The following is a 50,701-nucleotide window of genomic DNA, read 5'->3' as shown; positions in this document are numbered from 1 at the left end:
GCTGCTTTCGGCAAGTGGCATGAAACCCCAGGCCGTGAGACCACGGCAGCTGGCCCTCAGACGCGTTGGCCCACGCGTCAGGGCTTTGAGAAGTTCTATGGCTTCGTGGGTGCGGAAGACAACATGTGGGAACCCACCATTCACGATGGTGTCACCGTCGTGGATGCACCGAAGAAAGATCGGTATCACTTCACCGAAGACATGACCGATCAGGCGATCGGCTGGATGCGGCAGCAGAAGGCTATCAAGCCAGATAAGCCATTTTTCATCTATTACTCCTCAGCCGGTTCGCACTCTCCGCATCATGTCGGCCAGGAATGGATTGCTAAATACAAAGGCAAGTTCGATGAAGGCTGGGATGTTCTTCGCGAGCGCAATCTCCAGAATCAGATCAAGGCAGGGATTGTTCCTAAAGGCACTCAGATGGCCACGGCGCCAGACAGTATTCCCAAATGGGATAGCCTCACGCCACAACAGCAGAAAATCTATGCGCGTCAGGCAGAAGTGTTTGCTGCCTTTACGGAGCACTCTGATCATGAAGCAGGTCGTTTAGTCCAAGCAATCGATGACCTTGGCGAGCTTGATAACACCTTGGTGATCTACATCACTGGCGACAATGGTGCCAGTGTTGAAGGGGATCGAAGTGGTCAATGGAATTGGAACCACTATCTCAATGGTGTTGAAGAGACCCCTGACGAACAGGAGGCCAAGCTTGATGAGTGGGGTGGGCCTTCCACCTATCCCATGTATCACATGGGCTGGGCGATCGCCTTTAATTCACCCTTTGCTCTTTCTAAGCAGGTGGCGGGTGATTTCGGTGGAACACGCAATGGAACCGTGATCCACTGGCCTGAGCGCATCAGGCAGGGTGGAGGCATTCGCACGCAGTTTTCGCATGTGAATGATGTAGCCCCCACGATTCTTGAGGCGGCCAATCTGCCGATGCCAACAACGATCAATGGCATTAAGCAAATCCCAATGCAAGGAACCAGCCTGGTCTACACATTTGACAACCCAGGCGCTAAGGAAAGGCATAACACACAGTATTTCGAGATTATTGGCAATCGCGGCATCTATCACAACGGTTGGATGGCGCGGACAACAGTCATGTATCCCTGGATGGCGCCGAACAGAATGAATACGGTTGCAGCAGATGATGGTTGGCAGCTGTACGACACCACCAATGATTTCAGCTTGTCGAATGATCTTGCGGCTCAGTATCCGGATCGCCTTGCGGCCATGAAGCAGAAGTTCATGGAAGAGGCGATTGAAAATCAGGTGTTGCCACTCGATGATCGTCTTCTTGAACGTCTGGTGCCCTCTGTTGCCGGTCGGCCGACACTGTTAGGTGATCGGACGTCCATCGATTTGTATCCCTATGCCTGGAACATGGTCGAAGACTCGATCCTCAATGTGAAGAACGTGTCGAACAGCGTGACCGCCTATGTTGATGTGAAGGGAGGTGATGAAGATGGCGTGATTTTCTCCCAAGGCGGACGATTTGGCGGTTGGTCGCTGTACGTAGAAAACAACAAGCCCTCCTATACCTACAATTACATGGGTGAGCTGTTCACGTTCACAAGTTATAAGCCATTGCCTAATGGTCAATCTGAAATTCGTTTCGAGCTTGACTACGACGGCGGTGGTGTTGGCAAGGGTGCTGACGTTCGGATGATGCTCAACGGTGAAGTGGTTGCTGAGGGCCGTTTGGAGAAGACGATTGCATCGCGTTTCTCCATTGATGAAGGTGCTGATGTCGGGCTTGATCGTGGTTCCGCGGTCACGGTGAAAACCATTGGCCCTCGCCGTTACAGCGCCTATGGCGGCCAAATTGACAAGGTCACGATTCAGATTTTCCCTAAGCCCTCTGATCAGAAGGCGAACTGATTCGAGGCCATGCCCCACCCCTTGAACGCGATGATCACCATCCCTGCTGGGGAGTATCGGGTCGGTTCCGAGTCCTTCTACCCGGAGGAGTCGCCGATCCGCTCGATTCATCTCGAGGCTTTTGCCATCGATGCTGCTCCAGTGACCAATGCGGAGTATGCGCGCTTCGTTGCCGAGACCGGATATGTGACGGTCTCGGAGCAACCACCGGATCCCGTGCTCTATCCAAATCTGCCCCCGGAGGAGCAGATCCCAGAATCCGCCGTGTTCATTCCGCCACCGCCATCGGTGGATCGCAGCCAGCCGATGTCTTGGTGGGCTCTGATCGCCGGTGCGGACTGGCGCCATCCCCAGGGCCCGGACACTGCGATCGACGAGCGCATGGATCACCCTGTGGTGCATCTCGCCTATGACGATGCCCTCGCTTATGCGCAATGGATGGGGAAACGTCTCCCCACCGCTGATGAATGGGAGGTGGCAGCGCGGGGAGGACTGGTGGATCAGGATTACGCCTGGGGAGCTGAGATGACTCCCGGCGGCCGTTGGCTTGCCAACGTTTGGCAAGGGCCGTTCCCCTGGAGGAACGAGCAGGCCGATGGATGGTTCTGGACCTCACCGGTGGGCAGTTTCCCCGCCAATGGCTACGGCTTGGTCGACGTCTGTGGCAATGTCTGGGAATGGACTTCCACGCTGTTTCCCGTTGCTGATGGTGAGCAGGAACGTCGGATCATCAAGGGTGGATCGTTCCTGTGCGCTGAGAATTATTGCCATCGTTTTCGACCGGCTGCACTGATGGGGCAGACCGTCGACACGGCCACATGCCATATGGGCTTCCGTTGTGCGTCTGAATCAGCTTGATCAGCTTGATCAGCTTGAGAAGCGATCCCACACCATCAAACTGCCCAGAGCAAGATGCATGAGGCCTGCCGGCCAGACCATCAGGCCAGCGGCGATGCCTCGGACGGCAAAGCTGATGAGCACAATGGCCGCCACGCTGTTGTACATCATCAGCCCTTTCTGGCTCTGATCAGCACAGGAATCACCCCAGCACGCCACACCAAGCCCCAACAGGGCGAGTCCATACAACTGAGCGACGTGATCACCTCCTGAACCGAGGGGTGATCCGAACAGAAGTTGCATGACCACGGCAGGACAGACCAGGAGTGCTGCCCCAGTGGCTAGCTCGAGAATGGCACCGAGTTTGTACAGGTTGATCCGAGACAGTTTGGTCATGTTGATGGTGAAATTTGGCTCAATCAAAGAACAGGCGAAGGCCCAGGTTTAAGCCACTTTGCGTGACTGAATAGGAGTTGTCTGTTCCATTGCCGGCGTAATCAATACCCCAGTATTTGTAGGCGAGGGAGAGCTGGGTGGAGTTGCCGATTGTGTAGGCAATCCCTGCTTGCGCGGTTCCCGACATGTCTTGTTGGCCGCTGACGCCGAAGCCGGCTGCATCAAGATAAACAAAGGCCTGCCAGCGGTCGTTGAAGGCGTAGATCGCATTCATGCCGATGAGGGGACTCACCCATGTATTGGCAATGGTTTGGCTGGCTGATTGATTGAATTCTCTGCGCAGGTGTTTGTCGAGAAGCACGCCATCAAAGGTGACCTTATTCGAGAAGTTCACATCCACATCCATGCTGGCATCAACGATCCTTGCCCCTGCTAGCCCGATGAAGGCGAAGTCGCCAGGATCCATTCGCGGGCTTGGGATTGCACCGCCACGGTAGCGAAGTGCAAGGTCGACAATGGTTTGATTAAAGGTGTTGTCAACGCCGATACTTCCTTCTGATTTGACCCTGCGATTTTTGATGAGGTTGGGGAACTGGTCGGAGTACTTTTCGCTATTTCGGATCGGATTGCTCTCCTTCCAGCTGTAGGCAGTTTCAGATGTGTAAGAGGAGCCATGGTTGACGCCAAGCTGAAAGCCAAAGCGTCCGAATTCAATGCCAGCTCGACCGGTGAAGGCGCCTGTTGTTGGCGTCAGCACATCACGTAGGCCTTGGGATGCTGTGGGCGCCTGGTTGCCATCGACGGTGATATTGGTTGTGGTATTCCAGGGCAGAAAGCCGTAGAGGTCCACATAGACACGGGTGTCGTCGTCTTGCTCGCTCTCTTGCTGGTCGTTTGCAACGTCTTCAGACGCCGTCAAGATCACGGGGGCATCGTCCCACTTCTGCTCTTGTTGCTCAGCGAAGCAGGTTGTCGGATTAGCCAGGGCAAGGGCCATTGACATCGGAAGAGCAATGTTCCGAAGGAGAGTCATTGGTATGAGTGTGTTCGAGTTGGGAGACGGATTGCTGGTCTCCCATTGTCTCTTAACGCTAGGCGAAGAATCCGGAATGTCTATCTAGCTTTGAGGGCTGAATGATTCACTGACGGTTCTGATCTCATTGCAACCTGGGTTGTTACATTGCCTTTTTTGATCTGTGCACTTTTCGGATCTTATTGTTGTTTTGTCTGCCTAGAATTTGAGCCCTTTTGGGGTCGGTCAGGGCTGGCTGCTGTCTTGAGGCAGATGGCGGTCTTGAGGCAGATGGCTGTCTTGCTGTTGATCGCCAAGAGGAAGGCCGCCTCCCCGGGTGGGAAGACGGCCTACGTCGCTCGTTTGTGCATGGTTCAACCCCGTCACTGCAGAAGAGAGAGGAAGGGGTGAAGCGTCTGGCTATGGCGTCCCTGGGGCCATCGTGTCTAGGTGTGCGGCTGATGCAGCTCCGGGGCACCTGGGGCGGTGCAGTGGAGTGTCCAAAAGGACCAGCCTCACGAATGGGTGACTGTTGGAGCAGGGGCCAGAAAGTCAGTCTGCTTCTTGATCTTGCTCAGGTGGAGTGTCGGCTGTCATCAGCTCCTCCGGTCTCGATGCACGTAGTTTTGGTGTCGATGGCTACAAAAGCAATCGGCATAAAGGCGCATTGCCTCGAGGAGGCGGCCACCCGAATGTTGAGCTGATTTGTCTGCTGCAGTGGATCGGCTCGTCAGACTGATTTCTCCTGGTGTTTTGTCTGCCCATGTCCAGCGATGGTGACGAGCAGCTCAGTCGCTTGCGCACGGTGCTGGAGGTGGCCAGGCGTAATGGCAATCAGCTGTTTATCGAGAACATCGAACGCGAGATCAATGCGCTCGAAAAGGGCGACCCCTCTCCGATCATCGAGCAATACCTCGACGAGTCAGAGCGCGGTTGATGCTCGGATTGTTTAGTTTTGTAAAAGCGGTTCTGTTGGCCGCTTTCCGAGTTCTGCGTTTGCCCTGATTGATGACGACGCAACTTCTTCTCGTCACGGTCGGCGCTTTTTCGGCTGCCTGTTTGGCGCTTTGGACGGTCAGGCTGTCCCGTTCTGACGTGGATGGGATCTGATGGCCATCGATACCTGCAGTCGATAACCGCTGTCGAGAACAGCTGGCCACAAGCGATCGGTTTTGACGCGTTTCTCTGCGACTTCCCCAGTCTCCGATGATCAGGTGCAGTCGCTCCGAACGCGGGCATTCGTGCTCTCAATCTGGCCTGACTTTCTCAAGCCTGACGTCAGGCGTCTCGATGCAGCCTTATTTCGTTCTGGTGTGTCTATTCAGTGCTCGGCGACTGTGATGTGTCCGCGTAAATACGGAGTCACCTGGCCACTGATCAAGACGCGTTCACCCGCTACCTGACAGGTGAGCCTGCCGCCTCGTTCGGACAATTGGCGTGCCTCCAGTAGCGGTTTACCCAGCCGCTCGGCCCAGTAGGGGGCCAGTGCGCAGTGGGTCGACCCGGTCACCGGGTCTTCATCAATGCCGATCCCTGGAGCAAAGAAGCGACTGACGATGTCGACGTTGTCGCCTGGGGCGGTCACGATCACGCCTCGACCGTCGAGTGCCGCTAATTGCGGCAGGTCGGGCGATAAGTCGCGGATCTCTGCCTCGCTGGTGAACACCGCCAGCCAATCCGTGCCCCGTCGCACATTCAGTGGCTTGGCTCCCAGAGCCTGACTCAGGCCAGCTGGTGCTTCGCAGGGTTTCGTTGGCTGGGCAGGACAGTCGAGCGTTAGCTGTTTCCCCTCCCGTTGCACGTGGAGCGCTCCGCTGCGGGTGTCGAAGCGGAGCGTCCTCAAATCGCGCTCTTGACCGAACACCACATGCGCTGCCGCCAGGGTGGCGTGGCCGCACAGGTCGACTTCACAGCTAGGCGTGAACCAACGCAGCTGGAACTGACCTTCTCTTCCCACTGTGAAGGCTGTCTCGCTGAGGTTGTTTTCTCTCGCGATCGCTTGCATCAACGCATCGGGTAGCCAGCGTTCCAGTACGCAGACTGCTGCGGGGTTGCCGCTGAAGGCTCCTTCGCTGAAGGCAGCAAGCTGTTCGATTTGGATCTGCATTTAGGCCTAAGCGGGGCGAAGGATCCAACGGACTTGTGGATCATGGCTGAGCCGTTCCGGCCTGCTCAAGCGTGGGCGCTGGAAGGGCGGTCTGGTGTGATCCAGTGCGTGATTGACCGCCTCCCTTGCTTCGGGCTCCCCGATCTACTGGGCATGGCCTCGTCGAGAACCTAGGGGTTCGAGCCATTCGCTCACAAGCCCGGTGCGAGCGACCGTGGCTGGCGGAATACGGCAGCCAATATTGACTTCGCCAGCATCGATGAGGCGTCCGAGGCGGAGCGCTGTGGCTTCCTCGGTTCGAGTGAACATCGGCTGGTTGGTGGTTAGCCAGCGCATCTCGCCTTCCGTAATCACGCCTGAATAGAGGGACTCAAGAAAAACCTCGCCAACAGTCATGGGGCTTTGTAACGACTTCGTTACATTCTGGCGTGGGTCTTGGCTGGCTGTGGCTTTTGCCTGTATTGACCTGCTGAGGTTGAATCGTTGCGAGCGTCCGGAGGTCGATGGAGACAACGCCAGTGCAAGGCTTTCTGAGGCGTCTCGGCAAGGATCCGGTTCTTCAAGTGAAGGTCCAGGCTGCTGCCACTGCAGACGAGGTGGCGCTACTCGCCCAGGAATATGGCTATGAGATCTCCGGGAGTGATTTGTTGCAGCTCTCCGGCCAGTCAATGGATGGGGTGCGCATCAGCCGGATCGACCATCCCGGTGAATACCCAGGGCGCTATTACTGAGTGCTGCTCTGATCCAAGCAGGCACGGACGCGTTTGACGCAGAGCCCTGCTTCTGTCGCTGTGATTCCACTGAGGAGGAGAAGTCCCAGCAGACCGAGCAGCTGATTGTCTGGATCGGTTCCGGCATCTGCATTGGCAGACAGGGCGGCTCCAGCCACAAACCAGGCTGTCGCCAGAGCGGAGGTGATCCAATAGGCAGTCCAACGGCGTTGATAGAGGTAGCCGGCGCCCAGCCCAGGCACAACATTCAGGACAACGGCGACCCAGCCGGCTGAGACGGCGAGCACCTGTTCACGATTTGGTGGATTCATCACAGCGCTACAACGCTGTTGCACTCTGTCGGATCGATCAAACCCCTGCGTGGCGGCGACAGCATTCCTCTAATCCGGCGAGGAACTCTGTTTCTGGAGGTGGTTCCTTCAAGCGCGAGGCGCATTGAACGCAGAAGCGGATCCAGGTTTGGGCTGGGGTGCCCCCCCGTTCCATCACTCGCGCGTAAGCCTCGTCAAAGGCACTGCCCTCAATCAGCTCGCTGCCGATGGCTTGATACACCTCCTCCATGCCGTCGATCTGAGGGTCCGCATACACCGCCCTGATCTGTTGCTGCATCGTCATCTGCGATCGGCTCCTGCCCAACAGTCTTGTTGGTGATGCTTCAGAGGCTCCGGCCCGTGGCTTCTAGGACCAATCTGTGATTGGGTAAGGGCCATCTTGATAAGTCAGGGGTGATGGCTCGCCTACGTCGTTGGGCTATAGCAGCAGGGGGCGGGTGTGCGGTGATTGCTTCGGCTGCTAGCGCTTGGGCGGATCATTGCGCCATGCGGCCCACTGTCGAGGCTTTGGTGGCCCCCTGGAATGCTGCTGATCAGGAGTTTCTCGCTGGCCGCACCTCGATCGCCTACTACTTCGAGATGACTCCCCGGACCTATCGGGTTGTGTATGGCGATCCGCAGGGAACGATTACCGCGCGTTCGCCAACACAGACGTTGCGTGCTGATCCCTTCTATCGCGATGAAAAAGCACTGGGGATCAAGTTGATCAAGGCCACGGATCGCCTGATCGCACTCGATTTCCATGAAGTCTCACGGCCAGACGACGCTGATCTTGTGATCGTTGGTTATTGCGATGCCAATGACCGTAAAGAAGGTGCCGTTTCGCAGAATGTGGATGGCACGCAATACATCATGATCCTCAATGGTTGTCGCGGTATTGCCACCGGTTCGGAAGATCCGGTGTGGTTGTTTTTGCATGAATTTGGCCATGCGCTCGGTCTTGAACATCCCTTTTCCGATATTGATGGCGACTGTTTGTTCGATAACCGTCCCTATTCCACCGCTGCAGCCCATGCAGGCCACACGGTGATGGCTTACAAACCCCGTCCAGGTGGTCCCCCCAGTTTTTTCACCAATTACGACATCGCCGTTTTACGTCGAATCTGGGGAGCTGAGTAATCGTTGACGTGTCTTGATCCGCTGGCCAAAAGGCATGACTGGGGATGCATCCAATCGAACTCGGCATGATCTGAGACGACCATCCCATCCGTTGGAATGCGAGGCGGTGACTGCCGGTTAGAGAGATCTGCCAGGTGGAGGCGAACAACGACCAGAGGCAAGACACAGCTGAGTCTTGATCGCTTTGGTCTGCTCAGGGAAGAACTGAAAGGCGATGAACGACACACTCCCCATTGCGATTGCCACACCCATCAGCCCCGCTGCCAGTTGTAGGGGCATGGCGTAGGCAATCGCGAATGCTTTGGCCTCGTCTTTCCAGTGCACGGCGCTTGCTTGAAGAGCGAAAGCGTAATCCGCCCCTTCCGTGCCATCAACTCATGGATCACAGGTGCCATGCGGGCATCGAATCGTTCCTTTTTTGCCAGATCGCTTGCACTTGCACCGCCCTAGCTGCACTGGGAAACATTGAGCGAACACTTAGAGCCCAGGGCAATAGTTTTGTTCATGCCTCAATCAATCCATCATTGATTCAGCAAAGATTGCTGCTTTGATGATGGATTGGCGGCTCAACAGGCTTAATGGTCGTCCATGCTGACGTTGTTAGTGGGAAAGCCGAGTTTTCCCATTAGGTGGGACGCCTGCCCAGGATCGGCGGTGCCTCCGACTTCAAGGACAGGGTTCAGTGATTCACCAAGACTGTTCATGCCAGCAATGGGAGTAAGGCATTCCGTCAGGCAGGACGAACCACTAGGAGCAGAGGTGTCTCCGAGTCGACGATCAGCCTTCAATGATTCAACGGCGCTGCCTGGAGCAAAGGTGGCGGTTCCATTTTGATTGGCTACGGGTGTCAATGTGCTGGCACCACCGTTCGTCCAGATCTCGATTGCGCGCTCACTGCCTGTGATGGAGTCGCCGCTACCACCAGTTGAGAAACGGTTGTGCTCTTGTAGCAACACAATGTTGTTGTTCACCTTGAAAGGAGAGGAATCCTCACCATCCAAAAATCTGTCGGTTGGTCCAGGAACGTCAGCATTCGGTCCATTCTGGCCAGCACCCTGAAACACTTTTGGAGCGTGCTGAATATCTGGTTGTCGGTAGTCAACGATTGGATCAGCACCAGCTTCAGTCTTGAAATGATTGTCGCCAACGATGATGCTGCCTTTGTCGTCAACTCCTTGCGGCTTAAAGGCTCCTTCACCGCTAATTGGAGTGGCACCACGACCCTTCTCTTTGCCAGGCGTAACGCTGCCGAAGGATTCTGTTTGTGGTTGGAATGAAAACCAATCGCGGTAGTGAGGCATGGGTCGAAGCGGCGGTGGAGGCTTGTGTCCTCCTGACTCACACACCATCGCCGTGATTCGCAACCCACTCATTGACCGGGATCAAAGCCTTCTGTGATCTTGGTCACAGGTGCATGCTGACCGAGCCCCCGTGGCGCTGCCAGTGATTGATTGATAAGAGGTCAGTTGTCACCATTGATCGCAAAGCGACTCGGCTTTTTTCTCTGATGTCACTGAAACACAGCTATCCTTGGCTCAGACTTGATCAATGGGCATGCATGAGGCCGGCCTCGTTTTTGATTCCGATTTGCTTGCAGGATTCAATGGCTTGAGCTTTATGCCAAAGATATGGGCAATGGGAAGCAATAGTCTCAAACCAGTTCTAAGGCTTTATGGAGATCGTATTGAGTACTGTGGCTCATTTCGTCTGAAAAAGTGTGACTACACAAACATAGAAAAAGTTGATGTGTTGACCATTCCTTTCACGAAGTCAGTTGTCTTGTATTTTAATCACACGCCAAGAACTTTCTCGGGTAATTTTCGTCGTGAACAGGATCGAGTCGCTTGCTTGAGGTCTTTTTTGGCAAAAGAGTGTCAACTGACTGAGCAGGCCCTAGTTCTTGCGGGTGTGCTGAAGCATTAGGTCAATTGTTGTTGCCAGCGCGTATCCGCGTACCCGCACGGGGGAAGGCGCCAGGCTCGGCGTCTAGAGAGTAGGGCTGAATAAATTCAGTCAGCTTTGAAAGGGAATGAGAATCAGAACCAGCTAGTGGGAAGAGAATTCATTGCTATGTCTGAAAGAGCTCTGACAAAGAACTCTCGATTCAAGAGTCGTAGGGATGTCTCTGGTCCAGGTTGTAGACCTGCGGATGATGTAGTTGAGATGAAGGAATTATCATTCAGTCAAGGGCAGGTGTCATTTTCAGAGCGAAGTGTTATCGCACGCAACTTCAAAAGCAAGAGCAAAAAGGCTGACCGCCTTCTAGGTGGTCAGTCAGAATGCGGGGACTGATGAGTATTGGCACTTAAAAGACCATCGAAGGAGGTAACGAAGTTTGCTTAATAGGTGGTTCTGATAACGGCTGCGAGGCCTTTTGTGTGTTCGGCTGATGCTTTGTGCCTAAGTGAGAAGAGCGTGCCGTGCAGGCTGAAATAAGGCCTATGGGTCCATTAATAGGCCCCGCTATTGACGAGGCCTGATTGAGACGGATTTGTCTGGATGTCAGTTGACAGGGCCAATATCTAGGTCGACAGGATCAACATCCCAGCCTCTTCTGTTCAGCATGTTTCCGCGTGATTCGGGGGTGTACATATCACCTGGCATAATGACACGGCGATTCTTAGCTTTGATGCCGTCGAGTTTGGCGAAAACTCCGCCACCAGTAATGCTCTCTAGCTGATCAAGAGTGAGCTCTGGGTTGGCCATGGTTTGAAGTGAGTTGTGGAGGTCATTCCTCCTGACTCACACAGCATCGGCGTGATCACCACCCAGCTCATTGACTGGGGTCAATAGCGGTTGTGATCCTGCTCACACCAGTGCCTTCTTCGCGGCTTCTGTAAGGTTTGCTGCTGTCATGCCTCGACTGTATGTGGGCTCCTTTCTCTTCTTGATCGCTTCGGTGTGGTGCGGTGTTCAGGGAGCGGATCAGCGTGCTCTTGGCTGCTTGTGGTCGCCACCTGTCTGGCCCCTCTAACCGGGAAACTAAACGCCACCAGGCATCTTCTGGTACGGGTCTTTGTGACGTCTGCCGAACTTTGATGCCTAAGCGTTTGCCGATCGCTAGCGAGCGCTCAATCCTTTTCTCGTAAGGGTTGATATGAGGAGGCCGCCCCTCCCAGGTGGAAGAGACGGCCTAACTCGCTCGTTTATGCATCGAACCAATTAATTCAGTGTTTCCTTGAAGGTGTGACCTCAAGCAATGGGACTGAAAGAACGTGATCGAAGCAACTGGCTCGTGGCGCCTGGGGCCAGGTTCCTAGGGGGGGAGGGTTGGTTCACTCCGTAGGGCACCTGGTGCGGTGCAGATGGAGCGCCGATCGACGTGGCGAAACCAATGCAGTGCCTGCCGAAGGGCTGTCCCTCTCACATGCGTGAAAACTGTTGGAGCAGGGGCCAGAAAGTCAGCGTGCTTCTTGGCTGTGCTCGGGTGGAGTGTCAGCCGTCATTGGCTCCTCCGATGTCGTTGGTATCAGTGTTCACCCATCCAGCGCCCAAGGCAATCGGTGCAATCGCGCATTGCACATGTGCAGCGAACTGGTCCAGCATGAATGGGATGTGCTTTTAGTTGGATCAGCTTTGATATTCAGGTTCAGGCTCTGGCTGAAGGAGCGATTCCAGTTTTGCTGCCTGCTCTTCTGTGCTCGGATTGAGCTTCCGCGCAATCAACGTATCGACTGAGAAAAGGCCTGGCCCAGCTGTCAGCACCAGCACTGCTGCAGACCAATAAAGGCCGAGCAGTTCAAGCAAATAAATATTGAATCCATTCACAACGATTGCGTGGTAAATCGCAACGCTGATAGTTCCTGCAATGGCAGCCGCGCCAAGGCGGGTGAGCAGACCGGTGATCAGCAGCCAGCTGCCAATGATTTCAGAAAAGGCTGCCACATATGACAGTGTGATCGGAAAGGGCAGATGGAGAGGACGTACAAATGCTTCGGCGAAGTTCTCGATGTTGGCGAGTTTTTCGTAGCCGTGATGGATTAACAAAACACCTGTGAACACACGCAGGATCAGGAGCCCTGCATCGGTCAGAAATGGTCGCGTCAGAACGGTGCGAAGCACAGGTTCGAAAGTTGCTTATGAAAACTTAACGGTAGCGATGGCCCTGTCGCGAGGAGCCGTGCAGTGGTCATGTCGCTTCAGGTTGACCCGCTCCCTGCGGTTGCTGTCTCAGCGGCTGCTCTCGGGCGTCAGTGTCCCTTCTCGATCAGGGTGTGTTGCTCGGCGCAAAGCTGCCTGTCATTGCTGGATCTCTCGCCAAACTGGGTTGAAGCAAACGAAGCGGGAGGCCATGGGCTTGAGAACGGTTTTGCGCCGCGTTGGCAGTTACATCCTTGGGGTGGTGGATGAGTATTGGGCCATGCGCGAGCCCAGTCAGTACAGAAACAGAGATCCCCAGTGTGAGATCCGTTGCGAGGGCGACGTCTGCGTCCGCGACGACCGCACCCTCTGACGCCTCAGCGCTTGCTTCGGCAGATGATGGTGTGCCCTCTATGCAGCAGAGCCTGCTTCCCATCCCATGGCACTGGATCAGTTGAAGGCTTTTCTTGTCCTCATGCAGGATGATCCAGCCCTGAAGCAAACCGTGCTGGCATCTTCCACAGCGGATGATGTAGCCAAGATTGCCGCAGCTCTTGGCTATGAGTTTTCCGGTGATGAACTCCTTCGCTTCTCGGGCCAGAAGGTGGGGAGAGTGACGGTGTCGAAGCAGGAAACACCCGGGGAATACAACTAAGCCCCTCGCCTCAGGGCTGACGTCATCACCCCTGAGGCCTGGATCTCGGATCCTTACTGGACGTCCATTGCCAGGAAAGCGTCATCAGCTGCCACCATTTCGGCGGCGTCTTGATGGCAGTGGCAGCCGTACAGCAGATGGGTAATGCGTCCCACCTCTAGATCACGGTCTGCGACCTCCTGCCAGAGCCTGCGAGTGAGTTCCTGGTCGGCTAGTTCGAATTGGGCCCGCCCCAGCTGCCGGGTGATCGAGAAATAGCTCTGACGGTCGTTGCGGGCTCTGCATTCCTGCGCCGCACTCACCGACATCAGCAGTGGGGTGGTCTTTGCGGAGACGACGGAGAGGCGATTCATGGCACTTCAGTGGGGGATGGTGACAAGGGAAGGCTCGCCTTCTCTTGTGGAAGAAAGACCCATCACGTTGGGTCCAGACAGTCAGCGAGCGTCTGGTCTGTGCTCGGGTGGAGTGTCGGCCGTCATCGTCACCTCCATCGTTCGTTTCCACACTTTCACCCTGGCGCCAGAATCTGCCCACCCGTTGTCATGCTCATTGTCTTTTTGAGCTTGACACCACTGGTCGTCTGAATTGAGTCGTCGCGATTCAGCCCCGGCGATCAATTCAGGGGTGTGATCTTCCCGTCAGCGGAGATTGCACTGGTTTCGACCACGGGAGGAAAGGCGAGAAAGGCCAGGCAGGTGAGGATTTCATCGAGCCCTTCATCATCTAGCGACTGGCGAATGCTGTTGCCTGAAATGGATAACCAGGCCAACAGAGTGGAACCGTCGCTGTGCACGACGCGCGTCATGGCGCCAAGCTCGTTCTGGCTCACCGCGATCCCATGCCGGTCTTCGAGGATCGCCACCACCCGTTCCAGAACATGCTGGCGATTGAGTGTGTCCTGTGCATGGAGCTCAACAAAAAGATCGGCGCCATCTGCTTCAAAGCGAACGCAATAGCAACGTGCTTCCATTCCGATGCTCCCCAGAACAGTCATCAAGACAGAGGCCAGTCGCGCCCCTGCCTCCCCATGAGGATGTCCAGTCAGAAATCAGGCAGGACACCCCTTGGGTTGGAGAAGGTCTAGTCACGTTGGTCTGATCGTGCAAGACAGTCGTCTCGGCGAAGAGCGCTGGCGACCGTTCAAGCAGGGATGAGCAGCTTTCAGCGCTCGACGACACCGCAGGCGATCCGGGCACCTCCGCCTCCTAGCGGAGGGGTGTCGCTGTAGGTGTCGCCACCTGCGTGCACGACCAGGGCTTTGCCGCGCAGATCCGCTGTGCTCAATCGGGGTGCCACCACGCTGGTTGGCGTGGTGCCGTCTTCATCCACCAGCAGGCGGCTGAGGTCGCCACGATGGCCGTTCCCGAACGGGCCAAGGTGGGTTCCACTCTCATCGGGATCCCAGTGGCCACCAGCTGCAAGCCCCGCAACGGCATCCTCTTCTGCATTGAGAGCGCTGTCGCAGCTTCCGTTGCTGTGGAGGTGGAAACCGTGTTCACCTGGGCTGAGGCCGCTGAGGCTGGGGATGATCTCAAGCCCCTGATCGCTGTCTCGAGCGCTGACGCTGCCGATGCTCTCACCCACTCCTTCAGCGCTGATGCGGCTGATGCTCACGTCGAGGCTTGCAGCCTGCGCTATTCCCGGCCAGGCCAGAGCCGCACACATCATCAGTAGGGCGAACAGTCGGCGCATGCGAAGGGCTGCAGCTATTGGCCATTCTGGGGCAGTTGATCAACCGTTTCGGTCTCCCCTGTGGCCAAGACCTCTCCTCCGACGCAACGCTTCAGCAATTGGTGGTCACGTCACTGGCGCTGGTTGGTGCCGGCCTCAATGGCTGCTGGACTGCTGACCGGTGTTGGGCTGGTCCTGGCGTTCTTGTCGTTTGTGTTTGGCTTGCTCAAAAACAACGTCCCCTATCAGCGAGCTTTGGCTGAAGCTGAGCAGAGCCTCAAGGTGAGGGAGGCGATTGGTCAGCCGATCGAGCCGGGTCTGTTTGTGAACGGGCAGTTCAGCACCAGTGGAGACAACGGCGAAGCGAAGCTCCTGATTCCGATCTCAGGGCCGAAGGGTGATGCTCAGATCCTGGTGGAGGCAACGAAACGGTCTGGCCGCTGGACCTTCTCTGTGTTGACTGTGCAGATCAATCGCACGGGGCAACGTATTGATCTGCAGAACAATGATCAGTCTTCCGGTGATCTCGTTCTGCTGATGCGAAGCGTGGTCGCTGATCTTCCGCAGGGCTGATGGCTGCGGATTGATGCAGTGAAGAGTGTGTTCGTGTTTGTTGTCTTTTCCTCGCTTTCAAGTTCGTTTTGATTTGGCCATAGAGATGGCTGTTGGGTGTGGCGTCTTCCCTGAAGTGATCCCACACTGCAGATCAATTCATGCCGTAAGGAGGGACCCGATGCTCACAACAACGACCCGCCTCAAATTGCAGGAGATTCTTGGTCGTGTGGCCCGTGGAGAAGCTGTGAGCCTGCAGGAGCGGGTTCTGGTGCAGAAATACGCTGATCGAGATCGCAGCGTTAGCACTTGGGTGCATCGTGCCCAGCGCCAGCGACAACACGCTGGCAGCGTCACCGGCCTGGATGGTCTGCTTGATGATCTCGACCTTGGTAGTGACGACCCCGCTGATCGTCATCGCCCGGAGGATGACCTTGGTGACTGGTTCGGTGGGGCCTCAGCCTGGCTGCGTCGTGACTGAACCTGTGTCTTCAGCTCAGACGGATCTTTCAGGCCCTCGTCTGATTGTGATTCAGGGCCGTGCCTATCGCCGAGTGGAATTATCCAGTCGGCATCCCCGCCGCTGGCGGCTCGAGGCACTTGAGCTTGAGGAAGCGATCGACTGGATTATTCAGGATCAGCAGAATCCTGCCGGATAAGTCATTGTGCTCAGCGTCTGACTGCAACCCGGGGCAGATAGGTATTTATTGCTGGGTACTTTGTTCTTCTCAAACTCGAGGATTCTTCGTGCTGAATCGCGATAGGTTCACCCTAAAGGTTCAGCGGAGGCTGGTAGAGATCATGCAAGGGATGACGTCCATCGGAGCAACAGATAGGCAGGATCATGGTGATGCCATTGATTCCTATTTCGACTGCATCACCAGCTGTGACATTGATGATGGCATCTGTGTTGAGCAGTGTGTGCTCGTGCATCTCAAGCAAGGAGATGATGGTGGTGGATGAGACTGACCCATTCAGGCGTGACGGGGTGATGGTGCATCGGTTTGAGGGACATGAGGGCCCGATTTATCGTCCCTGTACTGGCCACCATTGCGTGTACTGCGCTGATCTTTCCACAGCCAAGGCCTACCTGAGCTTCTGGCGGCGCCCTCCGGAGCGACGCTGCCGCAGGCGTGTCAACAGGTCTTCTCCACCTCGCTTTTGACTGCTGCTGCATTGGGTTATCGGATCGTGCGGGATGACGGGGAACACGACTCCGTGACGCGTCTGTCTTTTTCTGATTACGACGAGGCATACGACGAGTTGGAGCGCTTCTATGCCGCCACCTGTTGCTCTGATGATCGGATCGAGTACTCGATCATCAAGATCAAATCGCCTGTGTCGGACTCCTGAGCTCCGTTTGACACCAAGCACTTTTGTCAGCTTCCACTCTTTGTTTGATGGATGTGACGACAGGCGCCAGATTGCGCGAATGGCCTCAAGCTGCAGTGGTGGCTGAGTTGGTGCTGTGATCCGAAAGGAATGCACCAGTCTCGGGATCGAGATGCTGCGGAAGAACGCTGCTGATTCAGCTCAGCCTGAGTCAGTGGTGCCCAGGCGGTCGTTCGCCTATGTCGGTTGGTTGGATGCACTGCTCAATGACGACTCGTCATGGTGATGACACGGGTGTAGAGCAGTCTTCAGATTGAATCGAGTGAAGAGACTTGATCAGTTGACGGCACATGTCTCAGAATGTGCCTTTCGTTGAATCATTTGATGGCAAGCGACACTGGCACATGGGCAAACAACCAGCCCCCTTCAAACTTTGAGAAGCTTTGGCGCGGTTTGGCTCTTGTTGGAGCCATTCACCTTGGTGGGATGCTCTTGAACATCATGTTTCAAATGATGGGGAATCACTCTCTCGACAGCCTTCCAGCCAAGTTTCTCGGGCTCTGAATCCTTCAGGGGGGGGGCTTGCTGCGCAGGCTCTTCCATCGAGCGAAAAAGCATCATCTTTTCCATCTATTAATCCTTTCCTGTTGAGGTATTGGCGGGTGGGTCGATGATGCTTCAGGCCGTTCTCCACCTTTTTGATCAATTCGTGGGCACTTGCTCCACTTCTCAATCAGGGACCGTCGTCACCTTGCCTGCTCGCTGGCTGAGGCTGAGCAAGTGGCGATGCCCCGTTGGTAGCACTGACATCAGTCAAGGGGTTGCGCGCATGACGGAGCCTCGATTTTCCCCTTCGCAGGCGAGGGACAAGGGGCTGCCTTGCTTGAGCAGATTCTTGCTCTGCTTCAGCTGTTTGTAACGTCGGTTCCACTGCCCACCACAGCGATGTGGAACCTCAGTCACCTGGCGAAGCTACTCAAAAAAATCCGGAAAGAGCACACGCACCCAGGATGAACAGAGGTGACCGTGGAGAACTTAAAGCTACTCAATAGCTCTTCATAACAGGTGGAATTGCTCGCTGGTGTCCTCAAGCAAGCACCGTGCCTCCGTCTTCAGCCTCGCAGACCGAAGACCAGTGCCTGCATTGTTTGAGTAGATGCTCGCCTTGCTTGAGCTGCTTTTGTCTGAGCTTGCAGCCCACAAGCGTGTGGCAGTGCTCGTCCACTCCGTAGGTGAAGTGCTGGCAGGTCATGCAGATCCTTGCTCCCTTCCAGCTCTGAAGCTCCAGGTCGTCAATGAAAGCCCACTCCCGCATCGACACTAACGCGATTAATACATCTGTTCTACATCCGGGCGCTGCGGGTGTCGCGCCGCCTCCCTTTGGTGGGCTCCAGCTAGGGGTTCAAGCGAATGCATCAAGTGTGTTCGTGCCTACAAAAGAGTTCGCGGCGATACACAACAATGATTGGGCCCCGGGAAGGGGGCGGTCGTCAACACACACAAACCGGGGAGGCTCTGACGAGGAGCCTCCTTTTCTGTGCCGTTCGTTCCCGAAAGCGATCAGTTTTGTCTGTCGCCCAACCGCTGTGCTTTGAGCCTGCTTGCTTCTCTTGGCTGCATCCCTGGCGGGCGTTAGGCGTCTATTGCACGCTCACCCGGCTTTGACGTCTCTTGGCTAGCAGGTGGGCTCGATCCCACGCTGGTGTTATCGAGTCCGCATTTTGCAATGTCCCTGCGGGTAAGGAATGACGCGCCCTGTGTAATCAATATCTTTCATTTCACCTGTGTGGATGTTGAGCTCTGTCCAAGAGTTGGCCCTCCCATTACGGTCGGAATTGGTTCGCCACCTTCGCCAGCCTTGTTGTGCCGATTGTTGGTAGACCAGCTCTTGTTCGAACTGGAATGTATTCCCGCCAGTATCAACTAATACTCTTCCCGTACTCGGGTCCAGGGTGACCAGAAAAGTCGTACCTCTTTCTAGAGAGCCACACTTAAACACCATGGGGCAGTCGTGTGCCTGTAGTGGGAGGGGTGCGATGGCTCCGATTGCAACCAGTCCAAGCGCAGCAAACTTCATCAGCTCTCTCGTCTTGTTCTCCCTTGCTAGCTACGGCGCTCTGCGCTGAGCGTCTGGCTTCCTTGATCGAGCCACTTCCTTTGCATCGCTTCGTCCAGGTTGTTGCCATGGTGCGGCTCGATCTTTCTTGATTGACCTCAGCAGGGTTCCTCGTTGAAGCCTTTGATTGCATCCGGAGTCTCCCCTTCTCGCGGCGGTGGCGTCGGCAATCCTGTTGCCGCCACACCGATTTCTCGCAGCACGTTGTGTGGGAGATGACGTCGAGTGAATCGACGTCATCTTGATGCTGCTGGTGTCTGCCGGTTTGATCAAGTCTGCCGAGAACGCACTCAGCTCACCCAGTCGACGTCATGAGGCTCGCTCCGCCTCTGCTTGTTCCGGCTTGAACGAAAGACCGGCCGATCGCTCTCTGGCAGCACGAAGACCAAGGCAGTTCAGATTAGGCATTAAGCCTTAGTCGCTCACAAGAGAAAAACCGGCAGACTCATCAGAGCTCTTGAATTAGGCATGAAAGGACTGCACATCAACGTTGCCTTCTTTGGTTGCACTGTGGCGATGGCAGTCATGGTCATGACGTTCGTGGTGAAAGCCACGGCCTAGGCGGCCAGGCTCGCCCAGCTCTGATGCTGTTTCCTGTCGGTTGCAGGTATGGGTTGTGCCTTGCATCAGTTGATAGCCCTTGAAGGATGAATCCGGCGGAGGGTTGCGCGCACCATCGTTTGGTCTTGAGGATTCAGCCCCTGGGGGGCATCCATGCAGGTCATTCAGGTCTCGGAGCAATCCGGGGCCTCAGATCGTGCCGATCCCTAGACCGTAGTCCTCAGCTGGCTTCTCGGCTGGTACGGCAGCACTGTTCCGTTCGATCCACCCACGCAGCTCAATGTTCTGTTACATTGATCGAAACATTGCTTTACATCCCATGGGTGACACAAAGTTTGGCTTCTCTGAGTTCGCTGAATCCTGGAATGGTCGTCTGGCCATGCTCGGCTTCGTGATCGCCATCGGCACCGAGCTCTTGACGGGGCAAGGCATCCTTGGCCAAATCGGCCTCGGCTGATTCACGCTTGAATCATTCTTCCAATTCGGTTTAAGCCTCTAAGGCTTTTTGAGCACCTAGGTCAATTTGACCGGGTGCTTTTTATTGCGGGTGTCGCTGTTCCTGCTGATCGGTCACGGCTGTCATTGACTAGAGAGCTTTTGGATTTCGAGCTGGATTCACCAGGGTTTTACCAGGAGGAAGGCCTGCTTCTCACCAGTTGAGCGCAGAGGGTGTGGTCATCGGAGCTTTCGCTCCTTGCCATTCTTTATTCATCAAAACGATGACCACCCATCCCATTGCAGCCGTGACCGCATTTGGTCTGTCTCTGTCAGTCGCCGCTGTCACCGCTGCTGGCCTACTCCTTCGCACTGGCACTGCCGCTGTGGTTGAGCCCCTTGCTGAAACTGTTGATGCGTCTGCAGTACAAGACTTCCCATTGTTCAGGGCTGGAGATGCTTCCAGTCCGTACTTTGGCAGGCGAATCCACTATTTCTGATCACCAGCAGGTGTGGTTTGTTGATGTGTGTGTGCGTCCCCTTTGGCAGAGGAAACATGACTTGCAAGCTTTGTTCTGATGCTTTATGCCGAATCAATCATAAAATGGCTTTCAGGTCTAAATACGGTCTGCAAACCCAGCAAAAAGCCCCATTTTTGACGAGGCTTGGTTGAGATACTTGTTCTCAGAATCGGTTTTCTGACCTGAGGCATGTAGTACCTGAAATTTCCAGGGGCTGGTAGTCAGGATGAATGACGCGGCGATGATTCGGTTTAATGCCATCGAGTTTGGCGAAAACTCCGCCACCAGCAAAGTTCTCTAGCTGATGAAGATTGAGTTCTGTGTTGGTCATGAGTTGAAGTGAGTAGTAGAGGTCATCCCTCCGGTTTTCATGCCATCGCAGTGATTGGCTCCCGATTCGTTGATCTGTCGCAACGGTTCCTGTGATCCTGCTCACAAGAAACTCTTGGCAATAAAAAGCCCCGCATTGCGAGGCCTGATTAACATGACTATGGTTAGCTTTAACTCATCATTACTTTGCCCTCTTTATGTTTCGGTTTTTGTAGAGTCTCGCAACGAAACTATCTGGGGTTCGCAGGGCCTCTCCTGGAGGTTTGTCAGAACAGCTATTTAACTATTTATCGCTGAAGCAGGTGGGTTTGTTGTGGTAGTCGTTGTGGTAGATGAAACTGAGATTTGCCTCTAGCATGATGAAAAGCCAATAAGCAAACTCTACGGATCGTGAAGCAATCGGAATTACTGCCAGAGTCGATGACGCTTTATCCCAGCAGGATCAAGTGGATTTTGATGTTACTGGTATGTATCGGCCTTTTTGTCTCGGGTATCTTGTTAAGCGAAAACAAGCCAGAAATGATACTGGTGAGATTGTTTCTCCTGGTAGGGGGTGGCCTCGGAATTCCGCTATCCGTATGGAAGCTATGGCCGAATAGTAACTGGTTGAAACTTGGGCCGGATGGAATACGTGAGAAAGTACTATTTAGAAAGTTCCATTATCTCTGGAGTGATTTACTTTATTTTGAAATTACAACTGTTCAACATCGATCAGGATATTCTAGTAGCAAGACGGAGTTGGTGAGCTTCTGGATCAAAACCGATGAAAACAGGCACTCTTTGAGTGAGTGCTATGGGAAAAAGCCTAAAGAGCTTGTTGGTATTCTGGAGTCTTATTTGAGTAGGTATCGTTAGTCTCTGAACGAACCTATGGACTAGGACTACTGCAGCGGCTCCAACGCTTCCCGAACCTGCTCCAGAGTTGCTACGTATCCCAGAACAGCCTTGCTAGTACCTGGCACGGGATGACCAGTGATGGCTTCGAGGTCATCAGCTGCAGAGCTGAATCCAGAGATGGTGAATGCATCGGAGGGAGCGATCCCACCTCACTCATCACCCCCATCAGACCAATGACCACGATCAAAACCATCGCCGCCGCTGCTGCCTCCCTCGCCGCTGGTGCCAGCTTGATGAGCGTTGCAGGCCCTGCTGCACAAGCCAATCCCTACAACAGCTTTGGCCGTGCCGGCGGCTGTGATTCTGTCGCCATCGGTGGCGGCAACTTCAACGGTGGTGGATTCATCGCTGGCCGTGATTGCGGAGACCACCGCGACTGGGCCTCACGGGAAGCACGCCGCAATCGCCAGCACGACACCCAAACCCAACTGATTGGTCTTGGTGGTGGCCTGCTGGGCCAAATCATCAACGGCAGCCAGCAGCGTCAACAAGCTGCTTCTGTCTCGTCCTCTGAACTGGCTCGAAAAAACGCGGGACACAGCAACAGACCGCTCAGAAGACACCTGATTTCAAGGCAACAGAGATCAAGCCCCGATCCTTTGGAGTGGGGCTTTGGAATGCCCTTCTACAACTTGACCAGAACGACCAGTACTTGGCAAAAACGTACTTATGGCGTGGATAAGAGTTCTTATTGCCATAGCCAGTTCATTGGCTCCGAGTGCATCTGCTTTTGATGGATGACCTCTTTTAAGGCCTGATCGACTGCGTGAATCACCGAAGGACGCTCTCGCAACTGAAGAGCTCTCATCACGGACGATCGGCCCTGCCGCCACGGCACCTCTTTACACTTCGAAATAAATGAGCTACAATTCTTTACATACCGTTGCACAGCGCTTCGATGACTGACTATTCCGCCGCCATTTTCGGGCTGATCGCCTTCACTGCTGTTATTTCAGCCGCGGTCGTTTACGTGCTAGCGCAGCCCACAGACCTTCCCGTTATCAAAAACTCTCAAGCCAAGGCCTGAATTATGTCTATAGACGCGCGCTGTCAAGAGCAAAAGTCGGCCGCCGACCGGATGTTCATGGACTTCAAGTATTCGAAGCCAGGATCAAAAGACCAGGTCCGGTCACTGTTAACTCTCAGCTTCCTCGTTGGTATGTGGGCGGATTTCCTCGATAACGAAGAAAGGCGAATGAGCGCTGCTCTGTCGTTGCGGGCAGGTGCATAGCTCTAAGTGAAGCTCGGTCTTGAATCCTGGTCTGAGCTTCAATTTTTTGTTCTGGTGCGCTGACTCATTGGAGCTGCCTCTACCCCAGTGACTCGTTTCAACTCTCTGCTCTATGTGCAGACCTAACACTCAGCATTTTTATTGTGCGGAATGATTCGTACGTCCACCTCTTAGATGGTCACTAAGGTCCTCACAGATGCTCAGCGCTTCAAGATCGATCAAGAGCCCGACCATATTTTTTACCAGCATCCACGCTTCGTTCAGCACCTTGATAAACCGTTTCGTACTCGCCTGACTGAGTTCTACAGAGAGCAGATTCCGCCCTGCGCCACAGTTCTCGACCTCGGTTCAAGCTGGGTTAGTCATCTTCCTGACAACGTTCGCTACGAGAGGATTATCGGCCACGGAATGAATGACGCTGAACTCTCGGCAAACCCGAGGCTCGATAGCTATTTTGTTCAGGACTTCAACCTGGATCCCTCCATTCCGCTTCAGGAGGGGTTCGTGGATGTTTGCATAGTCGTTGCAGCTTGGCAATATTGGACGAGGCCTGAGGAAGTTGCAGCCGAGATGCTGCGAGTGACACGGTCGAACGGGACCGCGATCGTGGCCTTCTCCAACCGCATGTTTTTTACTAAAGCTCCGCAGGTCTGGACCGACGGCGATGATTGTGAGCACCTTGACTACGTCGGCACCGTTCTTCAATCGAACGGATGGGGTGATGTAAAGGTCAAGGCTGAAGAAACCAAAAAAGACGGCCTCATAGGACTGATGGGAGGCAAGGGTGACCCGTTCTTTGCCGTGACTGCCCGCAAGCAGATTTAGCATTCCTCCAGCACACACTTGGTGGTTGAGATCAGGTAGGTGCCGCTGTCGCGCACGATTTTCCACTTGGCCTCAGTTCATTAATTAGCTCTCGGCTCACAGCTTTTATCACCACTGGCTGGAATACATGATCTGATCGTTTATCGTCTCAATGCATGATGACTGATCAAATCTCCAAGCTTCTCACTTCGTTTAAGGCGCTGATGGACGGCTTCAGGGAATGGACAGACTCGGCCTGCACCATGTACATCAATTGGCGTTAAGACATCAATTGCTTATTAGCTGGTTGTATCGCTCTCTCCATCAATTTCTCCATACTTTCATCCCCCCCCCGTCACCGGAGTGTCTTTATTAGCGCTTGCAGGTGCGGAGAAGAGAAAAGGGAAAGGCCATCTCCAATAGCGAACCTCTCCGATATTGGCGACTTAGACCTACCCAGAGCCGCCATAAATATATTGGCAAGTCTGAAGACAAACCGTGAGCTGCTTAGGAAATTTGCCAAGAAGAAAGGAGGGAGTACAACCACGTCTCCCCCATATCGGTGACGAACAGCTGTCAGCATGTCACCAAAACTACTCTGGCAACTATTCAATCAAAACGTGAGTTGAAGAAGGAGGGAATAGAGATACATTCCCTCTACTTCTAGTGACTGTGGGTGGAGAAGCCCAGTCACCGGCTGCATTATGGCTGACCTATTCTCTAACCGCGAGTAGAGAAAAGGGCCTCTGCGAAGTGAGGCACCCGTCGTCTCCTCCCTAATCCTAGAAACGGGGAGGTTGCAACCGCGAGTCCAATCTTCTGCTAAGGCGCGCTAAGTGTGAATACTCATTCTTGCTGCTTAAAAAAGAGTGAGGTGTCACGCTTAGGCTTCTCGCCTAGATCGGTGGCGAAACAAGCCAAAGTGGGTTGATTGCCAGTTTGGTTGTCTCTAGGACAGGTTTGGTCGTTGATCAGAAACTTGCTTTCAGGTATGAGGCAAATTTCAGTTTTGATTGTTAGGTCATTAAGGGCCTTGTTCGTTTGAGGTTAGGGCAAAGTGTCTCAGTGTTATATGATCTACCGCAAAACATTATGTCGAGATCAATGAGGGTTTGCCCGCGTTTGGTTGGTCAGGCTGTCAGCCTGATTGTAATTTCATGATTCAAGCTTGCTCAGGCTGAATGGGTTGTCTTGTTGATAAAGCTTCGTTCTGATCTCTCTTTCATCGTCAAAGTCTTCGCAGTCGCTGTTTTTGTTGCAGCGTGCGCCAGCAAGGCAATACAACCTCTATGCAAGCCAGAGGTGAAGAGTTGACATAAATCTGGATGAGACTCATCACTGATCTTTGCCAATGATTCTGCGGAGACTTTGGATGTGCTTCAGGGGGGTTAGGCCTTCACCGCTTTCCTGGTTTAGTCAAAACCTGCTGTATCCGAGTTTTGTCCCGAAGATCTTCAGTGGCAGCCCAAAGGACTCCATCAGCAAGCGGCACTCCTCGCCAACCGTGCCATAGACCTCGATGCTGAAGCCGTCTCCAAGCTCAGCATGCTTCTCGAGATACTCCTGCACCGGAGGGTTGGAGACATGGGCCGCAAATGCTGCGTCATTGGCATAGACCTCTGACCAAACAAAAGCTTGTGGATCCTCGGGGTCTTGATCAAAGGTGTGATGGAGCATGCCTGGCTCGGACGCTTGGACAGCCGCATCAGTCACGCGTGCAAGCTCCAGATACTGGTCCACACAGCCCGGCTTCACGTGAATGCGTGCCAAGAGCATGAAGGGGCTGGTCTTGTCGAAGGTCGCCATTCCGAGCAGCGAAGCTATCTGACTATGGCGTGCATTCTCCAGTGTGTCTGTTCAACCAGTGCCGCTCAACTGTGGACACGTCGCAATCGGGAGCCCAGCCCACGTCCAGCCAGATCAAAACGAGCGCTTGTGATCAGTGCAGTAAAGCTTCTTTGGTCTCCCCCAAGCGGGAAAATAAGCATCAGTTTGTTTGATTCGTTCTGAGGGTGGTCGATGGCCATGACGTTTGTGCATAAGCCGTTTCCATCGCGTTGAGAGATGGTTGAGCAGAATCTCGTCACGCCAATGACCGATTTGATGCTGGATCCAGAGTGACGGCTCTCCTGCATGGCTGAGGAAGCCAGCCATCGCGCCATTGTTGGGGATGCAGAGGTGTTTGTGCACCTGTAACAGCTCAATCAAAAAGAGGTTATGGGCCGCTTCAGGACACCACTCTGTATTGACAGGGTTGTTGCAAGCTGAGCTTTCACCTCCAGTTCAATCACTCGTCTCCGTGCCTGAACCCGCTCACCCCTGGAGGGGATGGAGGCCATGCGCTGCAGCGGTGAATGGGGAGATGATGAATGTATCGGTGGCAGAAATTTCACCTCACGCAACACCCCCTTACCTTTCCATGCCAAGTTCAGATGTTCTGACGGAATGTCACCTCTCAAGGTCGTGAACGACTGATTGCTAGAAGCTTGGCTCCTGCATCAATCGCCTGCTTCGGTTGAAAATCCTGTGGCCGACCTTCGCTTGTTGTGACCTGCTTGTTTCGCCTTTGGCCTAGAAGCTAGTTTTTGATGCTTGCTTGATCTGTGTTTTTTTCCGTCCGCCAAACTTCCAGTACGTCCGGAAAATGCTCTTCCATGCATGAATCGCAAATGCCATGGGAGAACTTCAGGCTAGAGTGCTTGGATAAGAATTGATCCAAATAGCCCCAGCTTCCCAAGCCATCTTTGACTTTTCTGCAATAAGAGCATGTTGAGATTAGGCCTGAAGAGTTTTGAAGTGAGTAGAAGGATTCAACTAATTTGATTGATCTTTTGCGAAGCTCTAGAAAGGACACAACTTGTCGCGCAAGCGCATTCATGATGGAGCATTGTTTGTCAGACAAGCTCCCAGGCTCCCTGTCGATGATGCATAAGGTCCCAATGCGCAAAGACTCGCTACTTTGCAGTGGGAATCCTGCGTAGAGCCTGATTTTGGGGTCTCCGCAAACCAAAGGGTTTCCTTTGAATCGTTCGTCAAGGAGAGCGTCTGAAACGATTAAGGGATCGGGGGAGTGAATCGCATGGGCACAGAAAGACCAATCTCTTGGCGTTTCCTCTGCCTCGACACCAACTTTTGATTTAAACCATTGGCGATCAGCGTCCACCAGGCTTAATAGTGATATTGGCGCATTGCAGACAAGAGATGCGATCTTTGTGATGTCATCATAGGCCTGCTCCGGCTTTGTTCCTAGAATTCTGTATTCGGCAAGTGCATTAAGCCTGTCCTCTTCGTTGATAGGAATTTCAGGCTTTTTCAAGGTATTCTAGTTTAACTAGTATTTCTCTTTTATAGAGGTGCAATTTCAAAAGTCGTGGTCTGCCAATGAAAGTTAATCTTTGGTCCCTGTGAGCGCTGCTGCCAGCTGGTGGCGTGGAGGTCATTCGCTGCCTCCCTCACCGCTGGTGCCACCTTGCTGTCGGTTGCAGGCTCAGCTGCTCAAGCCAATCCGTACCCAAGTCCAACAGATTGGCTCTGGTGGTGGACTGCTGGGGCCAATCATCAACGGCAGCCAGCAGCGTCAACAAGCTGCGTGTGCGTTTGCCTCTGAACTGGCTCTACTCATCAGGGGCAAAGCAATGAACTGCTCTGAAGGCAGACAAGTGCAAGACCCCGCCCGGTTAGGAGAGGGAGCTTGCATTCAGCAACAGTCGCAAGTGGTGCAGCAGCTTTCATGGTCTTCATGCCCATCCGCACATGGTTGAGAGCAATACAGTTCACCGACTTTTTCGACTGCTGATTCGCGAGACATGCTGCAGCCACTGGGTTCACACGCGCATATTTGAAGTGACGTTGTCATCGATCGCACTGAACTCTCCCGCCTTCATGCCGTCTTTTGCCTCCTATGACTGGGAAGGCGCAGCGTTGTAGCGGTCGCCTCGGTCAGTGTTGCTGCCGATGCAGGGCGGCCTTGGCTGAGGTCTCGCCCTGCTGCGGATCAACCTCCGTCAACTTGACAGCCGACCAAGGCGCCTGCAGCGCCACCAAGAGGAACGCCCACCCATCGGCCTTCTCCCCTGGACAGCACTGCGCCTAACCCAGCCCCCAGCAGGCCACCAATCACGCTGCCCTCAAGACAACTATTGGTGTCTTGATTGCTCACCGGGGTGCCATAGGGCTGGCTTGGGTAGGTCCGAGGCTGGTGATCTGCATCTCGGTTGTAGGCGTGGATGGTTCGGTGATGCCGTTGCTCTGTTCGATACTCCCTCCGCGCAAGCGGGTGCCTGCGTCTGGTTACCACTGTTCGCTCAACAACCCTCTCAACATTTGGATGCTCGTAGGTCGTCACAATGGTCGTTTCCGCAGGCTGCCGATACCTCCTGACGACGGTTCGTTCGACGTAGCGATCTTGCCGATGGTGGCGGTCACCATCCCGGTGGTACGAGACCCTTTGATGGCGATGATGAGCCATCGCAGGGGACGCCGATGAGGCCAGCAGCAAGCACAACGCGATGATTCTTCTGGGCATGACTGATTTGTCAGTACGCCTCGAGAGTGCTGACTTTTGGCCGCCAGGAGGTGACTGATTCCCACTGGTCTGTAGCTGGATGTGACTGCGCTTGTGTCATCGATCGACCAACGCTGGATCTTGCCCTGGTTGGCTTTGATCTGATGGCGATCGGATGGACTGTGATTCGCTCTTGTTGTTTGACTCTCAGCCTTCAAGAGATTTCTGTAGATCAACCGGCTCTTCCGGTCACGACTGGGCTCACGTCAACAGTGATCTGCCTCTCTATGAGTTGATGTTGTTGTTGACTTGATGAGACCTCAGCATTCATCCAGATCAGGATTAGGAGCTGAAACGGGTGCCAACACCTCGTGGCAAGTAGCTTTTTTTGCCATCCAAAGGAGATCCTGTTTTTGCTTCAAGCGGTTTCCCTTTGGGCACAGTCCATTTCTGGCCTCCAGCAATCACTGTCACCTCGTCGAAGTAGGTCCAGGACCCATACTCTTTGGCAATTTCGTCCAAGACCATTTTCCGGGACCATCCTTTGAAGGGGCCATCGGTGTGGATGTGGTTCAGATCATCCATAAGGGTGCGAGCAAGATGGGCTCGATGCCATTTCAGCAGCCCTTCGGTCTGAACAGCTCTCTCACGACAATGTGAGGGGGATGGCGGAGGCAAGAGCCGCAGTCGGTGATCTTCGCTTGGAGAAGGAGGCGCCGGGCTGTCGAGGTTCTTCCTTCCATATCTCTGACAAAGTGACAACACACTGACTGCAAGGATCTGTGGCCAAGAACCGTTTCAGTGAGAGGGATCTGATCAACCTTTGGTTTGTTCCTGGTGCGGTGTTTGTCGTTTTCGCCGCAGGCTTCATGGTGGGTGGATTGGTTGAGGCTCGCAGGCCGCCAACGCAGCCCTCTTTATTCCCTCAGGCTCCTCCTGTCCTACGCCAAATCGGTGGGGTGACCGCCTTCGCCTTCTATAGCGCCTTTCTCTGTGATGCCGTCTCCCGGAGGCATCGAAGGAAATCGAAGCAAGAGTCTGAGTAGCTCTGGATTGGCTGACTGATTGTGATGGTGCGATCTGCCGATCCGTCACGCCCCGTCGCAAGCGGTTTTTTCATGGCATGACGTCGCAGAGATCAACGTTTGCAGGTGCTATTAGCCCAGCCATTGACTGGTGTTTGCGCTGTTGTGAGCAAGCTCACAGCTGCAGGGGATCGAGGTCATTAGCTGGAGAGCTGATTCCAGAGATGGTGAATGCATCGGAGGGAGCGATCCCACCTCACGCATCACCCCCATCAGAGCAATGACCATGATCAAAACCATCGCCGCCGCTGCTGCCTCCCTCGCCGCTGGTGCCACCTTGATGACCGTTGCAGGCCCTGCAGCACAAGCCAATCCCTACAACACCTTTGGCCGTGCCGGCGGCTGTGATTCAGTCGCCCTTGGTGGTCGTGGACCTAATGGTGGTGGATTCATCGCTGGCCGTGACTGCGGCGATCACCGCGACTGGGCCTCACGGGAAGCACGCCGCAATCGCCAGCACGACACCCAAACCCAACTGATTGGTCTGGGTGGTGGCCTGCTGGGCCAAATCATCAACGGCAGCCAGCAGCGTCAACAAGCTGCTTCTGTCTCGTCCTCTGAACTGGCTCTGCTCAGGCAGCAGCAAGAGATCGAGCTGCTCAAGATGCAACTGCAGATGCAGCAGCAGCCCGGCTACGGCTACCAGACGGTGAACTACGCCCCTGCTCCTCAGGCTCCTGTGTATCACCAGCCTGCTTATGGCTATCAGCAGCAGAGCAGCTACCAGCAGCACTCCGGTTATGTGCAGCGTGTGGTCCGCTGAAGGTCAAAGCAACGGACCGCTTTGAAGGCAGCCAAGCTCAACCCCCGGCCCGTTAGGGGCGGGGGTTAGATAGATGAAAAGGAGCCGAAGAACCCGCGACTGGCTCGGAGCGCCGTTCTTCTTGCCATCACTCGTCTGACGCTCGTGTTGTGTCCTCTGGCAATGGCAGCCGCCAGCCCTTTTGGCCAGTCATCTCCGCAGCGTTGCTCTGCAGCAACAACAGAGGCATCGATCCGCTGAAGTGCATTGCGTTGTTCTGCCATCTCTCTCCTGCCGTTGTCTTCACAGTGCTGCATGGCTGAGCGGCAGTGCCGTGCTACCAGCTGCTCCTAGCTCTGATTCTCACGTCCGCCGCCACTCAATTCCCCTCCCTGACTGGCGGGATCGATGCCCTGCCTCTGTCCATGCATAGACAGCCCCCAAGGCGCCATCGAATGGGGATGCCAGAGAGGTGGCTGAAGAAGGCTTGACAGATGTGTGATACTTACTTCACGCCAAAGTGCCAGATAAAGGCCCACTGCGCGAGAACCGATAACTCGATTCCATGAACCGAAGACAAGTCGCTCCCAGAAGGGAGTGGAGAAAGTGGGGCATCCATCCACCCACCCATCAGCTCACTGGCTACGAATCCCCCCAGCGCCGCCGATACCTGCGTGAGCTGGCAGAACAGGAGCAATCCGAAGGGCTTCATCAAGCTTCCCCTGCTTAATTGCATCAGCTCTTCATCGCTTTGAATTAGAAGCGATTGATTGAGCTATTTGTTGCTGAGGCATCTTCTTTTTTCATGCGATTTTTGGCTTTGCCTCCAGAAGCCTCGCTGATTCATTGTTGGAAGACCTAGGCCGTGAATGAAAGCGGATTGGAATCCTGATCCAATCGCTTTCAGCCACACCAGGTCGATTGAGTCGCCAACACCACTCCAGGTCTTTGCCTTTTTGGCAGGTCCTCACGAGTTCACTGGATATGCCGAAGAGATCGACAGCCTTGGAGAGGCTGGTTGCTGCCGTTCCTCTCAAAGCATTGGCTCGCGAGCACTGCTGAGACGGCTTGTCTGAGTGGGACGCTGTCTTTTTTGAAGCTCGCACACGATCAGAGCTGCTGCTGCAGATCCCTCTGCCGTTCGGATCCATTGCCCACGCGGTAAAGTCGCGGCCGCCCCTACCTCCACCGACTCCACTGCTGATGAAATGGGAATACACGCAACTTCGCTTTGTTCCCCGAGGCAAAAGCTGGACAGGTGAAATTGAGGAGCTTTGGCTAGATGATCGTCAATTGATCTCGCGAAGTCACCCACAGAGGAACATCACCCTGGTGGGATTGATGAATGAATTGGGTGAGCAGGGCTGGGAACTGATGACATATGCCCAACCGTTTACGGGTTATCACGGTGGTTGCTACACCTTCAAGAGGGCTAAGGAGTAATCCATAGTCTCCAATCGTGCGGAATTCTGATGTAGGGCGCCCCTTAATTGATCAGGCTGATTTCTTTTTCATCCAGCCTAAAAGCATCTCCACAACCTCACCACGGCTGGTGGCCCCCCATTCTCGTCTCCGCTGATCGAGCACTTTCACGAGTTCGGGGCTGAGATGCACGGTGTTCTCCGTTTCGTCTCTCACGTCCATGCCACGCAACCAGGTTGGTTGCTTTCTAGCTGCTTCACCGGGGTTTGTCGTTGCTGGGGTGCGCAGTTTTTTTTGGCAATCATGCCGATCCCTTGTCGGTGAGTTCATGCAGGCGGTCGATCAGCAGATCGACGTCGGTGTCGATGCCGCCATCGCGCTCCCAGGCATTGGGATCGAAGCGGGCTTGTACCGCTTGATTGAGCTTGGTTCCACTCAGGCGCTGAAGCATCGTTGAAGAGCTTTGCTGCGCAGTGCTGGCGGGCTTGGCTTGTTGGTCTTCTTGCGGCTCACCGACGACATGACAGGCAATGCGCCGTGTCTGAGGGTTGGCACGGTGCTCCCAGAGGTAAACGCCTTGCCAAACGCCAAGCAGTAGATGACCTCGGTCAATGCTCAGCGTCATGGTCTGACTGGTCAATGCTGTGCGGATATGGGCTGGCATGTCGTCATCGCCCTCGTCGTCATGGAGGTATCGGGTTCGTGCGCCATCGCCATTGATGGGGCCTTGGCCGTCTTGGGGAACCACGGCATCCATCCATGCCTGCAGGTCCTTGAGAACACGCGGGTCAGCATTTTCGTTAATCGTCAGGCTGGCGCTGGTGTGCAGGCAGGTGAGATGCAGCACACCCTGCTGAATGCCGGTGCCAGCGATCCAGGCATTGAGGAGTTCATTGAGCCGTGTAAATCCCGGCTCTCTGGTGGGCACCTCCAGTTGATGCAGGCGTTGGGCCAGGGCCATGCTTGCTGCAGTGAGCGGTCCCTACCGATAGCAACGCTCTGGCGATCAAAGCCTCGCTCTAACCAAACAGGGCGCCATCCTTTCACCTATGCCCAAGAAGGATCATCCACAGGTCGAACGCTATCCACAGAAGGATCGGGACGGTTGGTTGTGGTCTGAGCAGCAGCAGCTGGTCTGCCGGTTCCGCAATGCGCTGCCTTCAGCACATGCGAAGTGGATTGAGGTTGAGACCAGATCGCTCCATGCTGCTGGTCAGCCTGTGGTGAGGCGCCTGTTGCGCCACAACGCCATCGACGCTTGGACGCACATGCTGCAAACCGGGTGGGTGCGAAGTGCTCCGAGGTGGTGATGGGGTGATCCTGCAGTCTTTGCCAGGCTGAATGCAGTGAGCCTCGTGCAGGCGCGATGTCTTCTCAGGATCGACAGCAGGCCACACGCAGGATTCTGGAATCGAGCGGAACGCTGATCGAAGCTGATCACTTTGTGTATGCCTCGGGCGATCATGGCTACGGATGGATCGCCAAGGATCTAATCAACTGTCAACCAGACCTTGCGTATCAGCTTGGGCAACTTTTAGGCGCGGAGATACAGGATCGAGGCTTGAATCCTGACTTGGTCTGTGGACCTGCCATCGGTGGTGTGATTTGCGCTCAATACACCGCGTTGGCTCTCGGATGTGGTTGTGTCTTTGCTGAGCGTCAGCTTGATGCTGAAGGCAAAACTGCAAGCTTTGAGATCAAAAGAGGGTATGACGAGTTCATTAGAAATCAATTTGTTCTGATCGTCGATGATGTTGTCAATACGGGATTTTCAGTGCGCCTGACCTACGAGGCTGTTGTTCGCGTCGGTGGCCGTCCGATCGGTATCGCCACATATGTGAACCGGGGGAATGTTGGGGTAGAAGACCTTGGGGTTGAGAGGTTCATCTTTCTCGATGAAGTCATCTTGCCTGACTGGCCTGCAGACGAATGTCCACTCTGCAAGGCCGGTATTCCTGTGAATGTGCGTTATGCCCATGGCGCTGAATTTCTCGACAGCCAGAAGCCCGGTGTGGTGCCTTAACGGATCAGTTGTTGTGCATTGTCCCTGGCTGTTTCGTCAGCCTGATGGCGCAAACTCTTGAGGTCAAGGATTGAATCCCACGCCCCTGCTCGGTTGGGGCTTTGATCGCTTAAGCACCTTCAAGCATGACCGGTTGTCCTGGTACCGGGGTGACAACAGCACTTGTCAGCGGCTGAGCGACCGTCGCGCTGCTGCTGGTCTCCAGCCAGCGGCTGATCAAGCCTGAAAAGCGCACATCGCCTCCGGTTGTGCTGGCCAAGATCTGGCGTGGTTGGAAGCGCTCCATCAGCTGAGGCAGCACGCTGGCTCCGGTGATGAAGGCCCCCGCTAGCGGCAGGCCTAGATCGCTTACCGGTGAGATCACTGTGTTCACACAACGCTTGGGTAGAGCAGGATCAAGCACTCCATGGGGTTCGAGATACAGCGATCCCTCCGGCCAATCCAGCAGGTATCCGTTCTCCACCATCGGCACACGGGCACCGGCTGAGGCCAGGATGTTGAGGCCCTCCATCTGATGCTGTTCACCAGGTTGCAGGCTGGTGACGTGTTCGAAACCCAGACCTTTGACAACGCGCGTTGCTGCAGGTGATGCCACCACTGGCAGGCTGCGGGGTAGGCGTTTGAGGGTCGGCGGGTGGGAATGATCGGCTAATCCCTGGGTGAGCAGCAGTAAATCCAGTTGCTCCGGGATCGGCCATGGGTGCTGCAGTTCACCTTTGAGCAGCCAGGCACCCGGCGGAAACACCAGGGCCTCGACCAGCCAGGGGTCTACCAAAACCCGCAGTCCTGCGATTTCTAGTAGCCAGCTGTTGGATCCGAAATAGGTTGCTGACCCTGCCTTGCTCATTGCTGATTGCCGCTGGATTGGTCTGATGGCTGTGGTTGGGAGCCTGGCGGGGCGGAGAGGGAGTTGTCGATGCCGAGATCGATTTCTCCGATCCAGGCCACCATCGCGATCAGGCCGGCAACGGCCCCAACCAGTACAAACCAGCGGCGGGCAGTCATGGGGCATGGCGAACGCTGATTCAGTCCAACACGGCCATGGCGACACCGGTGACCGCCAGTAGGGAGGCAGCCACACCAGCAGCGCGTGGATGATCGCCCTCTTGGGATGCCACCAGAAGTGCCATCACTGGTGCGGTGCTCAGCAGGGTGACAGCCACGGCCAGAGGGAGACGCTGCAACACCTCCTGCTGCAACAGGATGCCTAAGTTCGTGCCCAGCACCGTTGCTGTCATGACCCGAAGCCAGCGGCGTTGCTTCGGCCATGGGCCAGCACGCTCCTGCCTATGCCATGGCCAGCCTCGAGACCCGAGCAGCCAGGGCAGCAGACAGACCAGACCCCCCAGCAGCCTGACGGCGGAACTCTGAATCGGTTGCACCGCAGCGCTTAGCAGCACGCTGCGGGAGAGGGCGGCTCCACCAACACCACAGATCACCGCCATCAGTGCCAACAGCAGACCAAGGGCTTGGGCCTGTTGGCCTCGATCAGGCCCTGCCGTTTGTGTCGGCGGACGCTGTCGGGCCACGATCACGACGGAAAGGCTCACCAGGGTGGCTCCGCTCCAGGTGAGCAGTCCAAGGTCTTCTCCCATCCAGACAAGACCGCTGATGGCAGCCAGAAGAGGTGCGAGTGCCTCAACGGTGAGGGTGCGACGGGTGCCGAGTCGCCGTAAGGCTCCGATGTAAAAGCTGTCGCCTGCAGCAATGCCGATGGCGCCGCTGAGTAGCAACATCAGCCAACGGCTTGGCTGATGTTGCCAGGGCACGGAGAGGAGCACTGGCAGCAGCAAGAGGCAGGCGATGGCATTTTTGAGGCCGTTCAGTTGCAGGGAACTGAGGGATGTCGACAGGCTGCGCCAGAGGCTGCTGGCCACGGTCCATGCCAGGGCGGCGACGAGACCTGCCAGGACGCCCATCCGATCAGCTCCCTTGTCCCTGAAGCAGCGTTAGGCCAAAAACCAAGCCCAGCAGGGCCGCCCCCAGCAGGCTGGAGAGGTTGCCCACGCCCACCACCAATAGGCCTCCGCCTCGCCGCCTCTCGGTGTGGTTCATCGGTCTGCGCGATCGTTGTAGTCAATCTGGCTGACAGCAAGGTGAATGCCCTGCTCACCTCATCGCTGCCCCGGCTGGTCTGTCCTTTGCTTGGAGAATCATGTTGAGAAGCCTGATGACGAGGGTATGGCTTCTGCCGGCTGTCCTGCTGTTCAGTGGTTGCGCCGTCAATCGTCTGGCAGAGCATCAACTGATCTGTGCCCGCTTTGAGGCTGGTTACCTCACCCGATTGGAGGCCATCAAGCAGTTGGGGCTGCCTGAGCCCAAGACTGATGAAGAGCGCCAGGAGCTGGATGGTGGGATTGCCGGTTGGTTGTCCTACTGCCGGGTGCTCAAGCGTTGAAGTGTCTGTGCTGACGCAGCGGTCACCTTCAGGGGCAGCGCTCCTGAAGGTGACGTGATCTTGATGCCTTCTCTTTTGGAAAGGTTGCTAGTTCGACCGTTGGATCGATTGTGGAGTGATGTATTCACATGTTAGTGATTTGCCAACATAAGCTGTCACTGTATTGACATCATTTTGGCTCGGTGAATTGTAACCGCTGCCTACCTTGCTGAGATCAAGCTTTGCCTTCAGCGTTTCCAGGTTGATCAGCAGTCTGACGAAATTGCTGGGATCGGTTTTGTCAAAAAGCTTGATGGCGAGGTTGCCATTTTCGATGCTCCCCTGTGGTCCTCCTACTGCTATAAGTCCCTCCTTGATCGCCTCGTCGGGGATGAATTCGTTAAAGGGGATCTCCTTCTCGAGCTTGAAAGGGTCAAGTAAGGATGTGAATTCATTGTGTGAAAAGAGTTCTCCGGTGGTGTTGTCGAAATGCAAGTCGATGCCAATCGATTTGATCGAGCAGTAAATTCGTTTGACCGGAGATTGCCCAGGTAGATTCATTGAGATGGGTAAAGTGCAGCCCGTTAGTAAGGTTGCTCCTGTCAACAAGAGAGCCGTTTTGGTGAGCTTGTTCATTCTTGGAGGGTGAAAAACTGGTAGGGCAGAGGTCAGCAGTGTGATGCGCTTCACCAGAAGGGATCTGTGGCGAATTCGACTTTGAGTTCGCCACGTCTGCTGCTCGGAACCGTGCTGATGCAGGCTCGCACCGTCGTGCCGTTCACCTCGATCTCGCAGGCGCCGCAACTGCCACCCATGCAGCCGGTGGGAATGGTCACCCCTGCATCCCGAGCCGCTGTCAGCCAGTCGCTGCCTACCAGGTGTTCACCATTGCGCCCATTGGGCCAGTGAATCCGCACGGTTGTCATGGCCCCTCCAGGAGAGGGTCCAGATTCACATGACGCTCAAACGCGTCGGCCAGGCGATCGAGCAAGGCATCGCGCTGTCGGCTGTGATGGGGTTGGTCTTCGCTGAGAAGACTGAGTCCGCGCCGGTCCCGTAGTTGATTCAGCCAGCGCCGCCGCCAGGGTCCGCTTTCGAAAACGCCATGCAGATAGGTACCCACCACCAGGCCCCCCTGGGTCCCCACGCTTCTGACCCAGCCGAGTGCGTCGTTGTCGCAGAGATTGGAGCAGTGCTCCATAGGCGTGGTGTGACCGCGATGCAGCTCAAATCCTTCCAGGCTCAAGCGTGGACTCCCCGTGGGCCAGTAGGCCACGCTGCTTCGCTGGAGTAGGGCCTTCTGGCTGCTGAACAGTGTGCTCAGTGGCAGCAGATCGAGTCCGGCAACCTTGTCTGGGTTGTGAGGACCTTCGCGTCCCTCTGGATCATGCAGTTCCCGACCCAGCATTTGCATGCCGCCGCAGATGCCCATCAGTTGGCCACCCTCATGCACGTACCGCACCAGGCTGGTCTCAAGGCCGCTGTCTTTTAGGGCCTGGAGATCGCGCAGAGTTTGTTTGCTGCCTGGAATGACCACCGCATCAGGTCGGCCGAGCTCTTGACCTGGGCTTAGCCAACGCAGTTGCACCGTGGGCTCGGCTTCGAGTGGGTCGAGGTCCGAGAAATTGCTGAGCGAGGGCACTCGTACCACAGCGATGTCCACCTCGGCCCCTTGTTTGCGGCCACGCCGTTCCAGCAGATCAAGTGAGTCTTCTGGGGGGAACAGCTCATCGAGCCAGGGCATCACCCCCAGCACCGGCACTCCAGTGTGTTCCTCAAGCCAGCGACGCCCCTCGTCAAATAAGGATTGGCGGCCGCGGAAACGATTGATCAGGATTCCCCTGATCAGTGGTCGTTCCACGGGTCTGAGCAAGTTGAGGGTGCCCACAATCTGGGCAAAGACACCTCCCCGTTCGATGTCCGCCACCAGGAGGCAGCGGGCACGGAGGTACTGCGCCAGTCGCAGGTTGGTGAGATCGCGGCGCTGCAGATTCACCTCCACTGGGCTTCCAGCTCCCTCCAGCACAAGTCGGCCGCCGGGGTGGTGGGTTTGCAGGTTGGTCAGGCCCTTGCGAATGGCTGCCCAGCCTGGGCGAAACCATTCCTCGTAATACGTTTCTGCCCTTGCCCGGCCGACTGCTTGGCCAAGGTGAATCAGTTCGCTAGTGGAGTCGCCCTGGGGCTTGAGCAGCACCGGGTTCATGGCACATTCGGGCTCGAGGCCCGCGGCCCAGGCCTGAAGCGCCTGGGAGTAGGCCATCTCACCGCCGCTTGGATCGACCCAGGCGTTATTGCTCATGTTCTGACCCTTGAAGGGCAGCGGCTGCTCCCCGCGGCGTAGGAGCACGCGGCAGAGAGCGGCATTCATCAATGACTTGCCGGCACCGCTGCTGGTGCCAAGCACCATCAGCGGTGGGCGGGCTGGATGCGTTGTCATCGCCATGGCTGGGCTCACAACCGGGGCCGGCGTCGGCGCAGCCAGTGATGCAGCCGCTGGGCTGGCGAGGCTGGAGGGATGCCAGCGGGCCAGGCGAGCAGCAACTCCCGTCCCATTGGCGTGAGGCGGACCCGTTCGGTCAGTCCCTGTCCATCCACCTCACGGCGCAAGACTCCGAGTTGGATCAGCCAGATCAGTTGGTCTTCCGTGCGTGATCGGTTCAGCTGGCTGCGGCAGAGGTCAGACCAGTCGGGACGTGCCGCGAGCTCAGTGCTACTAAGGGCTCCCCTCTCGAGAATGCTGTAGAACTCCAGCGCAAAGGGTAGACAGCGCAGAGCCTGCCGGGCCCGTTCCCGGGAGCGGGCGGTCAGCAGGGTCTGGGCTGATGCGTTCACAGTGGCTGGTGGTTCGTGACCCATTCTCATGGCTGGAGCGGTCAGCCGTGCAGCCGTTGGCAGACTCTGCACATCCGCGTTGCAGCCGTGCTTTTGCTGGCATCCGCATCACCTGCTCGTCGCCGCTTGCTGGAACAGGCTGCGATTCACCACCGCGTTCAGGTGAGTGGCGTTGATGAGGAGGCGATTTTCGATCCAGATCCTGCTGAGTTGGTTCAGTTGTTGGCTGCAGCCAAGGCCTCTGTGGTGCGTGAGCACTGCGCCGATGAGGCGATCACAGCCGTGTTGGGTTGCGATTCTGTGCTGGCTTTTGAGGGTGAGGTGTTTGGCAAACCCGCCGATGCTGAGGAGGCGATGGCGCGTTGGCAGCGCTTACGTGGAGCATGGGCAGAGCTGCACACCGGCCATTGCCTGCTGCCCGGCCCGGCGGCTGCACCATCCCTTCCGGTACGCCGTTGTTGTGTCACCACTCGCGTGTTGTTCTCTGAGCTGACCGATGAGGAGATTGCGGCCTATGTCTCCACTGGGGAACCAATGCAGTGTGCCGGGGGCTTTGCCCTTGAAGGTCGAGGCGGCTGCTGTGTGGAGCGGCTGGATGGTTGTTACTCCAACGTGATTGGCCTCAGCCTGCCGCTGCTGCGTCGATGGTTGGCTGCTGCTTGAGCGTTGTCATTTTTCTCTGGCCGTAGCTAAGTCGAAGGTACCCCCTTCGTGCTCGGCTTGATGTTTGCTCTGCGCCATGCCTGCTGGCCTCTGTTGGCCACGTTGTCCTTGATCACGCCGGTGTGCGCCATGGAGCCTGTCCATCGCCCCCAGGTCGGGACTCCATCGATCGCATCCACATCAACCTCCTTGGATCTTTCATCCGAGCAGGCTCACTTCAGTGGGTCTTCGCAACGACTCGGTCAGTCAGATTTCGATGTCAACACGCCGGTTGCTCCTGGAGAGAAGGGCCGAGCTCCTAACGGACATTCGCTTCTCGACCTCAGTTTCTGATCGTCAAGCTCACGGTGGCACGCATCACCTCATGCCTGCCATTTGATTGTGGAGACTGACGTCCCTGGCATGGGTTCCACCCAAGCAGTCTGCTCTGCAGGCTGCTTGGCTCAGAACTTGATCGCGCTCGTTTTGAAGACCGACGTCGTCACCAGACGATTGACTGCGCTCATGATTGAGCCAACAAAAAACCCCGCCTTTCGGCGGGGTTGAGTGACGATCGTTGTTGGCTTGATGCCGAAGGGACTGATCGCTGTGATCAGTCGAGATCGGGCATGGCCAAAGTGGGCTCGGCCTGACGGTCGATTCCCTTCTCGAAACCGGCAGCAGCAGCGCGAGCGCGGCCTGCATGCCAGAGGTGACCCACCAGGAAGAAGAAGGCGAGCACAAACTGTGCTGCTCCCAACCACTGGCGAAGGTTCACGAAGTTCACCGAGTTTGGCTCGGTGATGATGCCTCCAACAGAGTTGAGTGAGGCATTAGGGGCGTGGGTCATGTATTCAGCGGCGCGGCGGACCTGCCAAGGCTGAATATCGTTCTGCAGCTTGTCGAGGCTGAGACCGTTGGGGCCACGGAGTGGCTCCAGCCAGGGACCACGGAAGTCCCAAAAACGCATGGTTTCACCACCGAAGATGATCTCGCCAGTTGGTGAGCGCATCAGGTATTTACCCAAACCAGTAGGACCCATGGCGGATCCGATATTGGCGCCAAGGCGCTGGTCACGCACCAGGAAGGTAAAACTCTGAGCCTGGGACGATTCAGCGTTGGTGGGTCCCCAGAATTCTGAGGGATAGGCGGTGTTGTTAAACCAGATGTATGCGGAGCAGATGAAGCTCATGAAGCTCAGAGCTCCAAGGCTGTAGCTCAGGTAGGCCTCACCGTTCCAAATGAAGGCACGACGCACCCAGCCGAATGGCTTGGTGATCACATGCCAAATGCCACCAAAGATCAGGGTCAGACCCAGCCAGATGTGGCCACCAATGATGTCTTCCATGGAGTTCACACCGATGATCCAGCCCTCGCCACCAAAAGGAGCGCGGAACAGATAGCCGAAGATCACACCTGGATTCAGGGTGGGGTTGGTGATCAGACGCACATCACCACCACCTGGTGCCCAGGTGTCGTAAACGCCGCCAAAGAACATGGCCTTGAAGACCAAGAGCAGGCAGCCGACGCCAAGCAGAATCAGGTGATAACCAATGATGTTGGTCATCTGGTTCTTATCCCGCCAGTCCTGGGAGAAGAAGGTGGAATAGTTCTCCAGGATTTCAGGACCACGGATGGCGTGATACAGGCCACCCAGTCCGAGCACTGCGGAGCTGATCAGGTGCAGAACACCGACCACAAAGAATGGGAACAGATTGGTGACTTCACCGCCAGGACCGACGCCGTAGCCAAGGGTGGCAACGTGCGGCATGCAGATGAAGCCCTGTTCGTACATGGGCTTGTCGAAGGTGAAATGACTCACCTCAAACAGCATCATTGCGCCTGCCCAGAACACCATCAGGCCAGCGTGCGCAACATGGGCACCCAGCAGACGGCCGGACAGGTTGATCAGGCGAGCATTGCCTGACCACCACGCATAACCGGTTGAGTCAAGGTCTTTGCCGCCGGTGGCGACAAGACCGGAATTAAAGGGCGTTTCCACGGGGCAGAACCTCTTCAGGGAAGACGAAGTTTTCGTGCGGCTGGTCAGCCGGTGCCATCCAGGCACGCAGACCTTCATTCAGAAGGACGTTCTTGGTGTAGAAGGTCTCGAATTCGGGATCTTCTGCAGCGCGGATTTCCTGAGACACGAAGTCATAGGCGCGCAGGTTGAGGGCCAGGCCGACGATGCCGATGGCGCTGGTCCACAGCCCCATCACAGGCACGAACAGCATGAAGAAGTGCAGCCAGCGCTTGTTGGAGAAGGCGATCCCGAAGATCTGGCTCCAGAAGCGGTTGGCGGTGACCATGGAATAGGTCTCTTCTTCCTGGGTGGGCTCGAACGCCTTGAAGGTATTGGACTGCTCGCCATCCTCAAACAGGGTGTTTTCCACGGTGGCGCCGTGAATGGCGCAGAGCAGTGCGCCGCCGAGGATGCCGGCCACGCCCATCATGTGGAAGGGGTTCAGGGTCCAGTTGTGGAAGCCCTGGAGGAAGAGGAGGAAGCGGAAGATCGCTGCCACCCCAAAACTGGGAGCAAAGAACCAGCTGCTCTGGCCGAGGGGGTACATCAGGAAAACACTGACGAACACCGCAATCGGACCGGAGAAGGCGATGGCGTTGTAAGGACGAATGCCGACCAGACGGGCGATTTCGAACTGACGCAGCATGAAGCCGATCAGAGCGAAGGCGCCATGCAGCGCCACAAAGGCCCAGAGGCCACCGAGCTGGAACCAGCGAACGAAGTCGCCCTGGGCCTCAGGGCCCCAGAGCAGCAGAAGGCTGTGACCCATCGCATCAGCGGGGGTGGACACAGCGGCGGTGAGGAAGTTGCAACCTTCCAGGTACGACGAGGCAATGCCGTGGGTGTACCAAGAGGTGACAAAGGTGGTGCCTGTCAGCCAGCCACCGATGGCCAGGTAGGCCGTTGGGAAGAGAAGGATGCCGGACCAGCCGACAAAAACGAAGCGGTCGCGCTTGAGCCAATCATCGAGGACGTCGAACCATCCCCGCTGAGGCGCGCGTCCTACAGCGATCGTCATGAGTAGTGAACGGGTGCGGTTTCCCGCAGGCTGTGGGATACCCGGCGACCTTAACAATTTCAGCGTGACCCGCGGGGCTGTTTGGCATCAGCTGAAATCCGTTGTATCGAAACGCGTTTTTCGAGTTTCTTCGGATTTCCTCGCTTCAAGCTTTCTGTCCTCTCACCTGACCCTGCTGGGATCAGCTTGATCCCCTTGCGGGTCACAATGGGCGCTCCCCAGGGGCATCCATGTCTGCCGATCTGCTCGAACAACCGGTTCTCGGTTCCCGCCGACTGTCCAACGTGCTGGTGGCTCTGATGGTGAGCATCGGAGGCATCGGCTTTCTGCTGGCTTCTCTCTCCAGTTATCTCGGTAGGGATCTGCTGCCCCTCGGTCATCCTGCAGCCCTGATTTTTGTGCCTCAGGGCCTCGTCATGGGGCTCTACAGCCTGGCCGCTGCCTTGCTGGCAACGTATCTCTGGTCGGTCATTGCCATTGACGTGGGTTCAGGCAGTAACCGGTTTGATCGTGAGGCAGGGGTGGTCACCATTTCCCGTCGCGGCTTTCGCAAGCCATTCAGTGTGGAGATTCCTCTCAAGGATGTGAAGGCCGTGAAGGTGGAGGTTCGGGATGGTCTGAATCCACGGCGGCGCATCTCCCTGCGTGTGCAGGGTCGTCGCGACATGCCGCTGACGCGGGTTGGTGAGCCTCTCCCTCTGGCACAGCTTGAGCAGGACGGCGCCGAGCTGGCCCGTTTCCTGGGCGTCAACCTTGAGGGGCTTTGATTTGATGGCGCGTCGTTCTCTCTGGGCCAGCTGTCTGGCCACTCTCGTTTGTCTGCCTTTGTTGGTGGGTTGCAACCCTGCCACCAATGCGTCTGTTCCTGTTGGTTGTGCTCAGGCCAGTAGTCCCTGCCTTAAGGGCAAGGCCACTGTGCTGCTGACCACCAGTCGTGGTGAGATCACTCTCGAACTGGATGGTGATGCGGCTCCGGTGACAGCGGGTAATTTCGTCGACCTCGTTCGACGCGGTGTTTACAACGGAACGGTCTTCCATCGGGTCGTGCGTGAACCGGTGCCATTCGTTGTGCAGGGTGGAGACCCTGCGTCCAAAGACCCGAACACAGCCAAGGCTGCCTACGGCAGCGGCAGTTTTATTGATCCGGCCAGCGGTCAAGCCCGATACATCCCTCTTGAAGTCAAATTCAAAAAGGAAGAGCAACCCCGTTACGGACGGGTGACCAGTAATCCCAGTGATCTCTTACAGATTGAACTGGCTCACGACCGCGGTGCACTGGCGATGGCCCGCTCGCAGGCACCGGATTCCGCCAGTGCTCAGTTCTACATCGCTCTGAGGCCTTTGCCTGAGCTCGATGGTCGCTACGCCGTTTTCGGACGGGTGGTGAAAGGGCTGGAGGTTGTTGATGCCATCCAGGCCGATGACCGCATCACCAAGGCGGCCCTGCTCACACCCACACCTTGAGCTTGCATTGGCTGTCGCCATAGCGACAGCCGCCAGGGCATTGGCTCAGGCGGGAACACGCCCACCCGTGATCGCCGCTTTCAGCAGTTCGGTGTTCACTCCGGAAGCCCGTTCCAGGGCCACCTTGCCGGTGCGAGCGATTTCGAGAATGCCATAGGGCGCCATCAGTCGCTCCAGAGCCACAAGCTTGCCTGGGTCACCAACCACCTCAAGGGTGAGGGCGTCGTCTGCCACGTCCACGACCTTGGCCCGGAAGACCTGCACCAGTTCCAAGATGGCGCTGCGCTGGTCGGGCGGTGCTGCCACTTTGAGAAGCATCAGCTCTCTTTCCACCGCTGGGATCTGCGAGAGGTCCAGTACCTGCAGCACATTCACCAGCTTGTCGAGCTGTTTGGTCATTTGCTGGAGGGTGTTTTCGTCTCCTTCCACCACCATGGTGAGTCGCGAGCGCCCCTCGGCCTCGGCCGGACCGACCGCCAGGCTGTCGATGTTGAAGCCACGACGGGCGAACAGACCGGCGATGCGGCTCAGGGCGCCGGATTCATCCTCCACCAGCACGGACAGGGTGTGCTTCATTCCCCTCGTTTCGTTTGCAGCGGACGTTTGCTCTCCAAGTTACGGTCCAGCCAGCTCAGCAAGACCTGATGAAAGGCATCAGGGGTTTCGTCATGGGGGCAATGGCCGCTGTTGTCGATCACCTCCAAGTCCAGCCAGGGATATTGCTTCAGCAGTTGTTCTCCGATCACTAGAGGGACAAAACGATCCTCCCGACCCCAGACCAGCAGCACTGGAATGGCCTCTGGATTGGAGGAGAGGCGTTCGATCAGGGCCGGAGCCGTCGCCCCACGCGGTCGTAGGGCCATGCCAATGCTCATCGCCCGGAGGGCGCGGGCGGCCGTGGGGCGCCGTGCTGGAGCGGCCACCAGTTGATGCAGCTCACGGTCGGTACGGATCGAGCGGTGATAGGCACCCTGAAGGCCAAGGCGGAGCAGTGCGGTGCGGCTAATCAGCGGGATCAGCACTCCTAGCGGTAGAAGTCGCATCGCCATCACAACGAAGGGCTTTCTCAGCCGGCGCCAGAAGCGAGATCTGCGGAGTGGCAGTGGCTGCATCAGGGCTGGATCCGGTAGCGGAGCAGCGACGACGGCGGCCACCAGGTCGGGGCGGAGGACTGCTGTGGTGAGGGCTGTGAGCCCTCCAAGAGAATTGCCGACCAGCACCGCCGGCCTGGTGGCATCGGCCCCCACCACCTGTTCGAGAAAGGCACTGAGCTGTCTGGCCCAGAGGCGGTTATCGAGAGGTCTGCGATGGTTGTGGCCTGGTTGTTCGGAGCGTCCGAATCCAATCAGATCCAGGCCATACACCCGGTACCCCGCCTCAGCGAGGTGAAGTGCATTGTGCCGCCAGTGGTCGCTGCTGGCGCCGAATCCATGCAGCAGCACCAGTGCCTGACCCTGCCTAGGGCCGTGCACGCGCCAGTGGCTTTGCATGCCCTGCCACTGCCAAGTTGCGCTCTCCCCCCAGTCGGTTTGGCGCACCACCCCCTGCCCGGCAGTCTGGAGAGCGGTTGCATCCACGGGCATCTGAGCCACGACATATCTCACTATCGCGAAGGTGCTGCCCAGCTGGAGCTTGGCGACGGCTTCTTCCGGCCGGAGTCCCGACCTTCTCGGGATCTCTCCGTGTTGATGGCGGCCTGGCAGTTGCGGCAGCGCGGAGAGAGCCCCTGTCGATGGCTGGATCTGATGGCGGGTTGCGGGATCCGATCCGTGCGCTGGGGGCTAGAAGCGCTGCCAGCAATCCGCACCTCATCAGCGCTCACGCTCACCGTCAACGATGCCGATGCTGCACGCCAGCTCCTGCTGCAGCGCAACCTGGCCCCACTTCGTTCAGCGCGTCTCACCCTCGCCTGTCATCAGGAGCCGGCGGAGGTGCTGTTGCGTCGTGCCTATCTCGATCAGCATCATTTCGACCTCATCGATCTGGATGCCTTCGGCTGTCCGAATGGGCTGTTGCAGGCCAGCTTGCAAGCGCTTGCGTTCGATGGGGTGCTGCTTTTAGCCAGTACGGACGGCCGCTCGCCCACTGGTCATGACAGGGTTGCTGCGGTTCGTAAGTTCGCTGCAGCGGCGCGGACCCATCCGGCCAGTTGGGAGGTGGCCCTGCGCTTGCAACTGGCTGTGCTGGCGCGGGAGGCCTGGATGCTGGGCCGTGGTCTAGAGCCCCTCGCTTGTTTCAGTGATGGCCGCACCTTTCGATTGGCGGTGCGGATGCGGCGACGGCTGGCCGACGGGGAGGAGCAGCAGCTGGGATTGCTTGCCCGTTGTGCGCGATGTGGGGCCCAGGCAGTGCAGCCACTGCTGAGGCTTCAGGGTTGGCCGTCTTGTGCTTGCGAGGGCACTCAAGGGCGTTGGGCTGTGACGGGACCCCTCTGGCTGGGGCCGTTGCAATCGCCTGTTGTGATCAGCGAGCTATTGGAGCTCGCTGATGCTCTGGAGCACACGTTGGCGAAGCCAGGGCGTCGTCTGCTCCAACGTCTGCAAGCCGATCCGGGCCTGCCTGTGTGTTGTTGGTCGACGGCTGAACTAGCCCGACGACTACAGCTCCAGGGCCCTCCCTCTCTCCACGATCTTGTGGGGGTGCTGCAAGCGTCTGGCTATCAGGCCTGCGCCAGCGGGGTGATGGCCGGACAGCTCCGCACAGATGCTCCTCTCGACAGCTTGTTGCAGGTTTGCCGCCATCTCGGCCGTAAGGATCGTTAAATGGGTGTTGAAACGATTTGCCCCCACCATGGCCGCGGAGATTTTTGGAACTGCTGCAATCTTTTGGGTTCTGATCCCCGTTGGTCTTGTGGGCGGAGCTTTGCTGCTCAAGCTCCAGGGTGACTGAAGCCAAGCTCCCGATCAGCAAGTCATCCCTTTAGGCTCCTGCACTTGTGCGAGCGAACCCTATGCAGGTTCTGGTGGTTGGAGCAACTGGCACCCTTGGAAGGCAAATTGCCCGCCAGGCCCTGGATGCAGGCCATCAGGTTCGCTGCATGGTGCGAACACCCCGCAAAGCATCCTTCCTCCAGGAGTGGGGTTGCGAGCTCACCCGCGGTGACCTGCTCGAGCCCGCCAGCCTCGATTACGCCCTCGAGGACATGGATGCGGTGATTGACGCGGCCACCAGTCGACCGGACGACCCTCGCAGCGTTTACGAGACGGACTGGAACGGCAAGCTCAACCTGTTCCGAGCATGTGAGAAGGCTGGGGTTCAGCGTTTGGTCTTTCTCTCTTTGCTGGCTGCCGAGAAGCACCGTCAGGTGCCCTTGATGGACATCAAATACTGCACTGAGAGGCTCTTGGAGCAATCAGAGCTCGACTACACGATCCTGCAAGGCGCAGCCTTTATGCAGGGTGTGATCGGTCAGTTCGCCATTCCCGTGCTCGAAAGTCAGACCGTGTGGGTGAGTGGCAGTCCTACCGCGATCGCCTATATGAACACCCAGGATGTGGCGCGCTTCGCCGTGGCTGCGCTGGAGCGTCCTGAAACCGTGCGCTGCAGCTTCCCTGTGGTCGGTCCAAAAGCCTGGAATACCGGTGAAGTGGTGCAGCTGTGTGAGCTTTACAGCGGAAAGTCGGCTCGGGTTTTTCGGGTGCCGCCGGCTTTGATCCAGTTGCTGCAAGCCGTCTGCAATTTCTTCGAGTCGGCTGTGAATGTGGCAGAGCGTCTTGCGTTTGTAGAGGTGACCGGTGGCACGGAGGGGCTCGATGCGCCGATGGAGGCCAGCTATGGCGCTTTTGGGCTCGAGGCTTCGGAAACGACCTCCTTGGAGGACTACATCCGTGAGTACTACGAGACGATTCTCAAGCGACTGAAGGCGATGGAGGCTGATCTCGATAAAGACGCCAAGAAGAAGCTGCCCTTCTGATCGCAGGCATGACGTCTTTTGGCATTGTTCGAGGGCGATGCGTAGTTTGTCCTTCCGGACAAGTTCGCTGGTGGTGCAGCCCCTGACTCCGATCAATCCAATTGGTGTCAATTCAAGCCAGAGCTCTCGCCGCTTGCGCAGTCAGGCCAGCGAGCAACCGCCACCACTCTGCCCTGTAGTGCAGATGTACTGATTCTTCGGTAAGGTGGCCGGGTCTCCTGCGTCGTCGTTTGCGATGTCCGTCGCTCAAATCAAGAATCTGCAGCGTCGCCTCGACAACCTCAACCGTGAGGCGGAGGCCGAGCTGACCCGATCCTGTGGTCATGAGCTCTGGCGCACGCTCGGTTTCGATGCCTTTGATGGGCTCGAAGATGCTGACCGCAGGGCCACTGCCAACTACTACTACGGCCAGTGGCAGACCGTTCGCGAGCTCCAGGATGTCTTGGGGTGAACCCGAAGGCGTCGCTTGAAAGCGTCGCCTGCTTGGATGGGTGCCGAATTGATCAACTTGGCTTGATGAGTAGCTGCTGCGGCCCTGTGACGCCTCTGGATCAGACCAGTGCCGTTGAAGCCCGCTATGGCGCCGCAGCCCAAGAGCAGGAAGCGTGCCTTTGCACCCCTGTCGCCTTTGACCCCAAGTGGTTGAAGGTCATCCCCGCTGAGGTGGTCGAACGTGATTACGGCTGTGGTGATCCCACTCGCTGGGTTGCGTCTGGTGACACTGTGCTCGACCTCGGCAGTGGCAGTGGCAAGAACGCTTTGATCTGTGCCCAGGTGGTGGGCGCAGAGGGTGCCGTGATCGGAGTGGATCGCAATCGCGACATGTTGGGGCTCTCCCGTCGTGCGGCCGCTGTGGTGGCTGAGCGCATCGGCTTCAGCAACGTCAGCTTTCTGGAGGGCGCGATTGAGGCCCTTGATGCACCAGGGCTGGATGGTGCTGCGTTGATCGCCGATGCGAGCGTGGATCTGGTGCTCAGTAATTGTGTGCTCAATCTGGTCAACCCTTCTGCCCGTCAGCGCCTGCTCAACAACATCCGCAGGGTGCTTCGGCCTGCAGGTCGAGTGGCGATCAGCGATATCGTCTGTGATCGCCCCGTTCCTCTCGCCTTGCAGCAGGACCCTGAGTTGTGGAGCGGTTGTATCAGCGGGGCCTGGGAGGAGCAGGCGTTTCTCAACGACTTCAAGTCACTGGGATTCGAAGCTGTTTCCTATGCCGACCGGTCTGAGCAGCCATGGAAAGTGGTTGAAGGCATTGAATTCCGTGCCGTCACCCTCGTTGGTGCCTTACCGGGTTCGGGGCGCTCCTGCTGCTGAGTAGGCGGTTGAGTCTCCTTGCCTCGTCGGGGCTGACTCGGCGCCACTGCCCTGGGGCCAGGCCCTCCAGGTTCAAGTTTGGTTGGCCATCCATCAGGTCGAGGCTGGTACGGATCAGTCGCAAGGTGGGTAAGCCCACCGCCGCTGTCATCCTGCGCACCTGTCTGTTGCGACCTTCGCGGAGTGAGAGGGCAATCCAGCTGGTGGGGATCTTTGCTCGAAAACGGATCGGGGGGTTGCGCTCCGTGACCCCGAGACTCAGGGCTGGCTCCAGCAGTGCTGCCTTGGCGGGCAAGGTCATTGTTCCCTGAATGACCAATCCGCGTTCCAGCTTCTGCAAATGCTCGTGCTTGGCTTCGCCTTCCACCTGGACCCAGTAGGACCGCCAGTGGCCGAAATGCGGGGAGGTGAGCCGATGCTGAAGACGGCCGTTGTTCGTGAGGAGCAGCAGGCCCTCGCTGTCAGCGTCGAGGCGGCCGGCGGCATACACATCGGGGACTGGAACTAGATCCGCTAGACAGCCCCAGCGGCTGTTGGGTTCTGGCGTGAATTGACTGAGAACGCCGTAGGGCTTGTGCAGGAGCAGGGTGGAGAGTTGGTCTGCCATCACCGTGCACTGGCTTGATGTTGAGACATGGCCCGGGATGACGGAGAGGCAGGAGCAGGCGTCATCAACTGGCCTTGGGTGAGGCCATCCCGCTCACAATCCAGACGGGGCGTCCATCACGCTAGGTAGAGCTTTGACGGGCCCGCCACAAGTTGACAACGCCGATCGAAATCAGCAGCAGCCCAAGATCAAGAGTGAGAGGCGGCAGAATCATTTGGTCCGATCAGCGACATGGACCCTAGAGACAAACAACCGTCCTGTGGTCGAGCAGGTCGCCACCTAAACTGTCCTCAACTACAGAGCTCAATCGCCGGCGCATGATCGAAACCTCGGGCGTGATTGAAAAGGAGCAGGGCAACGGGTTCTACCTCGTGACCCTCGAACAGCCCGCAGGTCACCAGTGTCTGTGCCGTGCTGCCGGCAAGCTCACGAAGTTCCGGATCAAACTGCTGGCTGGCGACAAGGTGCTGGTGGAGATCAGTCCCTACGACCTCACGCGCGGTCGGATTACCTATCGAGAGCGCAATGCCGGAGCCCCTGGTGGACGGCCGGGTGGAAACCGTCCAGGTGGCCCGCGCCGTCGCTGATCCAGGCTGAGCGAACTTGTGCTTCGCTTCGGGGCTGAAGCTGAAGTGTTTGACGGCGTTCTGGATCCGATCAGCGTGCCGTTAGCAGTTGTTCGAGGGCTGCTTTGAACTCGTGGCGCTGTTTGACGCCACGCCACTGTTCTCTGAGCTCCTTGGCTTTGAACAGTTGCACCGTCGGAGTGCCGTTCACTCCGGCTTGTTCAGCGATCTCCTGCTCTGCATCGATATCGATCTCAATCCCTTGGGCTTGCCCCCCAAGTTCGTTGAGAACTCGTTTGAGCTGGGGCTTGAGCACATGGCAGGGGCCGCAACTGGGTGAGGTGTAGACGACCAGAAGTGGCTTGTCGCTGTCGTGATAGAGCTTGCGCAGCGCGTAGCTGCCCTTTTGCCATAGGGCATTGGGGTCATACGTGACCTCTGTAACGGCTTCACTCGGTTGGGGAGTCTCCGCCTGCTTGGGTTCCACCGAGTCCCGTCTCACCAGTTGGGCCAGGTTGTGGTGGCTGAGCCAACGCTCGGCCGCGAGGGCTGCCTGGCAGCCG

The 50,701-nt window shown here is 56.6% G+C and carries 70 protein-coding genes and 1 pseudogene (2 of these 71 only partly in view); 35 read left to right on the top strand and 36 right to left on the bottom strand.

Annotation, left to right across the window (positions count from 1 at the left end):
* Both SIB72_RS13450 and SIB72_RS13445 read left to right on the top strand, forming a co-directional pair.
* Positions 1-1,887: the 3' portion of an arylsulfatase gene (locus SIB72_RS13450; RefSeq protein ID WP_413744173.1), read on the top strand. It extends 534 nt beyond the left edge of the window; only the last 1,887 of its 2,421 coding nucleotides appear in the window; its start codon lies off the left edge, out of view; its stop codon occupies positions 1,885-1,887.
* Between the two features lie 9 nt (positions 1,888-1,896).
* Entirely contained in the window at positions 1,897-2,745 is an 849-nt protein-coding gene (locus SIB72_RS13445; RefSeq protein WP_413744172.1) for a formylglycine-generating enzyme family protein, read from the top strand.
* A 9-nt stretch (positions 2,746-2,754) separates the two neighbouring features.
* Here SIB72_RS13445 and SIB72_RS13440 read toward each other — a convergent pair whose 3' ends face one another.
* Complete coding sequence (locus SIB72_RS13440) at positions 2,755-3,120, bottom strand: hypothetical protein (protein WP_413744171.1); 366 nt, start codon at positions 3,118-3,120, stop codon at positions 2,755-2,757.
* A gap of 19 nt (positions 3,121-3,139) precedes the next feature.
* Positions 3,140-4,123: a hypothetical protein gene (locus SIB72_RS13435; protein ID WP_413744170.1), complete on the bottom strand. Its 984-nt coding sequence runs from the start codon at positions 4,121-4,123 to the stop codon at positions 3,140-3,142.
* A gap of 772 nt (positions 4,124-4,895) precedes the next feature.
* On the opposite strand from SIB72_RS13435, the gene SIB72_RS13430 reads away from it, so the two are divergent.
* Positions 4,896-5,069: a hypothetical protein gene (locus SIB72_RS13430; RefSeq protein ID WP_413744169.1), complete on the top strand. Its 174-nt coding sequence runs from the start codon at positions 4,896-4,898 to the stop codon at positions 5,067-5,069.
* 384 nt (positions 5,070-5,453) lie between these two features.
* Here SIB72_RS13430 and SIB72_RS13425 read toward each other — a convergent pair whose 3' ends face one another.
* The gene (locus SIB72_RS13425) at positions 5,454-6,239 is read right to left on the bottom strand and encodes a PhzF family phenazine biosynthesis protein (protein WP_413744168.1); all 786 of its coding nucleotides are present in this window, start codon (positions 6,237-6,239) and stop codon (positions 5,454-5,456) included.
* A 144-nt stretch (positions 6,240-6,383) separates the two neighbouring features.
* On the bottom strand, positions 6,384-6,635 hold the full coding sequence (locus SIB72_RS13420; RefSeq protein ID WP_413744167.1) for a hypothetical protein: 252 nt from the start codon (positions 6,633-6,635) through the stop codon (positions 6,384-6,386).
* Positions 6,636-6,742: 107 nt separating this feature from the next.
* Here SIB72_RS13420 and SIB72_RS13415 point away from each other — a divergent pair, with 107 nt between their 5' ends.
* Positions 6,743-6,970, top strand: a complete 228-nt coding sequence (locus SIB72_RS13415; RefSeq protein WP_115120402.1) for a Nif11-like leader peptide family natural product precursor — start codon at positions 6,743-6,745, stop codon at positions 6,968-6,970.
* On the opposite strand, the gene SIB72_RS13410 is transcribed toward SIB72_RS13415, so the two are convergent.
* On the bottom strand, positions 6,964-7,281 hold the full coding sequence (locus tag SIB72_RS13410) for a hypothetical protein (protein ID WP_413744166.1): 318 nt from the start codon (positions 7,279-7,281) through the stop codon (positions 6,964-6,966). The two genes, SIB72_RS13415 and SIB72_RS13410, sit on opposite strands and share 7 nt — an antisense overlap.
* A gap of 37 nt (positions 7,282-7,318) precedes the next feature.
* Complete coding sequence (locus tag SIB72_RS13405; RefSeq protein ID WP_413744165.1) at positions 7,319-7,585, bottom strand: hypothetical protein; 267 nt, start codon at positions 7,583-7,585, stop codon at positions 7,319-7,321.
* Positions 7,586-7,788: 203 nt separating this feature from the next.
* Here SIB72_RS13405 and SIB72_RS13400 point away from each other — a divergent pair, with 203 nt between their 5' ends.
* The gene (locus SIB72_RS13400) at positions 7,789-8,421 is read left to right on the top strand and encodes a M66 family metalloprotease (RefSeq protein ID WP_413744164.1); all 633 of its coding nucleotides are present in this window, start codon (positions 7,789-7,791) and stop codon (positions 8,419-8,421) included.
* Between the two features lie 117 nt (positions 8,422-8,538).
* On the opposite strand, the gene SIB72_RS13395 is transcribed toward SIB72_RS13400, so the two are convergent.
* Positions 8,539-8,745, bottom strand: coding sequence for a hypothetical protein (locus SIB72_RS13395; RefSeq protein ID WP_115120406.1), 207 nt, complete (start codon positions 8,743-8,745; stop codon positions 8,539-8,541).
* A gap of 251 nt (positions 8,746-8,996) precedes the next feature.
* Complete coding sequence (locus SIB72_RS13390; RefSeq protein WP_413744163.1) at positions 8,997-9,794, bottom strand: hypothetical protein; 798 nt, start codon at positions 9,792-9,794, stop codon at positions 8,997-8,999.
* Between the two features lie 175 nt (positions 9,795-9,969).
* Between SIB72_RS13390 and SIB72_RS13385 the strand changes: the two genes are divergently transcribed.
* A complete protein-coding gene (locus SIB72_RS13385) occupies positions 9,970-10,344 on the top strand; it encodes a hypothetical protein (protein ID WP_413744162.1) in 375 nt (124 codons plus the stop codon).
* Between the two features lie 579 nt (positions 10,345-10,923).
* Here the strand turns inward: SIB72_RS13385 and SIB72_RS13380 are convergent.
* On the bottom strand, positions 10,924-11,127 hold the full coding sequence (locus SIB72_RS13380) for a CCRG-2 family RiPP (protein WP_413744161.1): 204 nt from the start codon (positions 11,125-11,127) through the stop codon (positions 10,924-10,926).
* An 864-nt stretch (positions 11,128-11,991) separates the two neighbouring features.
* Entirely contained in the window at positions 11,992-12,483 is a 492-nt protein-coding gene (locus tag SIB72_RS13375) for a DoxX family protein (protein ID WP_115120412.1), read from the bottom strand.
* A 205-nt stretch (positions 12,484-12,688) separates the two neighbouring features.
* Between SIB72_RS13375 and SIB72_RS13370 the strand changes: the two genes are divergently transcribed.
* Positions 12,689-12,874, top strand: coding sequence for a hypothetical protein (locus tag SIB72_RS13370; protein ID WP_115120413.1), 186 nt, complete (start codon positions 12,689-12,691; stop codon positions 12,872-12,874).
* A 66-nt stretch (positions 12,875-12,940) separates the two neighbouring features.
* A complete protein-coding gene (locus SIB72_RS13365) occupies positions 12,941-13,156 on the top strand; it encodes a Nif11-like leader peptide family natural product precursor (RefSeq protein WP_115120414.1) in 216 nt (71 codons plus the stop codon).
* 53 nt (positions 13,157-13,209) lie between these two features.
* On the opposite strand, the gene SIB72_RS13360 is transcribed toward SIB72_RS13365, so the two are convergent.
* The 3 genes from SIB72_RS13360 to sodC form a co-directional block, all read right to left on the bottom strand.
* Positions 13,210-13,509 (bottom strand): hypothetical protein, encoded by a 300-nt coding sequence (locus tag SIB72_RS13360; RefSeq protein ID WP_115120415.1) that lies wholly within the window; start codon positions 13,507-13,509, stop codon positions 13,210-13,212.
* Positions 13,510-13,769: 260 nt separating this feature from the next.
* Positions 13,770-14,150 (bottom strand): hypothetical protein, encoded by a 381-nt coding sequence (locus SIB72_RS13355; protein ID WP_137007056.1) that lies wholly within the window; start codon positions 14,148-14,150, stop codon positions 13,770-13,772.
* Positions 14,151-14,317: 167 nt separating this feature from the next.
* Positions 14,318-14,848 carry a superoxide dismutase family protein gene (gene sodC / locus SIB72_RS13350; protein WP_115120417.1) on the bottom strand — a complete coding sequence of 177 codons (531 nt, stop codon included), beginning with the start codon at positions 14,846-14,848 and terminating at the stop codon, positions 14,318-14,320.
* Between the two features lie 60 nt (positions 14,849-14,908).
* Between sodC and SIB72_RS13345 the strand changes: the two genes are divergently transcribed.
* From SIB72_RS13345 to SIB72_RS13325, 5 genes are all read left to right on the top strand, one after another.
* The gene (locus tag SIB72_RS13345; RefSeq protein ID WP_115120418.1) at positions 14,909-15,400 is read left to right on the top strand and encodes a cytochrome c oxidase assembly factor Coa1 family protein; all 492 of its coding nucleotides are present in this window, start codon (positions 14,909-14,911) and stop codon (positions 15,398-15,400) included.
* Positions 15,401-15,560: 160 nt separating this feature from the next.
* Entirely contained in the window at positions 15,561-15,860 is a 300-nt protein-coding gene (locus SIB72_RS13340) for a hypothetical protein (protein WP_115120419.1), read from the top strand.
* Complete coding sequence (locus SIB72_RS13335) at positions 15,853-16,038, top strand: hypothetical protein (RefSeq protein WP_115120420.1); 186 nt, start codon at positions 15,853-15,855, stop codon at positions 16,036-16,038. Before SIB72_RS13340 ends, SIB72_RS13335 begins: the two co-directional genes overlap by 8 nt.
* Before the next feature lie 151 nt (positions 16,039-16,189).
* Positions 16,190-16,342: a hypothetical protein gene (locus SIB72_RS13330; RefSeq protein ID WP_170953864.1), complete on the top strand. Its 153-nt coding sequence runs from the start codon at positions 16,190-16,192 to the stop codon at positions 16,340-16,342.
* 198 nt (positions 16,343-16,540) lie between these two features.
* Positions 16,541-16,732 carry a hypothetical protein gene (locus SIB72_RS13325; protein ID WP_413744160.1) on the top strand — a complete coding sequence of 64 codons (192 nt, stop codon included), beginning with the start codon at positions 16,541-16,543 and terminating at the stop codon, positions 16,730-16,732.
* 1,066 nt (positions 16,733-17,798) lie between these two features.
* Here SIB72_RS13325 and SIB72_RS13320 read toward each other — a convergent pair.
* Together SIB72_RS13320 and SIB72_RS13315 are read right to left on the bottom strand one after the other, a co-directional pair.
* On the bottom strand, positions 17,799-18,026 hold the full coding sequence (locus SIB72_RS13320) for a hypothetical protein (protein WP_413744159.1): 228 nt from the start codon (positions 18,024-18,026) through the stop codon (positions 17,799-17,801).
* A 1,263-nt stretch (positions 18,027-19,289) separates the two neighbouring features.
* Positions 19,290-19,454 carry a hypothetical protein gene (locus SIB72_RS13315; protein ID WP_413744158.1) on the bottom strand — a complete coding sequence of 55 codons (165 nt, stop codon included), beginning with the start codon at positions 19,452-19,454 and terminating at the stop codon, positions 19,290-19,292.
* A 253-nt stretch (positions 19,455-19,707) separates the two neighbouring features.
* On the opposite strand from SIB72_RS13315, the gene SIB72_RS13310 reads away from it, so the two are divergent.
* Both SIB72_RS13310 and SIB72_RS13305 read left to right on the top strand, forming a co-directional pair.
* On the top strand, positions 19,708-19,845 hold the full coding sequence (locus SIB72_RS13310; protein WP_115018854.1) for a chlorophyll a/b-binding protein: 138 nt from the start codon (positions 19,708-19,710) through the stop codon (positions 19,843-19,845).
* A gap of 262 nt (positions 19,846-20,107) precedes the next feature.
* Positions 20,108-20,323, top strand: a complete 216-nt coding sequence (locus SIB72_RS13305; RefSeq protein ID WP_413744157.1) for a hypothetical protein — start codon at positions 20,108-20,110, stop codon at positions 20,321-20,323.
* A 184-nt stretch (positions 20,324-20,507) separates the two neighbouring features.
* Here SIB72_RS13305 and SIB72_RS13300 read toward each other — a convergent pair whose 3' ends face one another.
* Entirely contained in the window at positions 20,508-20,675 is a 168-nt protein-coding gene (locus tag SIB72_RS13300) for a hypothetical protein (protein ID WP_170953873.1), read from the bottom strand.
* 1,069 nt (positions 20,676-21,744) lie between these two features.
* On the opposite strand from SIB72_RS13300, the gene SIB72_RS13295 reads away from it, so the two are divergent.
* The 3 genes from SIB72_RS13295 to SIB72_RS13285 all read left to right on the top strand — a co-directional run bounded on the left by SIB72_RS13295 (position 21,745) and on the right by SIB72_RS13285 (position 23,627).
* A complete protein-coding gene (locus SIB72_RS13295) occupies positions 21,745-22,305 on the top strand; it encodes a hypothetical protein (protein ID WP_413744156.1) in 561 nt (186 codons plus the stop codon).
* A gap of 164 nt (positions 22,306-22,469) precedes the next feature.
* Positions 22,470-22,598: a hypothetical protein gene (locus SIB72_RS13290; RefSeq protein ID WP_413744155.1), complete on the top strand. Its 129-nt coding sequence runs from the start codon at positions 22,470-22,472 to the stop codon at positions 22,596-22,598.
* 378 nt (positions 22,599-22,976) lie between these two features.
* Positions 22,977-23,627, top strand: coding sequence for a class I SAM-dependent methyltransferase (locus tag SIB72_RS13285; protein ID WP_413744154.1), 651 nt, complete (start codon positions 22,977-22,979; stop codon positions 23,625-23,627).
* Positions 23,628-25,022: 1,395 nt separating this feature from the next.
* Here the strand turns inward: SIB72_RS13285 and SIB72_RS13280 are convergent.
* The 4 genes and pseudogenes from SIB72_RS13280 to SIB72_RS13265 form a co-directional block, all read right to left on the bottom strand.
* Entirely contained in the window at positions 25,023-25,412 is a 390-nt protein-coding gene (locus SIB72_RS13280) for a putative quinol monooxygenase (RefSeq protein ID WP_413744153.1), read from the bottom strand.
* Positions 25,413-26,184: 772 nt separating this feature from the next.
* Positions 26,185-26,922 carry a GAF domain-containing protein gene (locus SIB72_RS13275; RefSeq protein ID WP_115120433.1) on the bottom strand — a complete coding sequence of 246 codons (738 nt, stop codon included), beginning with the start codon at positions 26,920-26,922 and terminating at the stop codon, positions 26,185-26,187.
* 381 nt (positions 26,923-27,303) lie between these two features.
* Positions 27,304-27,462 (bottom strand): metallothionein, encoded by a 159-nt coding sequence (locus tag SIB72_RS13270; protein WP_115120434.1) that lies wholly within the window; start codon positions 27,460-27,462, stop codon positions 27,304-27,306.
* A 138-nt stretch (positions 27,463-27,600) separates the two neighbouring features.
* A pseudogene (locus SIB72_RS13265) lies at positions 27,601-27,759 on the bottom strand (glycine zipper 2TM domain-containing protein); the annotation flags it as partial.
* A gap of 69 nt (positions 27,760-27,828) precedes the next feature.
* Here SIB72_RS13265 and SIB72_RS13260 point away from each other — a divergent pair.
* Positions 27,829-28,092, top strand: a complete 264-nt coding sequence (locus SIB72_RS13260; RefSeq protein WP_413744152.1) for a hypothetical protein — start codon at positions 27,829-27,831, stop codon at positions 28,090-28,092.
* A gap of 360 nt (positions 28,093-28,452) precedes the next feature.
* Here SIB72_RS13260 and SIB72_RS13255 read toward each other — a convergent pair whose 3' ends face one another.
* The gene (locus SIB72_RS13255) at positions 28,453-28,695 is read right to left on the bottom strand and encodes a hypothetical protein (RefSeq protein ID WP_115120436.1); all 243 of its coding nucleotides are present in this window, start codon (positions 28,693-28,695) and stop codon (positions 28,453-28,455) included.
* Positions 28,696-28,892: 197 nt separating this feature from the next.
* On the opposite strand from SIB72_RS13255, the gene SIB72_RS13250 reads away from it, so the two are divergent.
* The 3 genes from SIB72_RS13250 to SIB72_RS13240 all read left to right on the top strand — a co-directional run bounded on the left by SIB72_RS13250 (position 28,893) and on the right by SIB72_RS13240 (position 31,380).
* Positions 28,893-29,156, top strand: coding sequence for a hypothetical protein (locus SIB72_RS13250; RefSeq protein ID WP_413744151.1), 264 nt, complete (start codon positions 28,893-28,895; stop codon positions 29,154-29,156).
* 259 nt (positions 29,157-29,415) lie between these two features.
* The gene (locus tag SIB72_RS13245; protein WP_413744150.1) at positions 29,416-29,958 is read left to right on the top strand and encodes a hypothetical protein; all 543 of its coding nucleotides are present in this window, start codon (positions 29,416-29,418) and stop codon (positions 29,956-29,958) included.
* 1,182 nt (positions 29,959-31,140) lie between these two features.
* Complete coding sequence (locus tag SIB72_RS13240; protein WP_115014608.1) at positions 31,141-31,380, top strand: hypothetical protein; 240 nt, start codon at positions 31,141-31,143, stop codon at positions 31,378-31,380.
* 280 nt (positions 31,381-31,660) lie between these two features.
* Here the strand turns inward: SIB72_RS13240 and SIB72_RS13235 are convergent, their stop codons facing one another.
* On the bottom strand, positions 31,661-32,320 hold the full coding sequence (locus SIB72_RS13235; protein WP_115118797.1) for a secondary thiamine-phosphate synthase enzyme YjbQ: 660 nt from the start codon (positions 32,318-32,320) through the stop codon (positions 31,661-31,663).
* An 88-nt stretch (positions 32,321-32,408) separates the two neighbouring features.
* Here SIB72_RS13235 and SIB72_RS13230 point away from each other — a divergent pair, with 88 nt between their 5' ends.
* Both SIB72_RS13230 and SIB72_RS13225 read left to right on the top strand, forming a co-directional pair.
* Entirely contained in the window at positions 32,409-32,669 is a 261-nt protein-coding gene (locus SIB72_RS13230; protein ID WP_115118795.1) for a DUF1651 domain-containing protein, read from the top strand.
* A 56-nt stretch (positions 32,670-32,725) separates the two neighbouring features.
* Positions 32,726-33,382: a phosphoribosyltransferase family protein gene (locus SIB72_RS13225; RefSeq protein WP_413744149.1), complete on the top strand. Its 657-nt coding sequence runs from the start codon at positions 32,726-32,728 to the stop codon at positions 33,380-33,382.
* Positions 33,383-33,491: 109 nt separating this feature from the next.
* On the opposite strand, the gene SIB72_RS13220 is transcribed toward SIB72_RS13225, so the two are convergent.
* Genes SIB72_RS13220 through SIB72_RS13205 form a run of 4 tightly spaced genes read right to left on the bottom strand, consistent with a single transcriptional unit; the run spans position 33,492 to position 35,437 of the window.
* Positions 33,492-34,229, bottom strand: coding sequence for an MBL fold metallo-hydrolase (locus SIB72_RS13220; RefSeq protein ID WP_413744148.1), 738 nt, complete (start codon positions 34,227-34,229; stop codon positions 33,492-33,494).
* Positions 34,226-34,387: a hypothetical protein gene (locus tag SIB72_RS13215; RefSeq protein WP_413744147.1), complete on the bottom strand. Its 162-nt coding sequence runs from the start codon at positions 34,385-34,387 to the stop codon at positions 34,226-34,228. Before SIB72_RS13215 ends, SIB72_RS13220 begins: the two co-directional genes overlap by 4 nt.
* Before the next feature lie 20 nt (positions 34,388-34,407).
* The gene (locus SIB72_RS13210; protein ID WP_413744146.1) at positions 34,408-35,301 is read right to left on the bottom strand and encodes an EamA family transporter; all 894 of its coding nucleotides are present in this window, start codon (positions 35,299-35,301) and stop codon (positions 34,408-34,410) included.
* A gap of 4 nt (positions 35,302-35,305) precedes the next feature.
* Positions 35,306-35,437: a hypothetical protein gene (locus tag SIB72_RS13205; protein WP_413744145.1), complete on the bottom strand. Its 132-nt coding sequence runs from the start codon at positions 35,435-35,437 to the stop codon at positions 35,306-35,308.
* Between the two features lie 115 nt (positions 35,438-35,552).
* Here SIB72_RS13205 and SIB72_RS13200 point away from each other — a divergent pair, with 115 nt between their 5' ends.
* On the top strand, positions 35,553-35,780 hold the full coding sequence (locus SIB72_RS13200) for a hypothetical protein (RefSeq protein ID WP_115118788.1): 228 nt from the start codon (positions 35,553-35,555) through the stop codon (positions 35,778-35,780).
* Positions 35,781-35,867: 87 nt separating this feature from the next.
* Here the strand turns inward: SIB72_RS13200 and SIB72_RS13195 are convergent, their stop codons facing one another.
* The 4 genes from SIB72_RS13195 to SIB72_RS13180 are packed head-to-tail and all read right to left on the bottom strand — an operon-like array spanning position 35,868 to position 38,621.
* Complete coding sequence (locus SIB72_RS13195; protein WP_413744144.1) at positions 35,868-36,449, bottom strand: hypothetical protein; 582 nt, start codon at positions 36,447-36,449, stop codon at positions 35,868-35,870.
* On the bottom strand, positions 36,446-36,685 hold the full coding sequence (locus SIB72_RS13190; RefSeq protein ID WP_115118784.1) for a 2Fe-2S iron-sulfur cluster binding domain-containing protein: 240 nt from the start codon (positions 36,683-36,685) through the stop codon (positions 36,446-36,448). Before SIB72_RS13190 ends, SIB72_RS13195 begins: the two co-directional genes overlap by 4 nt.
* A complete protein-coding gene (locus SIB72_RS13185) occupies positions 36,682-38,166 on the bottom strand; it encodes a cobyric acid synthase (RefSeq protein ID WP_413745138.1) in 1,485 nt (494 codons plus the stop codon). The genes SIB72_RS13190 and SIB72_RS13185 overlap by 4 nt, the downstream gene beginning before the upstream one ends.
* Positions 38,167-38,210: 44 nt before the next feature.
* Positions 38,211-38,621 carry an Npun_F0494 family protein gene (locus SIB72_RS13180; RefSeq protein ID WP_413744143.1) on the bottom strand — a complete coding sequence of 137 codons (411 nt, stop codon included), beginning with the start codon at positions 38,619-38,621 and terminating at the stop codon, positions 38,211-38,213.
* A 57-nt stretch (positions 38,622-38,678) separates the two neighbouring features.
* Here SIB72_RS13180 and SIB72_RS13175 point away from each other — a divergent pair, with 57 nt between their 5' ends.
* Positions 38,679-39,254, top strand: a complete 576-nt coding sequence (locus SIB72_RS13175; RefSeq protein ID WP_413745137.1) for a Maf family protein — start codon at positions 38,679-38,681, stop codon at positions 39,252-39,254.
* 60 nt (positions 39,255-39,314) lie between these two features.
* Positions 39,315-39,587, top strand: a complete 273-nt coding sequence (locus SIB72_RS13170) for a hypothetical protein (RefSeq protein WP_136988948.1) — start codon at positions 39,315-39,317, stop codon at positions 39,585-39,587.
* Between the two features lie 259 nt (positions 39,588-39,846).
* Here SIB72_RS13170 and psbC read toward each other — a convergent pair whose 3' ends face one another.
* Entirely contained in the window at positions 39,847-41,235 is a 1,389-nt protein-coding gene (psbC, locus tag SIB72_RS13165; RefSeq protein WP_413744142.1) for a photosystem II reaction center protein CP43, read from the bottom strand.
* Positions 41,219-42,274, bottom strand: a complete 1,056-nt coding sequence (gene psbD, locus SIB72_RS13160; RefSeq protein WP_413744141.1) for a photosystem II D2 protein (photosystem q(a) protein) — start codon at positions 42,272-42,274, stop codon at positions 41,219-41,221. The genes psbC and psbD overlap by 17 nt, the downstream gene beginning before the upstream one ends.
* A 230-nt stretch (positions 42,275-42,504) precedes the next feature.
* On the opposite strand from psbD, the gene SIB72_RS13155 reads away from it, so the two are divergent.
* Positions 42,505-43,041: a photosystem I assembly protein Ycf4 gene (locus SIB72_RS13155; RefSeq protein ID WP_115118545.1), complete on the top strand. Its 537-nt coding sequence runs from the start codon at positions 42,505-42,507 to the stop codon at positions 43,039-43,041.
* Between the two features lie 4 nt (positions 43,042-43,045).
* Entirely contained in the window at positions 43,046-43,738 is a 693-nt protein-coding gene (locus SIB72_RS13150; protein ID WP_413744140.1) for a peptidylprolyl isomerase, read from the top strand.
* A 45-nt stretch (positions 43,739-43,783) separates the two neighbouring features.
* On the opposite strand, the gene ilvN is transcribed toward SIB72_RS13150, so the two are convergent.
* Together ilvN and SIB72_RS13140 are read right to left on the bottom strand one after the other, a co-directional pair.
* Positions 43,784-44,314, bottom strand: coding sequence for an acetolactate synthase small subunit (ilvN, locus tag SIB72_RS13145; protein ID WP_115019830.1), 531 nt, complete (start codon positions 44,312-44,314; stop codon positions 43,784-43,786).
* Positions 44,311-45,321, bottom strand: coding sequence for an alpha/beta fold hydrolase (locus tag SIB72_RS13140; protein WP_413744139.1), 1,011 nt, complete (start codon positions 45,319-45,321; stop codon positions 44,311-44,313). Before SIB72_RS13140 ends, ilvN begins: the two co-directional genes overlap by 4 nt.
* A 99-nt stretch (positions 45,322-45,420) precedes the next feature.
* Here SIB72_RS13140 and SIB72_RS13135 point away from each other — a divergent pair, with 99 nt between their 5' ends.
* The 5 genes from SIB72_RS13135 to SIB72_RS13115 all read left to right on the top strand — a co-directional run bounded on the left by SIB72_RS13135 (position 45,421) and on the right by SIB72_RS13115 (position 48,965).
* The gene (locus SIB72_RS13135; RefSeq protein ID WP_413745136.1) at positions 45,421-46,500 is read left to right on the top strand and encodes a N2,N2-dimethylguanosine tRNA methyltransferase; all 1,080 of its coding nucleotides are present in this window, start codon (positions 45,421-45,423) and stop codon (positions 46,498-46,500) included.
* A 28-nt stretch (positions 46,501-46,528) separates the two neighbouring features.
* Complete coding sequence (petM, locus tag SIB72_RS13130) at positions 46,529-46,627, top strand: cytochrome b6-f complex subunit PetM (protein WP_115019832.1); 99 nt, start codon at positions 46,529-46,531, stop codon at positions 46,625-46,627.
* A gap of 61 nt (positions 46,628-46,688) precedes the next feature.
* Positions 46,689-47,651, top strand: coding sequence for an NAD(P)H-binding protein (locus tag SIB72_RS13125; RefSeq protein ID WP_115118516.1), 963 nt, complete (start codon positions 46,689-46,691; stop codon positions 47,649-47,651).
* Between the two features lie 235 nt (positions 47,652-47,886).
* Positions 47,887-48,102 carry a hypothetical protein gene (locus SIB72_RS13120; RefSeq protein ID WP_115019910.1) on the top strand — a complete coding sequence of 72 codons (216 nt, stop codon included), beginning with the start codon at positions 47,887-47,889 and terminating at the stop codon, positions 48,100-48,102.
* 65 nt (positions 48,103-48,167) lie between these two features.
* A complete protein-coding gene (locus SIB72_RS13115; protein ID WP_413744138.1) occupies positions 48,168-48,965 on the top strand; it encodes a methyltransferase domain-containing protein in 798 nt (265 codons plus the stop codon).
* On the opposite strand, the gene SIB72_RS13110 is transcribed toward SIB72_RS13115, so the two are convergent.
* Complete coding sequence (locus SIB72_RS13110; RefSeq protein WP_413744137.1) at positions 48,919-49,572, bottom strand: pseudouridine synthase; 654 nt, start codon at positions 49,570-49,572, stop codon at positions 48,919-48,921. The two genes, SIB72_RS13115 and SIB72_RS13110, sit on opposite strands and share 47 nt — an antisense overlap.
* 317 nt (positions 49,573-49,889) lie before the next feature.
* On the opposite strand from SIB72_RS13110, the gene infA reads away from it, so the two are divergent.
* Complete coding sequence (gene infA, locus SIB72_RS13105) at positions 49,890-50,159, top strand: translation initiation factor IF-1 (RefSeq protein ID WP_006041809.1); 270 nt, start codon at positions 49,890-49,892, stop codon at positions 50,157-50,159.
* A 70-nt stretch (positions 50,160-50,229) separates the two neighbouring features.
* Here infA and trxB read toward each other — a convergent pair whose 3' ends face one another.
* Positions 50,230-50,701, bottom strand: partial view of a thioredoxin-disulfide reductase gene (gene trxB / locus SIB72_RS13100; protein ID WP_413744136.1) — the end only. It continues 932 nt past the right edge of the window; the window shows 472 of its 1,404 coding nt (coding positions 933-1,404); its start codon lies off the right edge, out of view — the gene reads right to left on this strand; the stop codon is at positions 50,230-50,232.

The organism is Synechococcus sp. MIT S9451 (assembly GCF_047304725.1).
In the GTDB taxonomy this organism is placed as follows: domain Bacteria; phylum Cyanobacteriota; class Cyanobacteriia; order PCC-6307; family Cyanobiaceae; genus Synechococcus_C.
Note: the sequence above shows the minus strand (reverse complement) of the source record. Positions and strands in the feature narration are given on the sequence as shown.

What these genes read in the sequence shown, in the direction of transcription:
- SIB72_RS13445 (WP_413744172.1), top strand. Translation starts at nt 1,897, where the DNA reads ATGCCCCACCCCTTGAACGCGATGATCACCATCCCTGCTGGGGAGTAT.
- SIB72_RS13440 (WP_413744171.1), bottom strand. Translation starts at nt 3,120, where the DNA reads ATGACCAAACTGTCTCGGATCAACCTGTACAAACTCGGTGCCATTCTC.
- SIB72_RS13435 (WP_413744170.1), bottom strand. Translation starts at nt 4,123, where the DNA reads ATGTCAATGGCCCTTGCCCTGGCTAATCCGACAACCTGCTTCGCTGAG.
- SIB72_RS13430 (WP_413744169.1), top strand. Translation starts at nt 4,896, where the DNA reads ATGTCCAGCGATGGTGACGAGCAGCTCAGTCGCTTGCGCACGGTGCTG.
- SIB72_RS13425 (WP_413744168.1), bottom strand. Translation starts at nt 6,239, where the DNA reads ATGCAGATCCAAATCGAACAGCTTGCTGCCTTCAGCGAAGGAGCCTTC.
- SIB72_RS13420 (WP_413744167.1), bottom strand. Translation starts at nt 6,635, where the DNA reads ATGACTGTTGGCGAGGTTTTTCTTGAGTCCCTCTATTCAGGCGTGATT.
- SIB72_RS13415 (WP_115120402.1), top strand. Translation starts at nt 6,743, where the DNA reads ATGGAGACAACGCCAGTGCAAGGCTTTCTGAGGCGTCTCGGCAAGGAT.
- SIB72_RS13410 (WP_413744166.1), bottom strand. Translation starts at nt 7,281, where the DNA reads ATGAATCCACCAAATCGTGAACAGGTGCTCGCCGTCTCAGCCGGCTGG.
- SIB72_RS13405 (WP_413744165.1), bottom strand. Translation starts at nt 7,585, where the DNA reads ATGACGATGCAGCAACAGATCAGGGCGGTGTATGCGGACCCTCAGATC.
- SIB72_RS13400 (WP_413744164.1), top strand. Translation starts at nt 7,789, where the DNA reads ATGCGGCCCACTGTCGAGGCTTTGGTGGCCCCCTGGAATGCTGCTGAT.
- SIB72_RS13390 (WP_413744163.1), bottom strand. Translation starts at nt 9,794, where the DNA reads ATGAGTGGGTTGCGAATCACGGCGATGGTGTGTGAGTCAGGAGGACAC.
- SIB72_RS13385 (WP_413744162.1), top strand. Translation starts at nt 9,970, where the DNA reads ATGGGCATGCATGAGGCCGGCCTCGTTTTTGATTCCGATTTGCTTGCA.
- SIB72_RS13380 (WP_413744161.1), bottom strand. Translation starts at nt 11,127, where the DNA reads ATGGCCAACCCAGAGCTCACTCTTGATCAGCTAGAGAGCATTACTGGT.
- SIB72_RS13365 (WP_115120414.1), top strand. Translation starts at nt 12,941, where the DNA reads ATGGCACTGGATCAGTTGAAGGCTTTTCTTGTCCTCATGCAGGATGAT.
- SIB72_RS13360 (WP_115120415.1), bottom strand. Translation starts at nt 13,509, where the DNA reads ATGAATCGCCTCTCCGTCGTCTCCGCAAAGACCACCCCACTGCTGATG.
- SIB72_RS13355 (WP_137007056.1), bottom strand. Translation starts at nt 14,150, where the DNA reads ATGACTGTTCTGGGGAGCATCGGAATGGAAGCACGTTGCTATTGCGTT.
- sodC (WP_115120417.1), bottom strand. Translation starts at nt 14,848, where the DNA reads ATGCGCCGACTGTTCGCCCTACTGATGATGTGTGCGGCTCTGGCCTGG.
- SIB72_RS13340 (WP_115120419.1), top strand. Translation starts at nt 15,561, where the DNA reads ATGCTCACAACAACGACCCGCCTCAAATTGCAGGAGATTCTTGGTCGT.
- SIB72_RS13330 (WP_170953864.1), top strand. Translation starts at nt 16,190, where the DNA reads ATGACGTCCATCGGAGCAACAGATAGGCAGGATCATGGTGATGCCATT.
- SIB72_RS13320 (WP_413744159.1), bottom strand. Translation starts at nt 18,026, where the DNA reads ATGCGGGAGTGGGCTTTCATTGACGACCTGGAGCTTCAGAGCTGGAAG.
- SIB72_RS13315 (WP_413744158.1), bottom strand. Translation starts at nt 19,454, where the DNA reads ATGCAAGGCACAACCCATACCTGCAACCGACAGGAAACAGCATCAGAG.
- SIB72_RS13310 (WP_115018854.1), top strand. Translation starts at nt 19,708, where the DNA reads ATGGGTGACACAAAGTTTGGCTTCTCTGAGTTCGCTGAATCCTGGAAT.
- SIB72_RS13305 (WP_413744157.1), top strand. Translation starts at nt 20,108, where the DNA reads ATGACCACCCATCCCATTGCAGCCGTGACCGCATTTGGTCTGTCTCTG.
- SIB72_RS13300 (WP_170953873.1), bottom strand. Translation starts at nt 20,675, where the DNA reads ATGACCAACACAGAACTCAATCTTCATCAGCTAGAGAACTTTGCTGGT.
- SIB72_RS13295 (WP_413744156.1), top strand. Translation starts at nt 21,745, where the DNA reads ATGACCACGATCAAAACCATCGCCGCCGCTGCTGCCTCCCTCGCCGCT.
- SIB72_RS13290 (WP_413744155.1), top strand. Translation starts at nt 22,470, where the DNA reads ATGACTGACTATTCCGCCGCCATTTTCGGGCTGATCGCCTTCACTGCT.
- SIB72_RS13285 (WP_413744154.1), top strand. Translation starts at nt 22,977, where the DNA reads ATGGTCACTAAGGTCCTCACAGATGCTCAGCGCTTCAAGATCGATCAA.
- SIB72_RS13280 (WP_413744153.1), bottom strand. Translation starts at nt 25,412, where the DNA reads ATGGCGACCTTCGACAAGACCAGCCCCTTCATGCTCTTGGCACGCATT.
- SIB72_RS13270 (WP_115120434.1), bottom strand. Translation starts at nt 27,462, where the DNA reads ATGACAACGTCACTTCAAATATGCGCGTGTGAACCCAGTGGCTGCAGC.
- SIB72_RS13255 (WP_115120436.1), bottom strand. Translation starts at nt 28,695, where the DNA reads ATGGATGATCTGAACCACATCCACACCGATGGCCCCTTCAAAGGATGG.
- SIB72_RS13245 (WP_413744150.1), top strand. Translation starts at nt 29,416, where the DNA reads ATGACCATGATCAAAACCATCGCCGCCGCTGCTGCCTCCCTCGCCGCT.
- SIB72_RS13240 (WP_115014608.1), top strand. Translation starts at nt 31,141, where the DNA reads ATGAAATGGGAATACACGCAACTTCGCTTTGTTCCCCGAGGCAAAAGC.
- SIB72_RS13235 (WP_115118797.1), bottom strand. Translation starts at nt 32,320, where the DNA reads ATGGCCCTGGCCCAACGCCTGCATCAACTGGAGGTGCCCACCAGAGAG.
- SIB72_RS13230 (WP_115118795.1), top strand. Translation starts at nt 32,409, where the DNA reads ATGCCCAAGAAGGATCATCCACAGGTCGAACGCTATCCACAGAAGGAT.
- SIB72_RS13225 (WP_413744149.1), top strand. Translation starts at nt 32,726, where the DNA reads ATGTCTTCTCAGGATCGACAGCAGGCCACACGCAGGATTCTGGAATCG.
- SIB72_RS13220 (WP_413744148.1), bottom strand. Translation starts at nt 34,229, where the DNA reads ATGAGCAAGGCAGGGTCAGCAACCTATTTCGGATCCAACAGCTGGCTA.
- SIB72_RS13215 (WP_413744147.1), bottom strand. Translation starts at nt 34,387, where the DNA reads ATGACTGCCCGCCGCTGGTTTGTACTGGTTGGGGCCGTTGCCGGCCTG.
- SIB72_RS13210 (WP_413744146.1), bottom strand. Translation starts at nt 35,301, where the DNA reads ATGGGCGTCCTGGCAGGTCTCGTCGCCGCCCTGGCATGGACCGTGGCC.
- SIB72_RS13205 (WP_413744145.1), bottom strand. Translation starts at nt 35,437, where the DNA reads ATGAACCACACCGAGAGGCGGCGAGGCGGAGGCCTATTGGTGGTGGGC.
- SIB72_RS13200 (WP_115118788.1), top strand. Translation starts at nt 35,553, where the DNA reads ATGACGAGGGTATGGCTTCTGCCGGCTGTCCTGCTGTTCAGTGGTTGC.
- SIB72_RS13190 (WP_115118784.1), bottom strand. Translation starts at nt 36,685, where the DNA reads ATGACAACCGTGCGGATTCACTGGCCCAATGGGCGCAATGGTGAACAC.
- SIB72_RS13185 (WP_413745138.1), bottom strand. Translation starts at nt 38,166, where the DNA reads ATGGTGCTTGGCACCAGCAGCGGTGCCGGCAAGTCATTGATGAATGCC.
- SIB72_RS13180 (WP_413744143.1), bottom strand. Translation starts at nt 38,621, where the DNA reads ATGAGAATGGGTCACGAACCACCAGCCACTGTGAACGCATCAGCCCAG.
- SIB72_RS13170 (WP_136988948.1), top strand. Translation starts at nt 39,315, where the DNA reads ATGTTTGCTCTGCGCCATGCCTGCTGGCCTCTGTTGGCCACGTTGTCC.
- psbD (WP_413744141.1), bottom strand. Translation starts at nt 42,274, where the DNA reads ATGACGATCGCTGTAGGACGCGCGCCTCAGCGGGGATGGTTCGACGTC.
- SIB72_RS13155 (WP_115118545.1), top strand. Translation starts at nt 42,505, where the DNA reads ATGTCTGCCGATCTGCTCGAACAACCGGTTCTCGGTTCCCGCCGACTG.
- SIB72_RS13150 (WP_413744140.1), top strand. Translation starts at nt 43,046, where the DNA reads ATGGCGCGTCGTTCTCTCTGGGCCAGCTGTCTGGCCACTCTCGTTTGT.
- ilvN (WP_115019830.1), bottom strand. Translation starts at nt 44,314, where the DNA reads ATGAAGCACACCCTGTCCGTGCTGGTGGAGGATGAATCCGGCGCCCTG.
- SIB72_RS13140 (WP_413744139.1), bottom strand. Translation starts at nt 45,321, where the DNA reads ATGCCCGTGGATGCAACCGCTCTCCAGACTGCCGGGCAGGGGGTGGTG.
- petM (WP_115019832.1), top strand. Translation starts at nt 46,529, where the DNA reads ATGGCCGCGGAGATTTTTGGAACTGCTGCAATCTTTTGGGTTCTGATC.
- SIB72_RS13125 (WP_115118516.1), top strand. Translation starts at nt 46,689, where the DNA reads ATGCAGGTTCTGGTGGTTGGAGCAACTGGCACCCTTGGAAGGCAAATT.
- SIB72_RS13120 (WP_115019910.1), top strand. Translation starts at nt 47,887, where the DNA reads ATGTCCGTCGCTCAAATCAAGAATCTGCAGCGTCGCCTCGACAACCTC.
- SIB72_RS13115 (WP_413744138.1), top strand. Translation starts at nt 48,168, where the DNA reads ATGAGTAGCTGCTGCGGCCCTGTGACGCCTCTGGATCAGACCAGTGCC.
- SIB72_RS13110 (WP_413744137.1), bottom strand. Translation starts at nt 49,572, where the DNA reads ATGGCAGACCAACTCTCCACCCTGCTCCTGCACAAGCCCTACGGCGTT.
- infA (WP_006041809.1), top strand. Translation starts at nt 49,890, where the DNA reads ATGATCGAAACCTCGGGCGTGATTGAAAAGGAGCAGGGCAACGGGTTC.